At 51.5% G+C, this 57,671-nt stretch carries 47 protein-coding genes and 11 pseudogenes; 30 read left to right on the forward strand and 28 right to left on the reverse strand.

Translation table 11 applies throughout. The annotated features are described in order from the left end of the window. Positions 1–53: 53 nt before the first annotated feature. Entirely contained in the window at positions 54–488 is a 435-nt protein-coding gene (merR, locus tag FHN83_RS27075) for an Hg(II)-responsive transcriptional regulator (protein WP_005303925.1), read from the reverse strand. 71 nt (positions 489–559) lie between these two features. On the opposite strand from merR, the gene FHN83_RS27080 reads away from it, so the two are divergent. The 10 genes and pseudogenes from FHN83_RS27080 (at position 560) to FHN83_RS27125 (ending at position 9,736) form a co-directional block, all read left to right on the forward strand. After that, the gene (locus tag FHN83_RS27080; protein WP_001294663.1) at positions 560–910 is read left to right on the forward strand and encodes a mercuric transport protein MerT; all 351 of its coding nucleotides are present in this window, start codon (positions 560–562) and stop codon (positions 908–910) included. Between the two features lie 13 nt (positions 911–923). Next, positions 924–1,199 (forward strand): mercury resistance system periplasmic binding protein MerP, encoded by a 276-nt coding sequence (merP, locus tag FHN83_RS27085; protein WP_000732292.1) that lies wholly within the window; start codon positions 924–926, stop codon positions 1,197–1,199. Positions 1,200–1,234: 35 nt separating this feature from the next. Beyond that, a complete protein-coding gene (merC, locus tag FHN83_RS27090) occupies positions 1,235–1,657 on the forward strand; it encodes an organomercurial transporter MerC (protein ID WP_001340589.1) in 423 nt (140 codons plus the stop codon). Positions 1,658–1,708: 51 nt separating this feature from the next. Continuing rightward, positions 1,709–3,403, forward strand: a complete 1,695-nt coding sequence (merA, locus tag FHN83_RS27095) for a mercury(II) reductase (RefSeq protein ID WP_000105636.1) — start codon at positions 1,709–1,711, stop codon at positions 3,401–3,403. Between the two features lie 17 nt (positions 3,404–3,420). Then, positions 3,421–3,783 carry a mercury resistance co-regulator MerD gene (gene merD, locus FHN83_RS27100; RefSeq protein WP_001277456.1) on the forward strand — a complete coding sequence of 121 codons (363 nt, stop codon included), beginning with the start codon at positions 3,421–3,423 and terminating at the stop codon, positions 3,781–3,783. Next, complete coding sequence (gene merE / locus FHN83_RS27105; protein WP_000993386.1) at positions 3,780–4,016, forward strand: broad-spectrum mercury transporter MerE; 237 nt, start codon at positions 3,780–3,782, stop codon at positions 4,014–4,016. The genes merD and merE overlap by 4 nt, the downstream gene beginning before the upstream one ends. Beyond that, a complete protein-coding gene (locus FHN83_RS27110) occupies positions 4,013–4,999 on the forward strand; it encodes a DUF3330 domain-containing protein (protein ID WP_016240397.1) in 987 nt (328 codons plus the stop codon). The genes merE and FHN83_RS27110 overlap by 4 nt, the downstream gene beginning before the upstream one ends. Positions 5,000–5,124: 125 nt before the next feature. Next, positions 5,125–5,685 (forward strand): recombinase family protein, encoded by a 561-nt coding sequence (locus tag FHN83_RS27115; protein ID WP_000147567.1) that lies wholly within the window; start codon positions 5,125–5,127, stop codon positions 5,683–5,685. Between the two features lie 2 nt (positions 5,686–5,687). Continuing rightward, positions 5,688–8,653, forward strand: a pseudogene (locus FHN83_RS27120) (Tn3-like element TnAs3 family transposase). A gap of 78 nt (positions 8,654–8,731) precedes the next feature. Further along, a complete protein-coding gene (locus FHN83_RS27125; RefSeq protein ID WP_000427623.1) occupies positions 8,732–9,736 on the forward strand; it encodes an IS110-like element IS4321 family transposase in 1,005 nt (334 codons plus the stop codon). 255 nt (positions 9,737–9,991) lie between these two features. Here FHN83_RS27125 and FHN83_RS27130 read toward each other — a convergent pair. Then, positions 9,992–10,693 (reverse strand): annotated as a pseudogene (locus FHN83_RS27130) (SulP family inorganic anion transporter); the annotation flags it as partial. On the opposite strand from FHN83_RS27130, the pseudogene FHN83_RS27135 reads away from it, so the two are divergent. After that, positions 10,658–11,023, forward strand: a pseudogene (locus tag FHN83_RS27135) (Tn3 family transposase); the annotation flags it as partial. The pseudogenes FHN83_RS27130 and FHN83_RS27135 overlap by 36 nt on opposite strands. Positions 11,024–11,187: 164 nt before the next feature. Here the strand turns inward: FHN83_RS27135 and FHN83_RS27140 are convergent. The 6 genes from FHN83_RS27140 to FHN83_RS27165 form a co-directional block, all read right to left on the reverse strand. Next, positions 11,188–12,312, reverse strand: a complete 1,125-nt coding sequence (locus FHN83_RS27140; RefSeq protein WP_047721423.1) for a nickel/cobalt efflux protein RcnA — start codon at positions 12,310–12,312, stop codon at positions 11,188–11,190. Positions 12,313–12,323: 11 nt separating this feature from the next. After that, positions 12,324–12,593 (reverse strand): metal-sensing transcriptional repressor, encoded by a 270-nt coding sequence (locus FHN83_RS27145; RefSeq protein ID WP_004118036.1) that lies wholly within the window; start codon positions 12,591–12,593, stop codon positions 12,324–12,326. Between the two features lie 172 nt (positions 12,594–12,765). After that, entirely contained in the window at positions 12,766–13,455 is a 690-nt protein-coding gene (locus FHN83_RS27150; RefSeq protein WP_004118039.1) for a hypothetical protein, read from the reverse strand. Positions 13,456–13,468: 13 nt separating this feature from the next. Beyond that, a complete protein-coding gene (locus FHN83_RS27155; RefSeq protein ID WP_047721424.1) occupies positions 13,469–14,206 on the reverse strand; it encodes a HupE/UreJ family protein in 738 nt (245 codons plus the stop codon). A gap of 44 nt (positions 14,207–14,250) precedes the next feature. Beyond that, a complete protein-coding gene (locus FHN83_RS27160) occupies positions 14,251–14,634 on the reverse strand; it encodes a hypothetical protein (RefSeq protein WP_004118043.1) in 384 nt (127 codons plus the stop codon). Positions 14,635–14,781: 147 nt separating this feature from the next. Beyond that, positions 14,782–15,423, reverse strand: a complete 642-nt coding sequence (locus tag FHN83_RS27165) for a recombinase family protein (protein ID WP_045270074.1) — start codon at positions 15,421–15,423, stop codon at positions 14,782–14,784. A gap of 167 nt (positions 15,424–15,590) precedes the next feature. On the opposite strand from FHN83_RS27165, the gene FHN83_RS27170 reads away from it, so the two are divergent. From FHN83_RS27170 to FHN83_RS27190, 4 genes and pseudogenes are all read left to right on the forward strand, one after another. Next, positions 15,591–18,578, forward strand: coding sequence for a Tn3 family transposase (locus FHN83_RS27170; protein WP_139565654.1), 2,988 nt, complete (start codon positions 15,591–15,593; stop codon positions 18,576–18,578). A gap of 78 nt (positions 18,579–18,656) precedes the next feature. After that, complete coding sequence (locus FHN83_RS27175) at positions 18,657–19,661, forward strand: IS110-like element IS4321 family transposase (RefSeq protein ID WP_000427623.1); 1,005 nt, start codon at positions 18,657–18,659, stop codon at positions 19,659–19,661. Between the two features lie 646 nt (positions 19,662–20,307). Continuing rightward, positions 20,308–20,733, forward strand: a pseudogene (locus FHN83_RS27185) (conjugal transfer protein TrbA); the annotation flags it as partial. Positions 20,734–21,268: 535 nt separating this feature from the next. Then, the gene (locus FHN83_RS27190) at positions 21,269–21,763 is read left to right on the forward strand and encodes a PBECR2 nuclease fold domain-containing protein (RefSeq protein ID WP_058663152.1); all 495 of its coding nucleotides are present in this window, start codon (positions 21,269–21,271) and stop codon (positions 21,761–21,763) included. A gap of 236 nt (positions 21,764–21,999) precedes the next feature. On the opposite strand, the gene FHN83_RS27195 is transcribed toward FHN83_RS27190, so the two are convergent. Then, complete coding sequence (locus tag FHN83_RS27195; RefSeq protein WP_139565656.1) at positions 22,000–24,702, reverse strand: relaxase/mobilization nuclease domain-containing protein; 2,703 nt, start codon at positions 24,700–24,702, stop codon at positions 22,000–22,002. 20 nt (positions 24,703–24,722) lie between these two features. Then, positions 24,723–24,926 (reverse strand): annotated as a pseudogene (locus tag FHN83_RS28875) (nikA protein); the annotation flags it as partial. 446 nt (positions 24,927–25,372) lie between these two features. On the opposite strand from FHN83_RS28875, the gene FHN83_RS28765 reads away from it, so the two are divergent. Then, the gene (locus tag FHN83_RS28765) at positions 25,373–25,624 is read left to right on the forward strand and encodes a hypothetical protein (protein WP_255296783.1); all 252 of its coding nucleotides are present in this window, start codon (positions 25,373–25,375) and stop codon (positions 25,622–25,624) included. Here the strand turns inward: FHN83_RS28765 and FHN83_RS27210 are convergent. The 7 genes and pseudogenes from FHN83_RS27210 to FHN83_RS27240 form a co-directional block, all read right to left on the reverse strand. Further along, a pseudogene (locus FHN83_RS27210) lies at positions 25,616–25,986 on the reverse strand (DUF932 domain-containing protein); the annotation flags it as partial. The gene FHN83_RS28765 and the pseudogene FHN83_RS27210 overlap by 9 nt on opposite strands. 441 nt (positions 25,987–26,427) lie before the next feature. Then, entirely contained in the window at positions 26,428–26,736 is a 309-nt protein-coding gene (locus FHN83_RS27215; protein ID WP_072207057.1) for a DUF5983 family protein, read from the reverse strand. A 391-nt stretch (positions 26,737–27,127) separates the two neighbouring features. Beyond that, positions 27,128–28,813 carry a group II intron reverse transcriptase/maturase gene (ltrA, locus tag FHN83_RS27225; protein WP_109873927.1) on the reverse strand — a complete coding sequence of 562 codons (1,686 nt, stop codon included), beginning with the start codon at positions 28,811–28,813 and terminating at the stop codon, positions 27,128–27,130. A gap of 502 nt (positions 28,814–29,315) precedes the next feature. Further along, a complete protein-coding gene (locus FHN83_RS28770) occupies positions 29,316–29,573 on the reverse strand; it encodes a DUF5431 family protein (RefSeq protein ID WP_327062119.1) in 258 nt (85 codons plus the stop codon). Beyond that, positions 29,516–29,716, reverse strand: a pseudogene (locus FHN83_RS28775) (Hok/Gef family protein); the annotation flags it as partial. The pseudogene FHN83_RS28775 and the gene FHN83_RS28770, both read right to left, overlap by 58 nt. 95 nt (positions 29,717–29,811) lie before the next feature. Further along, a pseudogene (arsC, locus tag FHN83_RS27235) lies at positions 29,812–30,237 on the reverse strand (glutaredoxin-dependent arsenate reductase). A gap of 12 nt (positions 30,238–30,249) precedes the next feature. After that, a pseudogene (locus tag FHN83_RS27240) lies at positions 30,250–30,486 on the reverse strand (ArsB/NhaD family transporter); the annotation flags it as partial. Positions 30,487–30,941: 455 nt separating this feature from the next. On the opposite strand from FHN83_RS27240, the gene FHN83_RS28780 reads away from it, so the two are divergent. The 4 genes from FHN83_RS28780 (at position 30,942) to FHN83_RS27255 (ending at position 33,517) form a co-directional block, all read left to right on the forward strand. Further along, positions 30,942–31,070, forward strand: a complete 129-nt coding sequence (locus tag FHN83_RS28780; protein WP_255296782.1) for a hypothetical protein — start codon at positions 30,942–30,944, stop codon at positions 31,068–31,070. 142 nt (positions 31,071–31,212) lie between these two features. Next, a complete protein-coding gene (locus tag FHN83_RS27245) occupies positions 31,213–31,830 on the forward strand; it encodes a ParA family protein (protein WP_139565659.1) in 618 nt (205 codons plus the stop codon). A gap of 52 nt (positions 31,831–31,882) precedes the next feature. After that, complete coding sequence (locus tag FHN83_RS27250; RefSeq protein WP_117087790.1) at positions 31,883–32,122, forward strand: plasmid partition protein ParG; 240 nt, start codon at positions 31,883–31,885, stop codon at positions 32,120–32,122. Positions 32,123–32,644: 522 nt separating this feature from the next. Next, positions 32,645–33,517 (forward strand): RepB family plasmid replication initiator protein, encoded by an 873-nt coding sequence (locus FHN83_RS27255; protein WP_139565660.1) that lies wholly within the window; start codon positions 32,645–32,647, stop codon positions 33,515–33,517. A 286-nt stretch (positions 33,518–33,803) separates the two neighbouring features. On the opposite strand, the gene FHN83_RS27260 is transcribed toward FHN83_RS27255, so the two are convergent. The 3 genes from FHN83_RS27260 to FHN83_RS27270 form a co-directional block, all read right to left on the reverse strand. Then, positions 33,804–34,571: a tyrosine-type recombinase/integrase gene (locus FHN83_RS27260; protein WP_139565661.1), complete on the reverse strand. Its 768-nt coding sequence runs from the start codon at positions 34,569–34,571 to the stop codon at positions 33,804–33,806. 418 nt (positions 34,572–34,989) lie between these two features. Beyond that, positions 34,990–35,769 (reverse strand): site-specific integrase, encoded by a 780-nt coding sequence (locus FHN83_RS27265; RefSeq protein ID WP_139565662.1) that lies wholly within the window; start codon positions 35,767–35,769, stop codon positions 34,990–34,992. Beyond that, a complete protein-coding gene (locus tag FHN83_RS27270; RefSeq protein WP_111969899.1) occupies positions 35,766–36,587 on the reverse strand; it encodes a hypothetical protein in 822 nt (273 codons plus the stop codon). Before FHN83_RS27270 ends, FHN83_RS27265 begins: the two co-directional genes overlap by 4 nt. Positions 36,588–37,865: 1,278 nt before the next feature. Between FHN83_RS27270 and FHN83_RS27275 the strand changes: the two genes are divergently transcribed. Further along, positions 37,866–38,774 (forward strand): HNH endonuclease, encoded by a 909-nt coding sequence (locus tag FHN83_RS27275; protein ID WP_007374408.1) that lies wholly within the window; start codon positions 37,866–37,868, stop codon positions 38,772–38,774. A 407-nt stretch (positions 38,775–39,181) separates the two neighbouring features. On the opposite strand, the pseudogene FHN83_RS27280 reads toward FHN83_RS27275, so the two are convergent. Continuing rightward, positions 39,182–39,334 (reverse strand): annotated as a pseudogene (locus FHN83_RS27280) (DUF305 domain-containing protein); the annotation flags it as partial. 70 nt (positions 39,335–39,404) lie between these two features. Between FHN83_RS27280 and FHN83_RS27285 the strand changes: the two are divergent. After that, positions 39,405–40,492, forward strand: a protein-coding gene (locus tag FHN83_RS27285) for an IS3 family transposase (RefSeq protein ID WP_088569307.1) whose coding sequence is annotated in 2 segments (ribosomal slippage) — positions 39,405–39,657 and positions 39,657–40,492 — 1,089 coding nt in all. Because the reading frame shifts where the segments join, the coding sequence is not laid out codon by codon here. A gap of 40 nt (positions 40,493–40,532) precedes the next feature. On the opposite strand, the pseudogene FHN83_RS27290 reads toward FHN83_RS27285, so the two are convergent. From FHN83_RS27290 to silR, 4 genes and pseudogenes are all read right to left on the reverse strand, one after another. Then, positions 40,533–40,733: pseudogene (locus FHN83_RS27290) on the reverse strand (DUF305 domain-containing protein); the annotation flags it as partial. A gap of 145 nt (positions 40,734–40,878) precedes the next feature. Beyond that, on the reverse strand, positions 40,879–41,310 hold the full coding sequence (gene silE, locus FHN83_RS27295) for a silver-binding protein SilE (protein WP_007374411.1): 432 nt from the start codon (positions 41,308–41,310) through the stop codon (positions 40,879–40,881). 245 nt (positions 41,311–41,555) lie between these two features. After that, the gene (silS, locus tag FHN83_RS27300) at positions 41,556–43,031 is read right to left on the reverse strand and encodes a copper/silver sensor histidine kinase SilS (RefSeq protein WP_007374412.1); all 1,476 of its coding nucleotides are present in this window, start codon (positions 43,029–43,031) and stop codon (positions 41,556–41,558) included. Further along, positions 43,024–43,704, reverse strand: coding sequence for a copper/silver response regulator transcription factor SilR (gene silR, locus FHN83_RS27305; RefSeq protein WP_000697968.1), 681 nt, complete (start codon positions 43,702–43,704; stop codon positions 43,024–43,026). Before silR ends, silS begins: the two co-directional genes overlap by 8 nt. Positions 43,705–43,893: 189 nt before the next feature. Here silR and silC point away from each other — a divergent pair, with 189 nt between their 5' ends. From silC to FHN83_RS27340, 7 genes are all read left to right on the forward strand, one after another. Next, on the forward strand, positions 43,894–45,279 hold the full coding sequence (gene silC / locus FHN83_RS27310) for a Cu(+)/Ag(+) efflux RND transporter outer membrane channel SilC (RefSeq protein ID WP_000475503.1): 1,386 nt from the start codon (positions 43,894–43,896) through the stop codon (positions 45,277–45,279). Between the two features lie 28 nt (positions 45,280–45,307). Beyond that, the gene (gene cusF / locus FHN83_RS27315) at positions 45,308–45,661 is read left to right on the forward strand and encodes a cation efflux system protein CusF (RefSeq protein ID WP_001246153.1); all 354 of its coding nucleotides are present in this window, start codon (positions 45,308–45,310) and stop codon (positions 45,659–45,661) included. 113 nt (positions 45,662–45,774) lie between these two features. Then, entirely contained in the window at positions 45,775–47,067 is a 1,293-nt protein-coding gene (silB, locus tag FHN83_RS27320; protein ID WP_042946269.1) for a Cu(+)/Ag(+) efflux RND transporter periplasmic adaptor subunit SilB, read from the forward strand. A gap of 10 nt (positions 47,068–47,077) precedes the next feature. Next, positions 47,078–50,224: a Cu(+)/Ag(+) efflux RND transporter permease subunit SilA gene (gene silA, locus FHN83_RS27325; protein ID WP_103793516.1), complete on the forward strand. Its 3,147-nt coding sequence runs from the start codon at positions 47,078–47,080 to the stop codon at positions 50,222–50,224. 86 nt (positions 50,225–50,310) lie between these two features. Continuing rightward, positions 50,311–50,751, forward strand: coding sequence for a DUF411 domain-containing protein (locus tag FHN83_RS27330; RefSeq protein ID WP_002436620.1), 441 nt, complete (start codon positions 50,311–50,313; stop codon positions 50,749–50,751). A gap of 97 nt (positions 50,752–50,848) precedes the next feature. After that, positions 50,849–53,320, forward strand: coding sequence for an Ag(+)-translocating P-type ATPase SilP (gene silP, locus FHN83_RS27335; protein ID WP_139565663.1), 2,472 nt, complete (start codon positions 50,849–50,851; stop codon positions 53,318–53,320). A gap of 40 nt (positions 53,321–53,360) precedes the next feature. Continuing rightward, on the forward strand, positions 53,361–53,558 hold the full coding sequence (locus FHN83_RS27340; RefSeq protein ID WP_000843497.1) for a DUF2933 domain-containing protein: 198 nt from the start codon (positions 53,361–53,363) through the stop codon (positions 53,556–53,558). 33 nt (positions 53,559–53,591) lie between these two features. Here the strand turns inward: FHN83_RS27340 and FHN83_RS27345 are convergent, their stop codons facing one another. Continuing rightward, a complete protein-coding gene (locus FHN83_RS27345) occupies positions 53,592–54,323 on the reverse strand; it encodes a peptidoglycan DD-metalloendopeptidase family protein (RefSeq protein WP_077228014.1) in 732 nt (243 codons plus the stop codon). Positions 54,324–54,372: 49 nt separating this feature from the next. Between FHN83_RS27345 and FHN83_RS27350 the strand changes: the two genes are divergently transcribed. Next, positions 54,373–55,070, forward strand: a protein-coding gene (locus FHN83_RS27350) for an IS1 family transposase (protein WP_223289738.1) whose coding sequence is annotated in 2 segments (ribosomal slippage) — positions 54,373–54,622 and positions 54,622–55,070 — 699 coding nt in all. Because the reading frame shifts where the segments join, the coding sequence is not laid out codon by codon here. Positions 55,071–55,106: 36 nt separating this feature from the next. Here FHN83_RS27350 and FHN83_RS27355 read toward each other — a convergent pair. Together FHN83_RS27355 and FHN83_RS27360 are read right to left on the reverse strand one after the other, a co-directional pair. Continuing rightward, complete coding sequence (locus FHN83_RS27355) at positions 55,107–55,913, reverse strand: endonuclease/exonuclease/phosphatase family protein (RefSeq protein ID WP_073971254.1); 807 nt, start codon at positions 55,911–55,913, stop codon at positions 55,107–55,109. Between the two features lie 86 nt (positions 55,914–55,999). Continuing rightward, the gene (locus FHN83_RS27360) at positions 56,000–57,628 is read right to left on the reverse strand and encodes a PTS transporter subunit IIBC (RefSeq protein ID WP_139565664.1); all 1,629 of its coding nucleotides are present in this window, start codon (positions 57,626–57,628) and stop codon (positions 56,000–56,002) included. Positions 57,629–57,671 lie beyond the last annotated feature (43 nt).

Genomic DNA, 57,671 nt, shown 5'->3' on the forward strand with positions numbered 1-57,671 from the left:
CCTCAGCATAGTACCGGGAAGGAGGGAGTGACCATCTCATTAAATAAAGCACGCTAAGGCATAGCTGACCTTGCCAGGCCTGCTTCGCCCTGTAGTGACGCGATCAACGGGCAGGAAACATTCCCCTTTCGTGCATGGCAGGCGCACACGAGTTCAGACAGCACGGTTTCCATGCGCGCCAAGTCGGCCATCTTCTCGCGCACGTCCTTGAGCTTGTGTTCGGCCAGGCTGCTGGCCTCCTCGCAGTGGGTGCCATCGTCGAGCCGCAACAGCTCGGCAATCTCGTCCAGACTGAACCCCAGCCGCTGTGCCGATTTCACGAATTTCACCCGAACCACGTCCGCCTCCCCATAGCGGCGGATGCTGCCGTAAGGCTTGTCCGGTTCCGGCAACAGGCCCTTGCGCTGATAGAAGCGGATTGTCTCCACGTTGACCCCGGCCGCCTTGGCAAAAACGCCAATGGTCAGGTTTTCCAAATTATTTTCCATATCGCTTGACTCCGTACATGAGTACGGAAGTAAGGTTACGCTATCCAATCCAAATTCAAAAGGGCCAACGTATGTCTGAACCACAAAACGGGCGCGGTGCGCTCTTCGCCGGCGGGCTGGCCGCCATTCTTGCATCGACCTGCTGCCTGGGGCCGCTAGTACTGGTCGCCCTGGGCTTCTCCGGTGCTTGGATCGGCAACCTGACGGTGCTGGAACCCTATCGACCGTTGTTCATCGGCGCGGCGCTAGTGGCGCTGTTCTTCGCCTGGAAGCGGATTTACCGGCCCGTGCAGGCATGCAAGCCAGGTGAGGTCTGCGCGATTCCGCAGGTGCGCGCCACCTACAAGCTGATTTTCTGGATCGTGGCCGTGCTGGTCCTGGTCGCGCTTGGATTTCCCTATGTCGTTCCATTTTTCTATTAACCAGGAGTTCATCATGAAGAAACTGTTTGCCTCCCTTGCCCTCGCCGCCGCTGTTGCCCCGGTGTGGGCCGCTACCCAGACCGTCACGCTAGCGGTTCCCGGCATGACTTGCGCCGCCTGCCCGATCACAGTCAAGAAAGCGCTCTCCAAGGTCGAAGGCGTGAGCAAGGTCGATGTGGGCTTCGAGAAGCGCGAGGCCGTCGTCACTTTTGACGACACCAAGGCCAGCGTACAGAAGCTGACCAAGGCCACCGCAGACGCCGGCTATCCGTCCAGCGTCAAGCAGTGAGCCAGCAAGCCAACGACAACAGCGAGAGCCGCTTCATGGGACTGATGACACGCATTGCCGATAAAACCGGCGCGCTCGGCAGCGTCGTTTCCGCGATGGGCTGCGCCGCCTGCTTTCCAGCCCTCGCCAGCTTCGGCGCGGCCATCGGGCTGGGCTTCTTGAGCCAGTACGAGGGACTGTTCATCAGCCGCCTGCTGCCGCTGTTTGCCGCGCTGGCCTTCCTGGCGAACGCGCTGGGTTGGTTCAGTCATCGGCAATGGCTGCGCAGTCTGCTCGGCATGATCGGCCCGGCCATCGTGTTTGCGGCCACGGTCTGGCTGCTCGGCAACTGGTGGACGGCGAACCTGATGTACGTCGGCCTGGCCTTGATGATTGGGGTGTCGATCTGGGACTTCGTGTCGCCGGCGCATCGCCGTTGCGGACCGGACGGCTGCGAACTCCCCGCCAAGCGCTTGTGAAAGACGGCTGACCGTGCGACACGGCGGCCCACACGAATAAGGAACGATGGTATGAGCACTCTCAAAATCACCGGCATGACTTGCGACTCGTGCGCAGTGCATGTCAAGGACGCCCTGGAGAAAGTGCCCGGCGTGCAATCAGCGGATGTCTCCTACGCCAAGGGCAGCGCCAAGCTCGCCATTGAGGTCGGCACGTCACCCGACGCGCTGACGGCCGCTGTAGCTGGACTCGGTTATCGGGCCACGCTGGCCGATGCCCCCTCAGTTTCGACGCCGGGCGGATTGCTCGACAAGATGCGCGATCTGCTGGGCAGAAACGACAAGACGGGTAGCAGCGGCGCATTGCATATCGCCGTCATCGGCAGCGGCGGGGCCGCGATGGCAGCGGCGCTGAAGGCCGTCGAGCAAGGCGCACGTGTCACGCTGATCGAGCGCGGCACCATCGGCGGCACCTGCGTCAATGTCGGTTGTGTGCCGTCCAAGATCATGATCCGCGCCGCCCATATCGCCCATCTGCGCCGGGAAAGCCCGTTCGATGGCGGCATCGCCGCTACCACGCCGACCATCCAGCGCACGGCGCTGCTGGCCCAGCAGCAGGCCCGCGTCGATGAACTGCGCCACGCCAAGTACGAAGGCATCTTGGAGGGCAATCCGGCGATCACTGTGCTGCACGGCTCCGCCCGCTTTAAGGACAATCGCAACCTGATCGTGCAACTCAACGACGGCGGCGAGCGCGTGGTGGCATTCGACCGCTGCCTGATCGCCACCGGCGCGAGCCCGGCCGTGCCGCCGATTCCCGGCCTGAAAGACACTCCGTACTGGACTTCCACTGAAGCGCTGGTCAGCGAGACGATTCCTAAGCGCCTGGCCGTGATTGGCTCATCAGTGGTGGCGCTGGAGCTGGCGCAGGCGTTCGCCCGACTCGGAGCGAAGGTGACGATCCTGGCTCGCAGCACGCTGTTCTTCCGCGAAGACCCAGCTATAGGCGAAGCCGTCACGGCCGCATTCCGCATGGAGGGCATCGAGGTGAGGGAACACACCCAGGCCAGCCAGGTCGCGTATATCAATGGTGAAGGGGACGGCGAATTCGTGCTCACCACGGCGCACGGCGAACTGCGCGCCGACAAGCTGCTGGTCGCCACCGGCCGCGCGCCCAACACACGCAAGCTGGCACTGGATGCGACGGGCGTCACGCTCACCCCGCAAGGCGCTATCGTCATCGACCCCGGCATGCGTACAAGCGTGGAACACATCTACGCCGCAGGCGACTGCACCGACCAGCCGCAGTTCGTCTATGTGGCGGCAGCGGCCGGCACTCGCGCCGCGATCAACATGACCGGCGGTGACGCGGCCCTGAACCTGACCGCGATGCCGGCCGTGGTGTTCACCGACCCGCAAGTGGCGACCGTAGGCTACAGCGAGGCGGAAGCGCACCATGACGGCATCAAAACTGATAGTCGCACGCTAACGCTGGACAACGTGCCGCGCGCGCTCGCCAACTTCGACACGCGCGGCTTCATCAAACTGGTGGTTGAAGAAGGCAGCGGACGACTGATCGGCGTGCAGGCAGTGGCCCCGGAAGCGGGCGAACTGATCCAGACGGCCGCACTGGCGATTCGCAACCGGATGACGGTGCAGGAACTGGCCGACCAGTTGTTCCCCTACCTGACGATGGTCGAAGGGTTGAAGCTCGCGGCGCAGACCTTCAACAAGGATGTGAAGCAGCTTTCCTGCTGCGCCGGGTGAGGACAAGGAGGTGTGCGATGAGCGCCTACACGGTATCGCAACTGGCCCATAACGCTGGGGTGAGCGTACATATCGTGCGCGACTACCTGGTGCGCGGCTTGTTACGGCCGGTGGCCTGCACCACGGGCGGCTACGGCGTGTTCGACGATGCGGCCTTGCAACGGCTGTGCTTCGTGCGCGCGGCCTTCGAGGCGGGTATCGGCCTGGATGCCCTGGCGCGGCTGTGCCGTGCGCTCGACGCAGCGGACGGCGCACAAGCCGCAGCGCAGCTTGCCGTGCTGCGCCAGTTGGTCGAGCGGCGGCGAGCGGCGTTGGCCCATCTGGACGCGCAACTGGCCTCCATGCCAGCCGAGCGGGCGCACGAGGAGGCATTGCCGTGAACGCCCCTGACAAACTGCCGCCCGAGACGCGCCAACCCGTTTCCGGCTACCTGTGGGGTGCGCTGGCCGTGTTGACCTGCCCCTGCCATCTGCCGATTCTCGCCGCCGTGCTGGCCGGGACGACCGCCGGTGCCTTCCTTGGCGAGCATTGGGGTGTTGCCGCGCTCGCGCTGACCGGCTTGTTCGTTCTGGCCGTAACGCGGCTGCTGCGCGCCTTCCGGGGCGGATCATGACGAGTTCGCAGCCCGCCGGATGGACGGCGGCCGAGTTGGCGCAGGCGGCGGCGCGCGGACAGCTTGACCTGCATTACCAGCCGCTGGTCGATCTGCGCGATCACCGGATCGCTGGCGCGGAAGCGTTGATGCGCTGGCGGCATCCGAGGCTTGGCCTGTTGCCGCCCGGCCAGTTCCTGCCGCTGGCCGAGTCGTTCGGCCTGATGCCGGAAATAGGCGCGTGGGTGCTGGGCGAGGCCTGTCGCCAGATGCACAAGTGGCAAGGACCGGCATGGCAACCGTTCCGTCTTGCCGTCAATGTGTCCGCCAGCCAGGTTGGGCCAACGTTCGACGACGAGGTAAAGCGGGTGCTGGCCGATATGGCCCTGCCCGCCGAGCTTCTGGAGATCGAACTGACCGAATCGGTCGCATTCGGCAATCCAGCCCTGTTCGCCAGTTTCGACGCCTTGCGCGCCATCGGCGTGCGCTTCGCCGCCGACGACTTCGGCACCGGCTATTCCTGCCTGCAACATCTGAAATGCTGCCCCATCACCACATTGAAAATCGACCAATCCTTTGTCGCCAGGCTCCCGGATGATGCCCGTGACCAAACTATCGTGCGGGCGGTGATCCAGCTCGCGCACGGGCTGGGCATGGAGGTGGTAGCCGAGGGTGTGGAAACACCCGACTGCCTTGCGTGGTTGCGGCAGGCGGGTTGCGACACGGTGCAGGGTTTCCTGTTCGCCAGGCCGATGCCGGCGGCGGCCTTCGTCGGCTTCGTCAACCAATGGAGGAACACCACCATGAACGCCAATGAACCGAGCACCAGTTGCTGCGTGTGCTGCAAGGAAATCCCGCTCGATGCCGCCTTCACGCCGGAAGGGGCCGAGTACGTGGAGCATTTCTGCGGGCTGGAGTGCTATCAGCGCTTCCAGGCGCGGGCCAGCACTGCGACCGAAACCAGCGTCAAACCGGACGCTTGTGATTCGCCGCCGTCAGGTTGAGGCATACCCTAACCTGATGTCAGATGCCATGTGTAAATTGCGTCAGGATAGGATTGAATTTTGAATTTATTGACATATCTCGTTGAAGGTCATAGAGTCTTCCCTGACATTTTGCAGGGAATTCCATGACTGGACAGCGCATTGGGTATATCAGGGTCAGCACCTTCGACCAGAACCCGGAACGGCAACTGGAAGGCGTCAAGGTTGATCGCGCTTTTAGCGACAAGGCATCCGGCAAGGATGTCAAGCGTCCGCAACTGGAAGCGCTGATAAGCTTCGCCCGCACCGGCGACACCGTGGTGGTGCATAGCATGGATCGCCTGGCGCGCAATCTCGATGATTTGCGCCGGATCGTGCAAACGCTGACACAACGCGGCGTGCATATCGAATTCGTCAAGGAACACCTCAGTTTTACTGGCGAAGACTCTCCGATGGCGAACCTGATGCTCTCGGTGATGGGCGCGTTCGCCGAGTTCGAGCGCGCCCTGATCCGCGAGCGTCAGCGCGAGGGTATTGCGCTCGCCAAGCAACGCGGGGCTTACCGTGGCAGGAAGAAATCCCTGTCGTCTGAGCGTATTGCCGAACTGCGCCAACGTGTCGAGGCTGGCGAGCAAAAGACCAAGCTTGCTCGTGAATTCGGAATCAGTCGCGAAACCCTGTATCAATACTTGAGAACGGATCAGTAAATATGCCACGTCGTTCCATCCTGTCCGCCGCCGAGCGGGAAAGCCTGCTGGAGTTGCCGGACTCCAAGGACGACCTGATCCGACATTACACATTCAACGATACCGACCTCTCGATCATCCGACAGCGGCGCGGGCCAGCCAATCGGCTGGGCTTCGCGGTGCAGCTCTGTTACCTGCGCTTTCCCGGCGTCATCCTGGGCGTCGATGAACTACCGTTCCCGCCCTTGTTGAAGCTGGTCGCCGACCAGCTCAAGGTCGGCGTCGAAAGCTGGAACGAGTACGGCCAGCGGGAGCAGACCCGGCGCGAGCACCTGAGCGAGCTGCAAACCGTGTTCGGTTTCCGGCCCTTCACCATGAGCCATTACCGGCAGGCCGTCCAGATGCTGACCGAGCTGGCGATGCAAACCGACAAAGGCATCGTGCTGGCCAGCGCCTTGATCGGGCACCTGCGGCGGCAGTCGGTCATTCTGCCCGCCCTCAACGCCGTCGAGCGGGCGAGTGCCGAGGCGATCACCCGTGCTAACCGGCGCATCTACGACGCCTTGGCCGAACCACTGGCGGACGCGCATCGCCGCCGCCTCGACGATCTGCTCAAGCGCCGGGACAACGGCAAGACGACCTGGTTGGCTTGGTTGCGCCAGTCTCCGGCCAAGCCAAATTCGCGGCATATGCTGGAACACATCGAACGCCTCAAGGCATGGCAGGCACTCGATCTGCCTACCGGCATCGAGCGGCTGGTTCACCAGAACCGCCTGCTCAAGATTGCCCGCGAGGGCGGCCAGATGACACCCGCCGACCTGGCCAAATTCGAGCCGCAACGGCGCTACGCCACTCTCGTGGCGCTGGCCACCGAGGGCATGGCCACCGTCACCGACGAAATCATCGACCTGCACGACCGCATCCTGGGTAAGCTGTTTAACGCTGCCAAGAATAAGCATCAGCAGCAGTTCCAGGCGTCAGGCAAGGCCATCAACGCCAAGGTACGTCTGTACGGGCGCATCGGTCAGGCGCTGATCGACGCCAAGCAATCAGGCCGCGATGCGTTTGCCCCATCGAGGCCGTCATGTCCTGGGATTCCTTTGCCGAGAGCGTCACCGAGGCGCAGAAGCTCGCGCAACCCGATGACTTCGATTTCCTGCATCGCATCGGCGAGAGCTACGCCACCCTGCGCCGCTATGCACCGGAATTCCTTGCCGTGCTCAAGCTGCGGGCCGCGCCCGCCGCCAAAAACGTGCTTGATGCCATTGAGGTGCTGCGCGGCATGAACACCGACAACGCCCGCAAGCTGCCAGCCGATGCACCGACCGGCTTCATCAAGCCGCGCTGGCAGAAACTGGTGATGACCGACGCCGGCATCGACCGGCGCTACTACGAACTGTGCGCGCTGTCCGAGTTGAAGAACTCCCTGCGCTCGGGCGACATCTGGGTGCAGGGTTCACGCCAGTTCAAGGACTTCGAGGACTACCTGGTACCGCCCGAGAAGTTCACCAGCCTCAAGCAGTCCAGCGAATTGCCGCTGGCCGTGGCCACCGACTGCGAACAATATCTGCATGAGCGGCTGACGCTGCTGGAAGCACAACTTGCCACCGTCAACCGCATGGCGGCAGCCAACGACCTGCCGGATGCCATCATCACCGAGTCGGGCTTGAAGATCACGCCGCTGGATGCGGCGGTGCCCGACACCGCGCAGGCGCTGATAGACCAGACAGCCATGGTCCTGCCGCACGTCAAGATCACCGAACTGCTGCTCGAAGTCGATGAGTGGACGGGCTTCACCCGGCACTTCACGCACTTGAAATCGGGCGATCTGGCCAAGGACAAGAACCTGTTGTTGACCACGATCCTGGCCGACGCGATCAACCTGGGCCTGACCAAGATGGCCGAGTCCTGCCCCGGCACGACCTACGCGAAGCTCGCTTGGCTGCAAGCCTGGCATACCCGCGACGAAACGTACTCGACAGCGTTGGCTGAACTGGTCAACGCTCAGTTTCGGCATCCCTTTGCCGGGCACTGGGGCGATGGCACCACATCATCATCGGACGGACAGAATTTCCGAACCGCTAGCAAGGCAAAGAGCACGGGGCACATCAACCCAAAATATGGCAGCAGCCCAGGACGGACTTTCTACACCCACATCTCCGACCAATACGCGCCATTCCACACCAAGGTGGTCAATGTCGGCCTGCGCGACTCAACCTACGTGCTCGACGGCCTGCTGTACCACGAATCCGACCTGCGGATCGAGGAGCACTACACCGACACGGCGGGCTTCACCGATCACGTCTTCGCCCTGATGCACCTCTTGGGCTTCCGCTTCGCGCCGCGCATCCGCGACCTGGGCGACACCAAGCTCTACATCCCGAAGGGCGATGCCGCCTATGACGCGCTCAAGCCGATGATCGGCGGCACGCTCAACATCAAGCACGTCCGCGCCCATTGGGACGAAATCCTGCGGCTGGCCACCTCGATCAAGCAGGGCACGGTGACGGCCTCGCTGATGCTCAGGAAACTCGGCAGCTACCCGCGCCAGAACGGCTTGGCCGTCGCGCTGCGCGAGTTGGGCCGCATCGAGCGCACGCTGTTCATCCTCGACTGGCTGCAAAGCGTCGAGCTACGCCGCCGCGTGCATGCCGGGCTGAACAAGGGCGAGGCGCGCAATGCGCTGGCCCGTGCCGTGTTCTTCAACCGCCTTGGTGAAATCCGTGACCGCAGTTTCGAGCAGCAGCGCTACCGGGCCAGCGGCCTCAACCTGGTGACGGCGGCCATCGTGCTGTGGAACACGGTCTACCTGGAGCGTGCGGCGCATGCGTTGCGCGGCAATGGTCATGCCGTCGATGACTCGCTATTGCAGTACCTGTCGCCACTCGGCTGGGAGCACATCAACCTGACCGGTGATTACCTATGGCGCAGCAGCGCCAAGATCGGCGCGGGGAAGTTCAGGCCGCTACGGCCTCTGCAACCGGCTTAGCGTGCTTTATTTAATGAGATGGTCACTCCCTCCTTCCCGGTACTATGCTGAGGACAGGCTTTCATTCGGAGAACTATCATGGAAAACATTGCGCTCATTGGTATCGATCTGGGTAAAAACTCTTTCCATATTCATTGCCAGGATCGTCGCGGGAAGGCTGTTTACCGTAAAAAATTTACCCGGCCAAAGTTGATCGAATTTTTGGCGACATGCCCCGCTACAACCATCGCAATGGAAGCCTGTGGCGGTTCTCACTTTATGGCACGCAAGTTGGAAGAGTTGGGGCATTCCCCAAAGCTGATATCACCACAATTTGTCCGCCCGTTCGTTAAAAGCAATAAAAACGACTTTGTCGACGCCGAAGCTATTTGTGAAGCTGCATCGCGTCCGTCTATGCGTTTTGTGCAGCCCAGAACGGAATCTCAGCAGGCAATGCGGGCTCTGCATCGTGTCCGTGAATCCCTGGTTCAGGATAAGGTAAAAACAACCAATCAAATGCATGCTTTTCTGCTGGAATTTGGCATTAGCGTTCCCCGAGGAGCTGCCGTTATTAGCCGACTGAGTACCATTCTTGAGGATAATAGTTTGCCTCTTTACCTCAGCCAGTTATTGCTGAAATTACAACAGCATTATCACTATCTTGTTGAGCAGATTAAAGATTTGGAATCCCAGTTGAAACGAAAGTTGGACGAAGATGAGGTTGGACAGCGCTTGCTGAGCATTCCCTGCGTCGGAACACTGACAGCGAGTACTATTTCAACTGAGATTGGCGACGGGAAGCAGTACGCCAGCAGCCGTGACTTTGCGGCGGCAACAGGGCTTGTACCTCGGCAGTACAGCACGGGAGGTAGGACGACATTGCTGGGAATTAGTAAGCGAGGTAATAAAAAGATCCGAACTTTGTTGGTTCAATGTGCCAGGGTATTCATACAAAAACTGGAACACCAGTCTGGCAAATTGGCCGATTGGGTCAGGGATTTACTGTGCCGGAAAAGCAACTTTGTCGTCACTTGTGCTCTGGCAAATAAGCTGGCCAGAATAGCCTGGGCCCTAACGGCACGACAGCAAACTTATGTAGCATAACGGCAGAAATACACCGGTTTAAAGAATTACTGATCTGGTTTTGCGAATACTGATATTGATGATACTAACGGCCCACCGGCCTGTTGAGGAACCTGTAAAACGGAAAGGCTCATTGAAGCCGTATATTTTCTGGAGGTTCATCAGGCGCGGAACTCATCAAGGCGCGGGAATAAAATCCCATTCAGACGCCGGATAGATTCAAGCAAGCCAACTTGTCGTCAAAATCGGTGTTGCAAAAACGGGAGTGACCATAGATTCCGTTTTCTGAGGTGCCCCCTTAATGACCACCTTATCCAGGGCGCTGACGGACGTGATGTCCCAGAAATGGGCATGTGAAACGTCTATCACCACATTCTCAATCGCTTCACGGAAATCAAAGTGGCTCGTAAAGCGGTCTGCTGAAGCAAAGAATACCTGGCCGGTGACGGTATACGTCCGGCTCGTCCCCTCCAGAACTGAGGTTACACGCATGAACCGGGATACTTTAGTGGCAAAGTTGAGCGAAGCAATCAGTACACCGGTCAGCACACCGAAGGCCAGATTATGTGTTGCCACCACAACCGCGACGGTGGCAAGCATGACCACGCTGGTTGAAAGGGGGTGTGTCCGCAGGTTGGCAATGGAGCGCCAGGAGAATGTCCCGATGGAAACCATAATCATCACCGCGACCAGCGCTGCCATCGGGATTTGGGAGACCCAGTCGCGCAGGAACACAATCAGGCAAAGCAGCACCACGCCCGCCGTGAGGGTTGAAAGTCGTCCGCGTCCACCGGATTTTACGTTGATAACAGATTGCCCAATCATCGCGCAGCCTGCCATTCCTCCGATAAAGGATGTGCAGATGTTCGCGATGCCCTGAGCTTTGCACTCCCTGTTTTTGTCGCTTGGCGTGTCGGTCATGTCATCCACGATAGTGGCGGTCATCATCGACTCAAGCAGGCCAACCACCGCAATGCCCTTGCGCGAGCAGTCTTTATGCACCGGCTGGGGGAAATCAGAGATCGGGGACTGGAAAAACAGAGTTACCGGGCAAGTGGGTTGACATTGCTGACTGCGGCGATCTCGCTGTGGAATACGGTCTATATAGAAAGAGCGGTAGATTCATTGAGACGGAAAGGGATCGCGATTAATGAGCAACTGATTACCCATCTGTCACCGCTGGGATGGGAACATATCAACCTGAGCGGGGATTACGTCTGGAGAACAAACCTCAAACTGGGACAGGGTAAATACCGCGCATTACGCTCAGTGGGGCCCGTTTGGGAAACGGGAAATATTGTACGTTAAGGCGAACATTTGTACTGCCGAAGGGCAGGCAGGAACCAAAGTGGTATAGACGGGATAGCTGTAACTATTGAAATAGTGGGTGCGAGATTGTCTGACTGGTTTTACATCTGCTTCGGAGAACTTAGTGCAACGCCCCGGCGACTGCCGGGACGAATACGCAAGGGTTATTGCATAATCCCTGACCAGCCGTGATAGCCCATATAAATTCCCACCAGGGCAATCAGCACGCTGGAGAAATAGGGAGCCCGACGCGCCAGGGTATCAAATCCACGCCAGCGCTTTGTGGCCTGTCGCACACTGTAGGCCGCTGCGGCACCCACCGTGACCAGCGTGATTGCCAGGCCAATACTGAAGCATAAAACCAGCGCGGCCCCGAGTGAAAACTCTTTCACCTGAATACAAAGCAGAAGGACCGTAATGGCAGCCGGACACGGGATCAGCCCGCCTGTCAGCCCAAACAGGATTATCTGACCGGTGGTCACATTCCGGTTGGCGAAGCGTTTTTTAATATCGTTAGCATGGGCTTTTTCATGCGCATCCTGGAATTCCTTTGAGGAGGCATCCAGTCCTTTGAGCGCTGAATGTTCGTGTTCGTGTTCATGAAATGTCACGTCGTAGTCATGAACATGACCGCGATGACCTAACGTCAGACGAACCTCAAAGCTGTGCGGCTCCGGGATAGCCTGTGTGGACTCCATGAAGCCGTCTTTCTCGACAAAATCGAAGACCTGCGAAAAGGTGCCTTTACCCCGGTTTGTCACCAGTGAGACATCCCGGGTTTGCCAGTTCTGACCGCTCAGGGTACGAAAACGCCAGTGCGGCAGCTGGCCTTCTTCAAAAATAGAGAGTTCGACTTTACCGTGGCCGGTATCAATAATCCGCGTTTCGTCATGCTCATGATGCCCGTGCGCATGTTCTTCTTCCTGCTCCAGTTTCCACAGACGTTCACCGCTCCATGTCCGCCAGAACATCCATGCCGCAGTGCCGAGAATAATGACGGCGGAAATCAGCTGAAACCAGGGTTCGGCTGATTCAGCGGTGAATTTCCGGCTGATATACATCCCGCCCAGCGCAATCATCCAGACGATGGCCGTATGGGAAAGCGTGGCAGCCAGGCCCAGCATGACAGCCTGTCTGACGGTTCCCCGGATAGCGACAATAAAAGCGGCCATCATGGTTTTGGAATGTCCCGGCTCAAGACCGTGAAGCGCACCGAGCAAAATGGCGCTGGGAACAAACAGCCATGCGTTGGCCACGCCCTGCTGTAACAACGCAGAAAAATCGGTCATTTTCTCTTACCTCAAAGGTACCTGGTTATCTCTTTAAATTCGCTGAGCGACGTGTCAGATGCATGCTGGCTGTCTTCCAGGGCATGTTCCAGACAATGGTCCAGGTGATCATGAATAAGCGTTCGCTTGGCATTCGTTATCGCCTTTTCCACAGCGGACAACTGCTGGGCGATATCCAGGCACGGTTTTTCGTCTTCGAGCATCTGGATAGTGCTCTTCAGATGCCCTGCGGCACGTTTCAGCCTTTTAATGATGTCGGGGTGTGAAGTGTGAACTGACATGATTTCCTCCTCTTCTCCGGGCGATGGGAATATTCGCCTCGCCACATCCCCCCCAGGGGGATAAGGAATGTTAAAGAAGCGGATGAGCAAAGGCAAGCATTCTTCCGGGCAGGAGCAGAAATAAAAGGGGCTGAACGGAGGCGAAAAACCCGGGCAAGCCCGGGTTGGCAGATTAAATAACGCGTTTAATCGTCATGTACTGGCCGTTGGTATCCAGACGGATCGTGACGCTCTTCGTGCCACGGTTGCGCCAGAACCAGCCATGCTTTCCGTCGAAAGCCGCCTGGATAATCCCCTCTTTGGCGGTGATCTGGCGATCTTTCCCGTAACCGTGATAGAACCCCTTCGGCGCATTGGTCGGATCACCATGGGCATCAACGTTAACCGGTCCGGAGCTTGTCCACTGATAACTCACCTGCGCATCCTTACGCATGTCGAGTTTAATCTCTGCGGCTTCGTTTGGCTTAAGCGTAATCACCATCTGGTTGCGTTGAACACCCGCCGCCTTCGTTTCCTGTGACGGTATGACGGACGGGGTATCCCGCTCCGGAGCACTGTTTTGCGCTATCACCGGGGGATTATCAGGAACCGTGCTTACCGTCGCTGGGCGGGCAACCGGGGCCTGAATATTGACGACGGCCTGTTGGTCCGACTCCGCTTCTTCAGCCAGCTGCGTTTTGATCTCTCCCATTTGTTTTAACCCGAGAACCCGGCCTATGCCGGTTGGGTCTATAGCATATTCAGACGGCATCACCACGGTAATGAGTAATGTCAGGGCAACGATGGCGGCCATCAGGGTGGACTGCATCAGCTTCAGTGAAGAAGGAAGCTCAGCGCGGGTAGGTAAATCAGTGTTGTACATAATTCATTCTCTCTCAGGCAAGGATATAGCCACAAAGCTGGTAGCTCATCAGCAGGAAACCGGCGCTCATCATCACAACGTTAGCGGTGTAGGCATGACGGAAAAAGCTCGCGGTCTGACGCCAGTAACTCATCACGATCAGAATAGCGCTGAGAGCCAGTAACTGGCCTATCTCCACCCCCACATTGAACGCGATCAGATTAACGAACAGGCCATCAGGGGAGATCTCGAATTCCTTTATTTTCGTCGCCAGACCAAAGCCGTGGAAGAAACCAAAGATGAGCGTTGCCAGTCTGATATCCGGCTGGAAACCAAACCAGCGCTGGAACGCCCCAAGATTATCGAGCGCCTTATAGACCACCGACAGACCGATGATGGCATCAATGAGATACGCGCTGACGCTGATATCAAAGAAAACGCCAATCAGCAGCGTGCTGGAGTGACCAATGGCAAACAGGCTGACGTACAAACCGATGTCGCGCATTTTGTAGAGAAAGAAAATCACCCCGAACAGAAACAGCAGGTGATCGTAACCGGTCACCATGTGCTTTGCACCAAGGTAGATAAACGGGAGGATGTTTATCCCGGTAATTTCCTGAATGTACCCTTTGTCGCCTTCGGCTACGCCGTGTGCAGATGCACCCTGGCTATAGAAAAGCAATAAAAGTACAAAAAACAGACAGGCAGAGCGCATTCTGGCGGAAAAAAGGCCGTCATACACCCCGCCACGTAATGCAAGGTTCGTGAACATAAAAAATCCTTAAGCTATGAATAATAACGCTTTAACAGCAGGAATCAGACAAGCCCGGACCTTGGGGGACGCTCAGGAGTAGACAGGGAAACGAAATAATGACGGGGACTTCCATGACCATACACAGCTCTGTTTTTTCCCTGCCAGACATAGAATTCCGTCAGTGCAAAAAGCTTATTGATGTCATGAGAATGATCGGCATTCAGGTGATGCACATTGCCGTGGGAATGAAATAAGAGCGTGTTGTGCTCATCAGGGGAAGCATCATTATCGTGCTGATGTGCTTCGGTGGTCTGCATCGATGACATCTGAGAGGACTGCGGTTTTGCCAGCAGCAAAGCGCTCATCATGGCAAAGGCCACAACAAACAGCACAGCTCTGGAGATAAACGCAGATTTCACAAACACCGCTAACGACACCTTTGCCATAAAAGTAACTTTCGGCGCTAATCTAAACTGCCTGCTGGTTGCATAGCAATGGAAATTTTCAGGTCTTCTGGTCGTCCCGGTAAGATGAAAGAAGAATTATTCGCTGTCATTTCATCTCTGGCGCAGAAGACATCTGAGCAGCCAGATTTAATCAGTACCGGATATTTTGTTAAGTGCCTGTATCCGACAAACCTGAGAAGAACTATAGCCGGTAGCTTCTGCGGTCTCCCGTATACTGAGTTTCTTAACCTGTCGGTAGTACAATACCTTTTGATGTCGTTCGTGATCGGCCTGCTTGCCCCGGTATTTACCCAGAGAATGAGCGCGTTTAATTCCCTGTTGCTGTCGCTGGCGGCGACTCAACCAGTCCTTATGTGACATTGCGGCCATCAGGTCGATCAACATATTGTTGATAGCCGTAATGACAGCGCGGGTTATCGGGTCAGCCTGTGTAGGGTCTTTATCTGACAGAGCCTGCCATGACGTGGGGACATCCAGACTGACAATCCGCAACTCGTGTTGCTCAATTTGCTTTTTCAGCGTCATCCAGTCGCTGTTGCTCAGGCGAGTCAGACGGTCTATCTGCTCGACCAGTAAAATATCATTATGGTGACTGTCCATTAGCAGTCGTCCCAGTTCCGGGCGGTCCAGTTTTGTACCACTGATGTTCTCCCGGTAGTAGCTGGCTATTTTATACCCTCTTTCCTGAACGAACTGCTCCAGCATGTCTTTTGCCCGATCCGCAAACTGATCTTCCGTCGACGCTCTCAAATAAGCTCTGATGAACATTTTTTCACCGCATTATAGCATTTAAGTTATTGCATTTATTCTATCGCATATAGGTTATGTCATTAATGGCGTACCGTCACGTTTTGATTATGGCGTCAGGGTGTACCCTTATGCGATAACCATTTTCGTTAAAAATACCGCATCGAATAATTTATGAGGGAAACTATATGGCAAGGAGGCAGATTCTTTCTCTGTCGGAAAGAGAATCATTACTGGCATTACCGGACGATGAGTTAACGCTGACCCGAATGGCATATTTCAGTGAGCAGGATCTGGCATTTATTAATGCCCACCGTAAACCTGCAAGCCGATTTGGTTTTGCCGTTCTTCTCTGTTATCTGAAAAATGTCGGCTTTGCCCCGGATAAAAAATCATCCCCACCCGCAGAATTACTCAAAATCATCGGTGCCCGACTTAAACTTTCAGCAGAGCTCTGGCAGGAATATATTTCCGGCCGTGGTACCACCCGGCGCGAGCACCTGGGGGAACTGTATCGGTATCTGGAGCTGAAGGCCTTTAATGGGGCACTTCAGAAAGAATGCATCCAGCATCTACTCCCTCTGTCTACCAGGACCGATCGGGGCATACTTATCGCCGAGGAATTACTGAAGCATCTGCATCAACAGCGAATTATTATTCCTGGTATTGATGTTGTGGAACGTACCTGTGCTGAAGCAATGACACTGGGTGATAAAGCAGTTTACACCACATTGAATGCGCATCTTGGCATCACGCATAAATCAGTGCTTGATGCGCTACTGGTGACAACTGACAAACAAATCTCCCGTTTGACGTGGTTGCTTCAGCCTCCGGGAAAGATCAATGGAAAGAATGTGCTGCAACATATAGATCGCCTTAACGCCATTGAAGCTCTGGCGCTACCGGAAGGCGTGGAGAGAACTGTTCACCAGAATCGGTTGCTGAAACTCGCGCGTGAAGGCCGCAAAATGAGCAGCCGTGATCTGGCTGATTTTGCCCCTGCACGTCGGTATGCAACGATGGTCTGTGTACTGACTGAGGCAAGAGCCACAATCATTGATGAAATTATAGAACTGCATGAACGTATACTGGGCAGTATGTTCAGTCGGGCAAAACGTCAGCAGGCCGAACGCCTTCAGAAAACAGGCAAGCTGATACAGCAGAAATTACGTCAGTATGTTTCCGTTGGACAGGCTATTCTGGATGCACGCAACGCAGGCGAAGATCCTCTGTCTGCTGTTGAACGGATATTACCGTGGGAAGATTTTGCCTCCAGCCTGGAGGAAACCCGACTTCTTGCTCGCAAAGATAATTTCGAACCGCTTCATCTTGTTACCGAAAAATTCAGCACGCTGCGCAAATATTCTTCCCGGTTGTTATCGGCCCTGCAACTGAGGGCCACTCCGGCCGCCTTACCGCTTAATGATGCCCTTGATACTATCCGTGAGATGTACCGTAAACAGCTACGAAAGGTTCCTTCATCGGCTCCGCTGGATTTCATCCCTGAGAGCTGGAAAAAGATGGTGATCACCCCCGCAGGCATTGACCGGCAATACTATGAAATTTGCGCCATGAATGAGCTGAAGGGAGCTCTGCGGGCCGGTGATATCTGGGTTCAGGGCTCCCGACGCTACAAGAATTTTGATGACTATCTTATGCCACGCAGCGATTTCGAAAAACTATTAAATAATAATAAGTTAAATGTACCTGTCGAAACTGAATGCAGAGCTTACCTTAAGGCCAGGCTAACGCTGCTGGCTTCCCGGCTGGAGGAAGTTAACGCAATGGCGGTCACCGGAGAACTTCCTGATGTGGACATTACAGATAAAGGTGTAAAGATCACGCCACTGGATAACAGCGTTCCTTCCACAATCTCACCCCTGGCTGACCTGATTTACAACATGTTGCCGCACCCAAAAATTACAGAAATACTGGATGAAGTTGAACGATGGACTGTCTTCACGCGACATTTTACCCATCTGAAGAATCCACTCACCCGACCACAGGATAACCGTTTGCTGCTCACCACCATCCTGGCGGACGGCATTAATTTGGGGCTGACCAAAATGGCTGAGTCTTGTCCGGGAACCACTCGAGCTTCGCTGGAAAACATGCAGGCATGGTATATCCGCGATGAAACCTACGCTGCCGCCCTGTCTGAGCTGGTTAATGCCCAGAAATCGCGTCCGCTGGCTGCATTATGGGGAGACGGTTCAACCTCATCTTCTGACGGCCAGAATTTTCGGGTTAGCAGCCATGGCCGCTATGCGGGTCAGGTCAACCTGAAGTACGGTCAGGAACCGGGAGTTCAGTTTTATACGCACATTTCTGATCAGTACAGCCCGTTTTATACCAAAGTGATCAGCCGTGTTCGTGACTCCACCCACGTACTTGATGGCCTTCTTTATCACGAAAGTGATCTTGAAATAACGGAGCATTACACCGATACGGCAGGTTTCACGGAGCATGTTTTTGCGCTGATGCATTTGTTGGAATTCGCTTTTGCACCAAGGATCCGGGATCTTCACGATAAGCGGTTGTTTATACGGGGGAAAGCTAATGAATACCCCGCACTACAATCAATTATTTCCACAACACCACTGAATATCAAAGAGATAGAAACACACTGGAATGAAATTCTGAGGCTGGCGACCTCAATAAAGCAGGGAACAGTGACAGCCTCTCTGATGCTGAAAAAACTGGCCAGTTATCCGAAACAGAATGGGCTTGCTAAGGCGCTGAGGGAAATAGGTCGCATTGAGCGAACACTGTTTATGCTGGACTGGTTTCGCGATCCTGCACTGCGTCGCAGAGTTCAGGCAGGTCTGAACAAAGGAGAAGCCCGGAATGCGCTTGCCAGAGCCGTTTTCATGCATCGTCTGGGGGAAATAAGGGATCGTGGTCTGGAAAACCAGAGTTACCGCGCCAGTGGGCTTACGCTGATCACCGCAGCGATCACATTGTGGAATACCGTATATATAGAAAACGCCATTAATCTGCTGAAAAAGAAAGGGATACATATCAATGATCAGTTGCTGTCACACTTGTCTCCGCTGGGCTGGGAGCACATTAATCTGACGGGAGACTATATCTGGCGAAACAATAAAAAACTGACTGAAGGGAAGTATCGTCCTTTGCGGCCAGTTGATGTCAGTCAGTACAAAAAATCATCTTAACGTACAATATTTAATGAGATGGTCACTCCCTCCTTCCCGGTACTATGCTGAGGACAGGCTTTCATTCGGAGAACTATCATGGAAAACATTGCGCTCATTGGTATCGATCTGGGTAAAAACTCTTTCCATATTCATTGCCAGGATCGTCGCGGGAAGGCTGTTTACCGTAAAAAATTTACCCGGCCAAAGTTGATCGAATTTTTGGCGACATGCCCCGCTACAACCATCGCAATGGAAGCCTGTGGCGGTTCTCACTTTATGGCACGCAAGTTGGAAGAGTTGGGGCATTCCCCAAAGCTGATATCACCACAATTTGTCCGCCCGTTCGTTAAAAGCAATAAAAACGACTTTGTCGACGCCGAAGCTATTTGTGAAGCTGCATCGCGTCCGTCTATGCGTTTTGTGCAGCCCAGAACGGAATCTCAGCAGGCAATGCGGGCTCTGCATCGTGTCCGTGAATCCCTGGTTCAGGATAAGGTAAAAACAACCAATCAAATGCATGCTTTTCTGCTGGAATTTGGCATTAGCGTTCCCCGAGGAGCTGCCGTTATTAGCCGACTGAGTACCATTCTTGAGGATAATAGTTTGCCTCTTTACCTCAGCCAGTTATTGCTGAAATTACAACAGCATTATCACTATCTTGTTGAGCAGATTAAAGATTTGGAATCCCAGTTGAAACGAAAGTTGGACGAAGATGAGGTTGGACAGCGCTTGCTGAGCATTCCCTGCGTCGGAACACTGACAGCGAGTACTATTTCAACTGAGATTGGCGACGGGAAGCAGTACGCCAGCAGCCGTGACTTTGCGGCGGCAACAGGGCTTGTACCTCGGCAGTACAGCACGGGAGGTAGGACGACATTGCTGGGAATTAGTAAGCGAGGTAATAAAAAGATCCGAACTTTGTTGGTTCAATGTGCCAGGGTATTCATACAAAAACTGGAACACCAGTCTGGCAAATTGGCCGATTGGGTCAGGGATTTACTGTGCCGGAAAAGCAACTTTGTCGTCACTTGTGCTCTGGCAAATAAGCTGGCCAGAATAGCCTGGGCCCTAACGGCACGACAGCAAACTTATGTAGCATAACGGCAGAAATACACCGGTTTAAAGAATTACTGATCTGGTTTTGCGAATACTGATATTGATGATACTAACGGCCCACCGGCCTGTTGAGGAACCTGTAAAACGGAAAGGCTCATTGAAGCCGTATATTTTCTGGAGGTTCATCAGGCGCGGAACTCATCAAGGCGCGGGAATAAAATCCCATTCAGACGCCGGATAGATTCAAGCAAGCCAACTTGTCGTCAAAATCGGTGTTGCAAAAACGGGAGTGACCATAGATTCGTTTTCCAAGCGGACCCCGTCTACAGCGACTCAGGTGCTTCTGTGCGCGGTCGGAGTGGTCCCGACAAGGCAGAGCCGCAGTCGGGGCGTATCTCCGCGTTATGCGGGCCGTCAGGGCCGCTTACGAGCGTGTACTGCGAAACCTGACGCGAGGACACCTGAAGCGGCTCAGATTTCTAGTTACAACATCCATCATTAAAAGCGATGTCTTCCGGCCCTTCGGGCCGGGCGGCGGCGCTTTTCAGTGGTGGGTCGTCGGGTTAAAGCTTCAGATATGCTCCTTCCGGTTCAGATTTCAGAGGATGTTGTAACTATGCGCGCGGCGGGACCAACTTCCTGCGTTTACCGAACCGGCGCGGACATAGTTCGCTGCAAGGACGGGCGCTGACCACCTGAAAAAGCCCTGTTCGCCATCTTCGGCCTTTAGTTCTTCCTCGACGACCGTTCTGCCGCTAAAGCCCTGATGGATGTCCTGAACCGCTCATACCGTCTCAAAAGCCGCAGGGATAAAGGGAAATTCTCGCGTCCGGTTTATCCGCTGTCCCGTCCCGCGTTCAGTCGCGTTATTCGCAATGAAAGTGCCGCAAAGTGGTTGCGTGAACACCCGTATGTCAGTAGCAGCCTTGTCTGGCTGTATGCCCATAATTTACGCCTGTCGCCACCAAACTTTCTGTGGCTCAAGGGGGTCGACCGGAAGCTCTTTTCCCCCCTGCACAGTGCAAACACGACCAAAGGGTTTATTGAAGGGGTTGGGATCGTGGCCGTTGCCCGGACGGAGGCCGAGGTCATTCGCCTAATCCTGCCCCGTCCGGAAAACCATCCCGCCGCAAAAAGAAGTCAAGAGGAGAGCCGTGGAAAGCGATCGCCACCTTCCTGGCGGCTGGCCAACAGCCAGAAAGCGCACAACCTGATGAAAGAATATGACATGGACCGCCGCGGGCGTGAAAAAAGTCTGTGGGAGTAAGCACTGGAAGTTATCAAAACCACAACCATGGCAGAACTTACCTTACGCTATATCACGCTCAACAAACCTGAGACTGATGAAACAGCCGCACCGGAAGCGATGATACCTACAGATGCAATTCTGCGTAATATTAGCCTTCCGTAGATAGCGGCCAGGACATCGCTCAAACAACCATTATTCGAACCCAGCTGGGCTCCGCCTCAGTTAAGTGGCCGAATCTTTCTCGTTGATAAAAAAAGGCCGCTTGCGCGGCCTTTTTTCTTTAATTATCTTATGCCTGCTTCTGCCTTGCCTTCGGTGTTATTCGGTCTGCCTGTTCTGGCGACCCGGGAAGTGTAATGATATCCTGCTCATCTGCGTATAAATGCCGGATTTAACAATAAGAATGGCTAAAGCTCTCAATGGATTACCAACCTTTAAAGATTTGGACCTGAAAGACCTCAGGAACCTTGAAGCTGAAGAACGTCGTGATCAACCAGAAGAGATCGTCGCAGGGAGTACAGCTGAAGAAGCCCTGGCGTTCCTGGAAGCACATATGGGTTTCAGCTCGCCAGAAATGTCTGCAGTTATTAAGGCAACGCATATAGGAAACATGTGTATTGTACGCGATAAGCTTGCCCACATTGTGGAGAAGCGCGTAGACGCACGTGAACGTTACGTAAAGCTGGCACTCGACACACTTGAGCATCCCTACGAGATATGGGAAACAATGTATGACGATGAAATGGTGCGTTATATCTTTATCGGCACATACAAGCAGAGGCAGCAAATGCTGGTAGTTGTTGCACCCTGGGATGGAAAGGTTCTCTGGAACTTTATGCACACAGAAGCAAAGGGGCTGAACAAACACCGCAGAGGGAAGTTGCTGTATTGCAGATAACAAAAAGCCGCAATGATGAACACTGCGGCTAATAATGTTGTCTTTTTATATTAAACACCTTCAGACTAAAGGTGCTGAGGTCTCACCCAGGCACAGAAGTTAGGGCTTCTATGGGGTTCATCCACCAACTATTGCACCCTAATGCAGTTGGCTTCCCGCTCAAAAATAATATTACGCTAATATAAGTTAGTGTCAACCATGATGAATGGCTTGCATAAAGAGGTTTAGTGCTCATGCTAACGCGGAGAAGGTGGCTTCCAGTCGTTACGTGGCTCATGTGAGATGTATGCCGGTGTATTCTGCTCCGCCTCTGCGTTACGGAAAAACGCTTCGCACTGCTCACGCATTCTGTCCACATCCGGTCGGCTGATACGGACCTGGTCCTCTTCTCCCTCACGGTTCACGTTATACCAGCCCACCATTTCGGCAAGCGCCTGGTTAAACTGTATGTCATTCCCTTCGGGAGCAAAGCCCATCTTCGGGTCCCTGGCGAAAAGCACAGGGGATACCCGGTTTAGCTCACGCTGAAGGGACGCAAAATCACTGCCGTTTCTGAACACCACCCGATCGCCGTAATCGGTACAGACGTGCTGCCCGGTATCAGTATCGCTGAACCGGACGCTGCCGTTTTTCTGTAAGGCAGGCTTAAGGCCTGGCATATTGTAGTACAGCGGTGCGCTTCCCGGTTCGCAAAGCACCACGCAACGCTGGTTGGACGTCGACTGCGTATTATCATGACGACGATCCCGGTAATCCCATCCCCTCAGCTGCGATATCGCAGCCCTGTCACCTTTCAGCGCTTCCACTTCAACCCACTGCCGGTAAGACGGCGGATACCATTTCCCCTGCCCGATAAGCTCCAGTCGTTCCGCTTTCACACTCTCTTTCAGCGCAATGAGTGCCTGCATGCGCTGCAGCTCCGCAATGTGATAATGCAGCTTCCGCACGAGAGGATCGCGTTGCTGTGCGCGGATACGTGCCTTACGCATCCTGCACTCGTCATGTATCGCCTGCCAGTGTTCCCGGTTGTGTAAGTCCGGACGCTGCCAGTTCGCGCGCCAGGCTGAATAGCGGGCCTTCAGATCGTCGCGCGCTGCAGCGCGTGCTTCGCGACGCTGACGACGCAGTTCAGGATCACGTTTCATGCCCGGGATATCGCGGTCGCTGACGGCAAGCTCAGGGTTATAACGGCTCACCGGCGCAACGCGTTCAAAAATATCTGACGGCACACGAACAAACGCACCGGCATGCGGCTCTGCACGTACAAGCGTCAGATCCGGATGGACATGGCTTGCTTTAACCGGCGTCTGGTCGTGGTTATATGCGTCCATAACCACCAGGCCCTGCTTCTCACGCATCAACAGTAATCCCTGACGCGCCAGCAGTTCATGACCGCGCTCCCAGGTGAATTTCCCGCTGCTGATAAGCGCCTCTAAATCCTGACGGCAGTGTGATACCGCATAGCTCCACAGGCTTTCTTTGTCGGAGAAAATCTCACGTTTAAGCGCGCCCTGCGGACCCGAACCGGTGCGCAGTTTTGCCCATTCCCGATCGCTGACCGGGCGGGCTTTCAGTCCTCCGCCGGCAAAACGTTCCGCCGGAGGGACCTGGCGGAAAATGTCATGAGGAACAGGCTGCCACCCACCTTCATAGCTGTTCATGACCGCTTTCGTCAGGGCTGGCCAGACACGTTCAGCGCGTACGGGCGTACGCGTCTGATCGTAACCGTCACAGATAACAAGGCAGTCATGCTGCTCTTTCAGGTACAGACCGGAATGTGCCAGAAGCGTATGAACAGCCTGCATGGTGCGTTGCGCCGGGTCCTGATAAAGTGCGATAAGTGGCGCGCGCAGACGGGAGACAGCGTACTCATTCAGCGTCTCCGTTTCGGTCATGCGTCCAGGGCGGGACAGCATGGTAACGGTATCCGGATCGTAACGACCAACATCCGGTACCTGCGTGAAAATGTCCTGCGCGGGGGGCGTGAACTCACCCAGTTTGCAGATAAGTTTGTCCGTGCTCCACGAATAGCCAAACGACGAAAGCGTCACGCCCGGGCGTTTGCGATCCCAGCCGTCTTTCACTTTCAGCTCGCCGTTATCACTGGCGATAAACAGCCCTGCTTTCGCAAAACGCTGATGCAGTGAGGGCCAGTCTGTCACCGGAGCTTCGCGCAGGCCCGCAACAGCGGTATCGGCAATGTACTCTTTCAGACTCGGCTTGCGGTCGTGCAGCCAGGCACTCTGACGGTCACGTTCGACCGACGTGCGGCGCACAATACGGTTATCCGGCGCAAGGACATAGCAGCCATTATCCGGCGAAAAACCGTGTTTCAGCTCCAGCTCGCGGCAGGCTTTGCTCAGTTTTTCCTGGCTGTAGGAGAGCCAGTTAAGATAGCCGGTTTCAGGGTGAACACGGTTTACGGCAACGTGAACGTGCAGGTTATCCGTATCGGTGTGAACGGCAGAAACGAACTGGTGCCCGCTCAGTCCGAGGCGGGAGAGCGAGTGGCGAACAGAGTCATAAATCTGTTCCGGACGCGGGCTTTCATGAGACTGCCAGCTGAGAATAAAGTGGAACACCGGGTCGCTTTTACTGCGGGCAAACTTCGCTTTGCGTGCCGTAAACTCCATCTCTTCAGCCGAACTTTCGATTGAGGAGCAGTTGTGAAAGCAGGTCACGCCATAAAAATTGACCCATTCTCCGCCGTCCGGCATCACATCCACCAGGGAGATAAACGACTCATCGCGCAGCTTTGTGGCGTAGTCAACGAGACGGGAAAAGCGGCTGCTGTGTGGCATGTCCGCTTTCGTACCGGATGCCCTGATGACTTCCATCAGATCATCATCCTGCGGTTCGTCACGTACGGAAACGTACGACACCAGGTCCCCGAAGGAGGACTTACCGTCTTTACGTTTCTTCGGAATGACCGGGATCATGATGCGCTGTTCTCTCCGCGTTAATCGTTATTCATCAGCTGCTTTCTGAGCGTGTTGGCCAGCTCAGTTATTGCCACAAGGACCGTGGAATACTCCTTATCCCCGATCCGTTTCCCTTCAACAAAGTGATGCTTCTGCAGTCGCCCCAGTCTCAGCAGCTCGGTCAGAAAGTTGTTATCAATGACCGGGATAACCTTCCTGTTCATCGCCGAGTTGCGGATAAAAGCCGAAACGTTCTACCCTGCCTGCTCTGCTTCCCGCTCAATCTGTTCTATTTCGTCGCGCGTAAATCTCAGGATTTTGATAACGATTTTCTGCCGTTTTTCACTGCCCCTTCGGGATGCTCTGTCGCTCATGCGTGCTCCTTACTCGGGTGTCGGGGCGGAGCACTGACCAGGTGGTGTTTGTAATATCGTGCGTGCGCGGTATTACAAACACACATCCTGTCCCGTCTTTAAGTCAATAATACCCTCGATCATTGGAATCACCTAGCGGCAATTTGACAGCATAGGCAGTGCGGGGGGCTGCCACTTTTTAGCAGGCAATATCATGATTTAACTCATAATTCAGGCACCGATAAGTAAAAGGAAAAAAACGTTATGGCAGATAAGAAATGGTTCATCAGCGAAGATGTGGAAGTGGCAAAATTTGCGCTGGAAGAGTTTCCGATTTGACTGAAAAACGTCTGACTAAATCCGACGTTCTGGAGAAACTGAAAGACCAGATGATTTTGCTTTCTGGTGAGAAGGGGTATTCAGTCGAAGATATCCGTTCGGCGTTAAAAACGGTGGGGATCCAGACAATTGTGAAAGCAATTCGCGAAATCCTGAACGCGCAAAAAAATTGCAGCAAAGGAACGGCAAGTTCTCGACGCAAAATCACAAAGGATGTTACCCCAGCCACATCTACTGAAGCAAAGTAATCGATCGGGAATCATCTGGTAGTTGCTGCTACCATCATGGCTATTGAGCAGAATGATTTCCGGGACCTCAGCACCTGCAATCTGCCCGGCACGGCGCGGCACAGACGCATCATGTGTTTGGTGTGGCCACGTTTCCCTTCATCATGCGTGCGGGTCTGGCAGGCAAAGAACGGCAGGAAACCTTCTTCACGCAATTTATCCAGAACCGTGATGGTTGGTATGTGGGTGTAACGGTCGCTGCACGAATCATGTTTGTCCTCTGAAAAAATGCCAGGAACAGCGTGCATCAGCTCGTCATTGGTCAGCGGGTGCTCTTTACGGATGACGTTCATGGATGAAAGACGGGATGCTAAACGGTTCATATAAATTTCCTCATCGGTTTTAAAAATCTCTCTCTGCCGTCGCCTTTTTTGATGATGTATCACCATCACGGGAGGCCGTTTCCATGATAGAGCAACCGCCCTGACCGTTCAGGGGGAGATGCAAGGAGGCAATGCGAAGCCGCAGCGCAAGCGACAGAGGGAGTGCGAACGGGTGAGAAGTGCGTCCTTGCATATTCTCCGGGTCAGGACAGAGTCTTTCACAGGAAGAGGCAGCACGCGGTGAACGCTGAAGGCAAAAGGATGATGCGAAGTTGTCCAGACGGGCGTAGCCCGTTTCCTTTCTGGAGCCGCCGGGCGGGTCCAGTCGGGGGCGGTGCTGCCGGAACGGCAGCTGCAAGCTCGGGCGCCGGTATTGCAGAATATCACCCGGACATACACCGGTTTCATTACCAGTCGAACGTCGGTATACCTTCTTGCCGATCACCCCCACTGGGTGACATGGATCATGCTGATGTTCGCCTGCTTAATGGCATACTGGATAAGCCAGCGCGCTTCACGGGATAAACCGTGTTTTTTCAGCATGAGCACCGGGTAACGTACGGCATCCACATCGATGATATAACCGAATTCAGATTCATATATCCACTCACTTTCACATTCAGACTGGCAAAGCATCGCAAGTAAATCGTTATCCTTTTTGGTGATATGTTCCAGGCTGCATTTTAGCATTGGGGTAATAAAACGGCAGGTCATCTTCACGCCCGGCATCCATCCCAGTGACACGGTCACGTCATCCCATGACCAGTCTCCGGTTACCGGTACGCTTGCGCTGAGCTGATAGAATGGCAGGCTGACTACCGTAGCCAGATTTCTTCCGCAGGCAAAAACCGCCGCATCTACGCCGTTTTGCCTTGGTCACAAGAGCTTCGCAGTTCCTTGCCCACTCGCCCTGCTCAACAGCGCCTTTTATGCGATTTTTGTTCATCGGCTCGTGATTTATGCTCCACGCCTCCTCCCCACATTCGGTCACCCTCATGCAGTTGCGCTTCACTTCTTTCGCTGTGACCAGCCTAAGGCGGAGTTTTCCCCGCCTCCGGGTTGCTACTTGTCGGGTAGCAGACCTATATTGCTATAAATCCGCCCCCTAAGAACGGTACGTGCGAGTTTCCCCGCATACCGCTCAAGCCTTTAGTAAGTTCTTTGTTTCAGAACCGGCGACAAAACTGTGAATCTGTCGATGGCAATTCGGATGGAGTAATATCAGGTTCGCCAATTCGTTAGATCCTCCCTTGTGTCTAGGATGGATATGATGCAAATGCCATCCTGTTTCCTGCGTGATCAACTCATGGCACGATGGACATCGCATTTTTTGTTTTCTCCAAATGATGTTAAGGCTACGTCTGCCCTTTGCCTGGAGGCTCCAGATCTTTTGAAGTCTCCCTTCAAAGTATTCCTCATCTTCTGGTAAATACGGATTTGCGTTTCCCCTGATTTTTACATGGCGCTTTATTGCAGTATCCGCGGCTCTGACCAATGAGAATGTTTTTCCTTCATGCCCTACGGCGGAGAAGGACCATTCACGCGCACCAATACGCTTGAAGTATTTCTCTTTGATCCAGTACTTGCTTCGTTTGGGATGTCTCCGCTTGCACCAGTACCAGAGCAACTGCCAGATACGATAATCTACGTAACCGTAGGCTACTTTTGCGATGATATGCTGATGATAATTAGCCCATCCCTTAATAACCGGGTTAAGTTTTATAATTAACATCTCTGCTGTCGCCGCTAAGTTGTCTTTAACGATTTCCTTTATCTTTCTTAGGACATTTTTCAGGTTTTTAGCTGATGGTTTTATAAGAAATTTTCCATCATATTTCCTGATGTTCTGTCCGAGAAAGTCAAATCCATTGTCTATATGGGTGATAAGCGTTTTCTTCGGGGATAAGGAAAGCCCGCGTTCCGCCATAAAGGCCTCAATAATCGGTTTTACTTTCTCATTTAGCAGTTCAGATGAAATGCCAGTGACCACGAAGTCATCCGCATATCGCACGACGTTGATTTTGTACTTCTTCCTGTGGTGGTTAGAATATCCCCCAAATGCTTCCCGGAGTCTTCTTTCCAGCCCATCGAGCGCCATATTAGCCAGCACCGGGGATATTGGCGACCCCTGCGGTGTGCCTGAATTCGTTGAGTTAAATAGATTATTTTCTATAAATCCCGCTTTCAGCCATTTCTTGAGCACCTGTTTATCCAACGGAATGTTGGCAAGCAACCAGTCGTGGCTGATGTTATCGAAGCAGCCTTTGATATCGCCTTCGAGCACCCATTTCGCCGAATGCTTTTTCGCCAGGTTAATAAACAAGGCTTCTATCGCATCCGCCGTTGAGCGCATAGGGCGAAAACCGTAGCTATTGTAGTCCGCTACTGACTCGGATGCAGGTTCCAACGCTAACAGGTATAGTGCCTGCATTGCACGATCCTGCATAGTTGGTATCCCCAGAGGGCGACGAGTGCCGTCAGATTTAGGGATGAGTATTCGACGAAGAGGCCTCGGGTTATACCCGCTCCGCTTCATTTTACCCAGAGCATTCCACTTCTTCTCGGGAGTGTTCCAAATATCTCCATCAACGCCGGGAGTACTTTTCCCTGCATTCTCAGTAACCCTTCGTACGGCAATAGTTTTTGCTGAGAAGGATCGAGTCAACATGCGCTGCAAGTATTTCACCTTGCGCCATTGTTGACTCCTTGCAGCCTTCGCGATACGGACCTGTAGCTTCCTCACCTGTTGATGATTGGTTTTCCAGTCTATGGAATGCCAGTGTATCGGGTGGGAGGACGCAGATGCACTGATGTCAGCTGCATTCAACTTGCTTTCCTCCTTAGGGATGCTTTACCTGTTTTCTCGCGATTAAAGACCTGATGGAAGTCTGCCCACTTTCGTGTTGAGGCAAATTTCGAACCCCTATCCACTCCATTACAGAGCGGCCTTCGCTTTCTCCATCTTCCTTTACCCGCACCCCCAACAACTCACTTTGCAGTTCGTTTGCCTCTAGGGCAGGAATACGGGCTTACCAAGTTCCATAAACATCACACGGGCGGGGTAGATCTTGCCTATTCACCGGTGGCCTTATTGTCAGCGATATCTCATCCAGTAAGAGAGTATCCGGCCACGCACCTTTTGGTCTGAGCCTGACAGCAACTTTGGCTCCTTCTACGTCACGATGTTTATCAGCAATTCACATATGTTGATCTTACCGCCCAGCCTAGCGTCTCATCCACCTGTTGCTGGTAGAATCCAGGTTTACCCTCGCGGGGACACCCGATGTCGATGACATGACTACATTGTAGGGATGCTTCATACCTCACCGTTACCAGTGACGCACTATCCTTAGGCTACCGTTAGCTGAATAACGAGTCCCTCTTCCAGATTGGTTGGGACAATGATGAATATGGCTTACGCCATGAGATTCTATGTATATAATTTCACGACTTCTTGTCGCACACTGAATTCGTAAGCAAGTACGGCAGCGACCTCCCGTTTTCCGTCCTTCAGGCGGATTTCGCAAAGCGATTTCCTCGTCAGGTAAGTGAATGCCAGCAGTGTGAGACACACTATCAGTACGCACCAGATAACGGTACTTCGCGGCAGTTTAATAGCCTTCTTCTCCTTGCGCAGAGCGCAGTAAGCGGCTAATCTAGATGTGTCTAGCATGTAGATCAGCCTCGGTTTGTACTGTCCCCCAAAAGTTGGACAGAATAATCGAGGCATCTCAGAAAGAGTCCATGGAATACATGGGCTCTTTTTTGTTTCCTGTTAAAGCTAAATAACGTGTTCCGCAATCGAATTATCCATTACGTTGCTTATTACTTCACCCGTTTCGCTGCTTCATCAATAACCTTTTCGCCATCTTCTTTCGTGAATGCACCCTACTGAGGTTCCGGAATAATTTCCAGTACCACCTCTGAAGGTCTGCACAGCCGGGTTCCTGCAGGTGTGACAACAATTGGCCGGTTGATAAGAATTGGATGCTGCAGCATCAATTCTATTAGTTGCTCATCGGTAAACCTGTCTTCTGCAAGCCCCAGTTGCTCATAAGGCTCAACATTCTTACGCAGCAATGCATGTACCGTAATTCCCATATCTGAAATAAGTTTAATAAGCTCATCGTGGGTCGGGGGTGTATCAAGATAATAAATTATCGTCGGTTCGTTGCCGCTGTTACGGATCATCTCCAGCGTGTTGCGTGAAGTACCACAGGCCGGGTTGTGATAGATGGTAATATTGCTCATATCAGTATCTCATTACAAAGTGACAGAGAGCCGCCACGCCAGCGCGGCCAGGGTGACAAACAGCACCGGCAGAGTCATGACAATGCCGGTACAGAAGTAATATCACCCAGGTGATCGTCATATTTTTCCGGGCAAGCACATGCAGCCACAGCAGGGTTGCCAGACTGCCAATCGGAATGATTTTCGGGCATAAATCATGGCCTCTTTGACGACGCCGGTCGCCGTACTCCCGTCAATCGACAGCGCGCCAAAGGGATGATCGCCGTTGCAGAACTGGCGCTCGAGCTTTTAGAACACATCCGTCAGTTTATTGGCTGATACGGATACAAAAGGCATCTTCGGGTGCCTTTTTTTATTAAACTTCCAGCCAAGCTTTCACCCCCTGCAGGTGTAACCACTTCAATATGTCGATCACATCACTGGCAGAGTACACGCCATAGTTCTGGTGCGTTTGCTCCCCTTTACATTCAGTCACCATAATGGTGTCCAGTGTCACAGGTGACGTAAGGAATTAAACCGTAGGCGTAAAAAAGGCAGCAGCCGCAGCTACGGGAACGTCTGACCGCAACGGAAAAAGCTTACCGCTCCGGATAAACAGCGGTAACTCTGCGTCAGCAGCAACAGGTAGAAATGCAGAAACGTCTCGATACTATCGAAACAAGGTAACTGAAACGGTCACGCTGCGTAGAGCAAGGCTGCAATCCATGAAAAAGCAAAATGCCAATAAAGCGAAGAAGCTTAAATTAATCTTGGCTAAGGCGCTAAATGATGTCACCAAAATGATATATATCCGAGAGCTGAAACAGGCTTGGCGCATCCCCTTTAGCACTTAATTACTCAAATACTCATTTGAGTAAAAACACATTTTTTCATTTACACATTTTTTTTGGTGCGATAAAGTCAGCACTCAAAAACTCATAACAGTAAATACTCATTTACTCATGTGAGTAAAAGTTGTAAAAAATGAGGCGCTAAATGAAAGTTATATCTTTTCTGAATCCTAAGGGCGGAAGCGGTAAAACTACCGTGACAATCAACGTTAGTACCAGCATTGCAAAAAAACATCGTGTAGCAGTTGTCGACACAGATCCACAGCAAAGCCTGGCGAACTGGAACAAAGCAGAAAAAGCAAACTTCGATGTTTTTACTGCTGCATCTGAGAAAGATGTCTATACCATCAGAAAAGAACTGGCGGACTATGACTATGTCATCATCGATGGCGCTGGCGCTCTTTCTGTTATAACTGCAGCTGCTGTGATGGTTAGTGACCTGGTCATCATCCCGGTTACGCCGTCACCTCTTGATTTTTCTGCCTCTGGTGCAGTTATCAGTGTTCTTGAAGCACAGTCGTATAACAGACCGGTAGAATGCCGCTTCCTTATCACACGCAAAATCGAGCAAGCAACAATGCTCACTGTGTTACGGGAAAGTATCACTGCAACAGGTATCGCTTCCTTAAAAACTACAATCACGCAGCGGCAGAGCTACGTTAAATCTGTGCTTGAGGGAGAGACTGTATTTGATACCAATGACGGTGCAGCGAAAGGCGAGATAGAAGTTCTGGCAGGTGAAATCCTCAAGTTAGTTGATTAAATACACATTTACACATAAACTCAAATGAGTAAATGTGTATTGGAGTAATTCAATGAGTTTAGTAAAGCAGAATCGCAATCAGCCAGCACCTGCAAAGGTGATGACTTTCGGTGAAAACAGAGACTTAAATAAAGTCATTTCGACAGCACCTGCGGCTGTACAAAAGCGTTTGAACTTCAACATGCCAGAAGATAAACATCAAAGACTGAAAGCCGCATGTGCTCGAAAAGGAGTATCGATTTCTGACGTGATGAATGATCTTGTCGATGCATGGCTAAAAGAGAATGAGTAAATGATATTTTACTCCTAAACTCATTTACTCAAATTTTCATTAGGCTATTTGTCTACGCTTATCAAAATTGGGTTATGGTCAATGTCAGTTAACAAACCATGAACTACGAGTCCGGTTCGAAGGATACAATCGTAGTGCTCGCCACAGCCTGTGACCGGGCTTGCCCGCGAACAGGCGAGGAAGCGCAATTGCTTAAGGATCGAAGGTAGCACTTACGCTCGAAACACGACCTTGCATATGCTTCTGTAGCATCATGATTAATATCAATTTTATTCACATATCCAACGGATAGATCAATTATTCAGATCAATATACAGATCATGTAAGTACAAAAGAGATCACTCTCCCTATAAGCATATGATCCATAATTAAAAAAACAGGATTCTGACGGTTACTTTCATAAAAAAAGCGGTTACTTTCATGACCGTAGCGTTTACTTTCATAACTGAGGCGGTTATTTTCATAACCTAGATGCGGTTACTATCATAATTATGGCTGCTTTTACTCACTGGATGTGGATAAATGGAAAATTCTGAAGCGCAGCAAAGTCCTTTTGCTATCAACAAGAAAGGTTCTGGAGAAAGTTATGAACTGACTCCGAACAGTAATAAGACAGTTCAGCCTGTAGCTCTGTTACGTCTTAGCGTGTTTACTCCTGTGTCGCCAAAGGAAAAGGGAAAACGCGATTTTCTGATTGATGCTTCTGAAGAACTATCCAGCTTGGAGGTGGCTCGACAGGAAGGCTATACCAACATCAAAATTCAGGGCGCAAAGCTCGGCATGTCAACTGACTTTAAAACCTGGATTGGCATCATTTCTGCTTTCTCCAAGTACGGATATACTGCGGATAAAATTTGTCTGCCGTTCTCTGAGTTTGCGAGGATGTGCGGCCTCCGGCCAACAGATATCAATGGACGTGCCCGTAACCGGTTAAGTGAGGCACTGTTTAACCTATCCAGCGTTACTCTCTCGTTTCGTAGCCAGGATGGAAAGCGCAGCCTCGTTACTCACCTTGTGCAGCGTGCCCAGCTGGACATGGATACTAATATGGTCGAATTAGTCGGTGACCCAAGCCTCTGGGAATTATATCGCTACGATCATAAGGTTCTGCTTGGTCTGAAAGCACTCTCGGCGCTGTCACGTAAAGAGTCTGCTCAGTCTCTGTATGTCTATTTCGAAAGCATGCCAGCAGGCACGCTGTACGTCTCTATGAAGCGTCTACGTGAAAGGCTTGCTATGGAATCTCAGGTTAAAGACCAGAATGCAACCATACGGCGCGCGATGAAGGATCTGAAGAGCATTGGTTATCTTGATTACAACGAGACCAAAAAAGGTCGGGAAATCATGTTCATTGTTCATAACCGCTCGCCGCGACTCGCGTTGACCGTCGCATGAAGGCGGTCACATTCATAACAATGACGCTACAAGGCGGTCATATTCATAATATTCCAATCAAAAACGGTCGTTTTCATAAGTGCAGCCTATTCTGAGGGCTTTACGCCGTTTAAATGAGCCGAGTTTTATGAACGCAGCGATATCTTATCTGTGAGCAAGTTATGAAAGTAACCGCCTGTTTTGAATGCTCCCGCCCATTTATGATAGTGACCGCTTTCCGTTGGATGTTAGTTATCTACACGAAACAGACATTAAGTTAGCTAAGCCATTTTTATCGTGAACAGGGCTAACGATTGCCGCGCAGAAGCTGCAGCGCATCCTGCGTATCGAGTGAGAACCGGACCTGCTGACTGGCGGCCACATCGAGCGCAAATATCTTTGTGTACACTTCCGTTGATTCAAACTTCTTGTGCCCCATCAGGACCTGCAGAATCTTCGGGTGAACATGGCCATATAAAAGGTGCATTGCGAAGCTGTGTCTGAACGTATGCGGGCTGACCGGAATACTGAATCTCACGCCGTCCCGTTCCGCTGCGTCGACGGCACGCTCAAGCCAGTTGCGTACTGTCCGGTCGGTAACTCCCCAGACCGGCATGGCCCGATGTTCACCTATTAGCTTGTCGTCCTCGAATCTTTCCCGCGTGCTCGCAAATAGCCGACGCATTTCATCCACGTATCCGGGGTCTGACAGCGGGATCACCCGGTTCGCACTTTTTTCCTTTTTCGGGCGACCGCCAGCTGTGCGGCGTTGTTTGGCCGTACGGACCACCACGTGCGGGATCTCATCATTGAGGTGAAAGTCCCTTCTTCTGAGTGCCAGTGTTTCGTTGAGGCGTGCGCCGGTGTTCCACAGCGTGTTAATAAAGGCGTGTTGATTCCAGTCGGGTAAGTAATGCAGCAGACCAGCCACTTCCGGTGCCAGAAGGTATTTAGGCATCTCGTTATAGTGCCTGGCCATTTCCCGCAGCGAGAGAGCCCGGCCGTAGTCAAACGGTGCAGAAGTAGCAGTCACCTGCAGGGCAGGGGAGTGATGAACAAAAGCGGGCAGATTCATAACGCACCTGGCGATAAGGATGCGCTACGCAAAATCTGGCCCGATAACCCCCGTTAACCGTGTCATTTTTCACGTAGCGCAATCTGGTGAAGTTCTGGTTCCATTTTCGCCGCTGCCGGCGTCGGAAACTACGGAAAAAACCCGCAGAGCCGGGATCTTACATTTTCCTGTTTCTGGAAATATACCATAAAAAGGAAAGAGATAATTTAGCAGGCTGATCAGAGAAGGATCCAAAATGGATCCTTTTTCCTTGGATGATGTGGTGATCGGGTGGTGGTAAGGCCCATATGATGTGTTCTGTGACAAACTGCCCCCGGTGAGGCAGCGCTTCCTGAAAATACAGAAACCGGAAAGGGCAGTAAATCAGGGTAAGGCGAGACAAGCCCGCCGGGAGTATCAGTTAGGTAGTGATGCTGTCTTACCCATTTCCTTTCAGCATCGCGACCGCCTCCGCCCCCGGCATCTGGAACTGTACCCTGTGACGTGCCGCAACATCGAGCGCAAACACCTTCGTATACACTTCTGTCGAGCTGACCGATTTGTGCCCCATCAGGCTCTGCAGCACCTTCAGCGGAATTCCCGCGTACAGCATGTGCATCGCATAGCTGTGGCGGAAGGTATGTGGTGTCACCGGTACGGAGAACATTACGCCGTCGGCCGCAGCCGCTTCCACGGCTTCACTCAGCCAGGTACGGACCGTGCGATCGGTGATTTCCCAGATACGCGCCTTCTCTGTCTTGCCGGTTCGCTTATTGCGGCGCTCCAGCGGGATCTTCAGGGTGGCCACCATCGTCTCCAGCTGGCTGACATAGTTCGCATCGGAAAGCGGAACGATACGATGACTCTGGCTACCGGCCGGAGCGCGGCCGGCCGTTCTGGTGGCTTTTTCGGTCCGCTGTTTGAGCGTGGCCAGTTGCACGAACGGGTAGGGCGGTGCCAGCGAAAAATCCCCCCGTGTCAGCGCCAGCGCCTCATTAATACGCGCCCCGGTATTCCACAGGGTTGCCAGCAGCATCTTGCGGTGCAGATCGGGCACGTAGTGGAGCAGGGCGCTCACTTCCGGGGCCAGCAGGTATTTCGGCAGTTCGTCCTGGACCAGAGCCATCTGACGTAGGGCCAGAGCGGCTGGATAGTCGATAGACACAGGTAACTGAGCACCTGCTGCCGAATGCCCTCCCAGGGTAACGAGTCCGGTCATGAGGATGACTCTCCCTTCGGAGATATGCGCAGTGCTGACGCGATGATTTCCCGGTTTTCTTCATTACGCCAGTTACCAAACAAGTCAATTTCCTGCCGCATCGACAGATCTGCAGCATCAATTAGTTCTGACACTTTCTGCAGGGCGTTCTGCAGCTGCTGTGCTGAGATCACTCGAGGCTCATCGTGTTCATCCACACCGTTACGGTGTACCAGGTCGTTTCGCCAGTCTGCGATGATACCCAGCGGCTGAACCGGCCAGACGGGCGGAATGTGCAGCACGGCGCCGAAATAGCGCTCAATGGTTTTCACGTTATGAAAGGTCATCCGGGAAACAAAATTCTGAGCCGCAGGCCGGAAAAGTGAAAGATCCATTTCACGTGCCGCATGTTTTACCGGATTTTTGATTTTATCGGACTTCATATAAAACTCATCCCTGAAGCGTGTAAGCGGCCAGTCATGCTCCAGCAGGGCCCTGGCACAGTACATCAGGTACGCCTCCATGACCGTCACTGCATGGACGAAAGACATCCTGTACACCAGTTCAGGCTGCTCCTTATCGAGCAAGGTATATAGTTTCTTCAGTTCCTGCTTTGCGTGCAGATAACGCTGATGAACATTGTTCAGGGAAGCCACAAACAGACCGTGTTCATGATCCCACTGAGCCTGATCGGCAATCGCCTCCTGCTCCCAGTAGTAAAGGTTCGCGGCCTGCTCCCATTCTTCAGAGTTCGGGACAACATCCGGGTAATTATCCGCAAGCCATTCATCAAATCGTTCAGATTCAATATCCATCATCTGCTCTTTCATGCTTCCCATAAGGCCAGTCCCCTTCTGTGTTGTTCTTTAAGTTAGAAATCCCGCCAGCCATTATTTTTTCCTTAATACCAGTTACAGTCCGAGGAAAATGAGACCACTATAAATACTGTTGTGATCAAGATAAGTATCAGAAGGTGGGCAAAGATAAATTTCATCGGACTGTTCATGGAATGCGGTTCTTCCTGTTTGAGACAGGTCAACAAGAAACCAGCATTCATAGCCAGGCAACCATTCTGCGATAACCAATCCTGTTCCGGTAACGATGACCGGCTGGCCTTCGTAACTCGACCCTCGCAAATTTGTCTGATACTTCGAGGGCCAGGTTCTGTAATCCAGCCACAAATGCTTATGCTCGAATGTTCCAGTAAGCGCCATCCATATAGTTTCAACCCCCTGATACATAGTGCCTCGCTAATAGTCACTCAGAGTAATGATGACGCGCAGCACAATCGGCTGAGCACCACCCACATCTGTCACGCTAATGATTTTCACTGCCGTCATCATTTCTGTTCTGATAATAAGCAGCCATATAACCACGGGATTAAATTACCGGAAGCCCGGTTCGCGGTGATCCGATTTTTTCCATATTTACAGGTTTCCGGAAGTGTACCACGCACGAGGAATAAGCAAAGCGGCAATATCGGCCGCTGGGCAGCAGGTCACGATCAGGGGGCGGAATACAACATATAGCGTCATCAGCAGCTGATAAGGACACTACATGTTGTGTGGCGGGGCCGGTGAGCAGCCGGTGACGATCAGCAGATCCGGAACTGCCTTTTTTCGGATCCCGGATGACAAAACGCATGATATTTCCTGTAAATGCAATTATTCATAACATTTATATTCATATATGTTAAAAGTGCGAAATTAGCATCAGTTGTTGGTTATTATTAAGATTTCAGCAACAAACCGTATCCCACCCGCTTCGTTAAAAAAACCGAAGGTCATCAGAAGCGCTCACTGATCGTTCCGGGCTGAGACGGTGGCAGCGTCACGGGTAATGTCTCTATTTTATTGGTCGTGAGGAAGGCCGGATAATGGCCAAACTAAGAAGCCATAGCATTGGGGGCAGCCTGCTGATCTGGTATGATCGAGCAGAGGCTCATCTCAATGAGCAATCCCCGCAACAAATTTTTTCGGGGTGCAACAGACCCTTTAGTGTCCAGGCCTGAAAAAAAAGAAAGCACGGTCTCTGAGAGACTACGGTCCTTACGCAACCATACCGGTTAGCGAGCTTTATATTTTCATTATGACTATCTGTATAACAGGGGAATGAATGTGATTAAAAAAATATGCGAAGTGATTGATGGAGAGTATGTCTGTGACATTGATATCAGTGTGGAAGAATGGAAAACTTTATTAACAAATGATAAAGTTTTTGACACAAAAAGTATTGCAGCGTTAAAAAAATGGTTTATTGAGCCAAATCATTCCTGCACATGCTTCGATATTGGTAAGAAGTACGACCTGCACAGCATGAGTGCTAATGGAGTCATAAACGGACTGGGTGGCAGAGTTCAAAAAGAACTTGGTAGATTCGAGGTTAAAGGTGTCGGAAATATCGCATCCGGTACAAAATTCATTACCGTAATGAAGAGTAAAGAAATCGGCGGAAAACCCAAAAGAAACTTATGGACAATTCGTGAGGAACTTGTTCAGGCAATTAACGAACTGGATTTTTTTGGTACAACAGAAATGGCCAGCAGTGAGTATTACTCTGACGATGAGTTGATCAATGCCATAGAGAAAAGTAATATCTTTGACAACGTTCAGACGTTTGAATATACAGGGGAAGCCAAACCAAAGAAAAATGCAATAGAAGTAAAAAATGGCCTCTCGTATCCCAGGAGTAAAGGCGTATCCCAAAATGCGCTGAATAAAGCAGGTTACAGATGTGAAGTCGATAGTGACCACCCAACATTCAGAAGGCGAAATTCATCCTTAAATTACACAGAACCTCATCACATTGTACCTATGTCCAGGCAAGATGCTTTTGACACATCTCTTGATGTTGAAGAAAATATCATATCTCTGTGTTGCAATTGCCATAAACAAATTCACCTTGGTCAGGGTTATGAAGATATGCTGAAAGAAATATACACTGCGCGAAAAAGGTTATTAAAAAAAGTTGGTATTGATATATCACTGGAAAACTTGATTCTTTATTACAAAATGGAAAGTAAGTGAGATTCAAACGAGAGTGATACCTTCGTTTTATTGGTCGGGATGAACAGCAGATGATGTTTCCGGCAAGTATCGGGTCCAGAAACTTTCTGTTAAAAAAGAGGTAAAAGTAGTCTTGAGCCCTGACTGCGAATTGCCATTGCGCATGACCAGAGAACAGGACGAACCCCTGCCAAACCCAGGCATGAGAAACACCTTTAAAACATAGGCTTAATTAAAATCAGCAATTCCCATCGAAATAATAAGCAAGCAGAATTGGCTCAGGTGAATTTCACTCGGTGCAGTGCATGCGTTGGGGGGGGTAAAAGGAAAAACCCGAAATGAATCGGGTTTTGATTAATTAACGATTAACAGGTTCCCGTGCCCGGGAACACTCTGACTGTACGCGCAATATATTATTTCCGCAATCATTATTTTTGATTACCAAGCCATTTATTCATCTGCTCAATTTCACCTTTTTGAGCTTTAATGATGTCCTGCGCGAGCTTTCTCATTTCCGGATCTTTTCCGTATTTTAGCTCGGTCTCAGCCATTGCTATTGCCCCTTCATGGTGTGCTACCATGGTAATCCTCCCGAAAAAGCAGTGTGTTCATAAGTAGAATTTTCTCGTAATCTCAACTGAGGAGATCTCTATGAAAAAATCACGTTTCACCGACAGCCAAATCATGACCATTCTGAAACAGGCTGAAGCCGGAACACCGGTCCCTGAGCTGTGCCGGGAACATGGCTTCAGCAGCGCCAGCTTCTATAAATGGCGGTCAAAGTTTGGCGGGATGGATGCCTCTCTGATGGCGCGTCTCAAAGAACTGGAAGATGAAAATCGGCGTCTTAAGAAAATGTATGCCGAAGAGCGACTTAAAGCTGAAGTTATTCAGGAAGCTATGTCAAAAAAGTGGTGAGGCCATCTCAACGCCGACAGATGGCCAGACACGCCGTCAGCACGCAGCAAATCAGTATCCGCCTGGCCTGCCAGATTTTTTCTGTCAGTGAAACGTGCTATCGATATCTGCCACGTCTTTCTGTAGAAAATCAGCGTATTGCTGGCTGGCTACTGCGCATTACAGGCAGCCAGCGGAACTGGGGTTTTGGTTTGTGCTTTTTGTACCTGCGTAATGTGAAAGGTTTTCGCTGGAACCATAAACGCGTTTATCGAATTTACTGCGAATTATCACTGAATATGCGGATCAAACCTAAAAAGAGGCTGAAGCGTGATAAGCCAGAGCCGCTTGCGGTGCCGGAATACAGCAACGAATGCTGGTCAATGGACTTCATGCATGATCAGCTTTCAGATGGCCGTTCAGTTCGGCTTTTGAACATTATTGATGACTTCAACCGGGAAGCCCTGGCAATAGAAGTGGACTTCTCGCTGCCGTCCAGTCGGGTAAAACGCACACTTGAGCAGATCATTGAATGGCGAGGTAAACCCGCCGCAATCAGATGTGACAACGGCCCGGAATACACGAGCCACGAATTAATAAACTGGGCGGAGGATAACGGAATAAAACTCAACTTTATTCAGCCGGGAAATCCGCAACAAAACGCTTATATTGAGCGCTATAACCGGACAGTGCGTTATGACTGGCTGGGGCAGTATTTATTTTGTTCGCTGGATGAATTACAACGCTACGCGACAGAATGGCAGTGGTTTTATAATCACGAAAGGCCGAATATGGCACTGGGTGGTTATACGCCAAGACAACATGAGCTGCGCACAGCCTAAGTTCTACTATTGACCTCTGCTAAAAATGGGGGGATTACCCCATGCCTTTCGCAAAAGCCTTGTCGGGATCGGACTCTTTTACAGCGGCCATCATTTTGTCATGCATACCTTTCATGCCGGACATATATTCCTGTGACGATGCCGATGAGGATATATCTGACATTTTCATTTCTGAATGTTCTGCGGAAATCGCTGGCAGGGATAACATCAGTATAACAAAAAGCGAATTTGTGATTTTCATATAATAAACCCTTTCAGATGGTTACCGGATAAGTTTAGCTGAGTCAGACAAAAAAGCCCCCTGAAGGGGGCAAAAAATAACAACATATCCGTATAAGGGACAATCTATCAAGGAAAGGGTAACCGCACGGAAACTTCAGTTGTCATCAGCCCGCATTGATCATGCGGCGGTGTGCATCAGCCATAGCCTGATGGGGGCCGGACTGACCGTTATTCGTAAATTCATGGGCAACAGCTGCTCTTTCATGTTCATTCATCGCCGCAAACGAAGTCGCCGGACGGGAAGCGTTAACGGTGCCAGTTCCCATCATCTTCTGATGACTTTCCGCCATTTTTTTATGTGCATCTGCTGAACCATTGTTCATGGTTTCATGAACAATAATAGCCTGTTCATGCTGATCCATACCGGCCATCCGTGGAGCTGCCCCCTGGATGGCGGCTGGAGTTGAAGAAGACTGCATCTGATGGGCCGGAGCCTGAGCATTATTGACACGCTCATGGATATTTACAGTTTCAGTGGCCCAGGCCGTAGAAATTAAGCTCAAACCTAACACTGATGCTAAGACGATATTTTTCATGGTAACTCTCCATTTCTGAATTAGTGATGTCCGTGAATTTCGATCTGTGTCCTCAGTAGTACAACTGACAACTCTACAGACCTTATTCCGCCGGGATGAGGCTTTAATACAACTCCTGGCTTGTGCTGATGCCGTGTATGGATGAAGTAATAACGCCTTCCTGATAAGTTGCACTAATTATATCGAATGGCTTCTGTTTGCTGCATGACAGGCTAATGACATCTTTGTCATTTAAATCTTTATTCTCAGTACTGGGTTTCCGGAATCATTTTCTCCAGTCTGGGCACGGATAGGATAAAACGAGTTGAACGTACGTCCGATTCCACCTGCACTCTTCCGTGATGTGCTTCCACGATGGACTTCACAATCGCAAGGCCGATGCCGCTGCCTTCTCCTTTTCGTTGTCTGGACGGATCTACCCGATAAAAACGGTCAAACAGCCTTGATAAATGCTCTTCAGGGATTGGTTTCCCCGGATTTTCAATCACAAGGTCAAAAAAGCTCTCCTGCTCTCTTATTGAGACGGTGATTGCCTGTCCCTCCGGGGTATAACGCAGGGCATTGGATAACAGATTATTGATCGCCCTTCTGAACATTTGTGGATCTCCCTCAACCAGGCAGGGCATCCCGTTAAATTTGAGCGTGATATTGCGTTCTTCGGCCCAGGCTTCGAAAAACTCGAAGACTTTCATGACTTCCGCTCTGAGGTCAAACATGACCCTGTCAGGTATCAGCTGATTATTATCTGCCTGTGCCAGGAACAGCATATCGCTGACCATTTTGGTCATCCGGTTATACTCTTCAAGACTGGAATAGAGGACATCCTCAAGTTCCCTCTGGGTTCGATCCTGACTCAGTGCGATTTCAGTCTGCGTCACCAGATTGGTGATGGGCGTTCTGATCTCATGCGCGATATCGGCAGAGAAATTGGCCTGGCGGGTAAAGACATCCTCAATCTTTCCAATCATATGATTGAACGAGATAACCAGTTGCTCCAGCTCAATGGGAACGCGTGTCGGTTCCAGTCGCGCATCAAGATTCTCGGAGGTGATGTTTTTAATGGCATTGCTGACATTACGAAGGGGCAGGTGCCCCTGACGGACAGCGATTCGAATGATCAGAACAATCAACAGGCTTATCACGACGGCAATCGCAATCAGGTTCTTTTTCAGCGCATCGAGGTAATGGAGATGGAAATTAATGGATAGGCCAGTCAGCATGACATAGTTCTGCTGTTTGCCCTGAAATATCGCCTGACCAGAGGAGGCGATAATCCTGTATGTTTCCATCTTCATTTCGGACCCGGTATCCATCGGTCCCGCAGGATCCTCCACCGTCCAGAGAAAGACATCCCGTGCGCGGCTGTGCTCGCTAAAATCTGCTGAATTCACTGCCGGGCGTAGTGCCGCCCCCTGAGCTGAGCTAAAGAGCACTTCACCCCTGGGATTGAGGAGCAAAAGGGCAACGTTGCGGTAGCTGGCAATTGATTCCTTTATTTTGCTTATTTTTTTATCATCCGGATCCACCGGGGACTGCAGTATACGGTTCAGTGTGGTGCTGATTTGTTGAAGATCGCTGACATCCTGCTCGGCAAAATGATTTTCAACAGAATGCAGCATAAACCAGGTGAAGGCGATAAAAGCCAGTATCGTGGACAGGCTGATAAAAAAGGTCAGCCGCAGAGCGAGTGAGAAAGGGCGTCTGGAAGGTTTGCTATGCATCCGGGACCTCCAGCATGTAGCCCACGCCCCGGACTGTCTGGATCAGCTTTGTCTCGTAATCGTTGTCTATTTTAGCGCGGAGTCGCTTTACTGCGACATCGATCGCATTAGTGTCGCTGTCAAAATTCATGTCCCAGACCTGAGAGGCAATCAGGGAGCGGGGAAGAACCTCTCCCTGATGGCGAATGAAAAATTCCAGCAGGCTGAACTCTTTACTGGTGAGCACAATGCGGTTTCCGGCGCGACTGACTTTTCTGGATACGAGATCAATCGAGAGGTCAGCCACCTTAAACTGGCTTTCCGTGATCATCGTGTTTCCCCGCCTCAGAAGGGTTCTCACCCGGGCGAGCAGTTCGGCAAACGCAAAGGGTTTAACCAGATAATCGTCCGCACCCAGTTCCAGTCCTTTGACCCTATGTTCGATCGTGCCGAGGGCTGTCAGCAGTAAGACCGGCATACCCTTTCCGGCAGTGCGCAGCATGCGGATGATATCCCAGCCGTTCACATCAGGTAGCATGATATCCAGAATGACTAAATCATACTCGGCTGTCATGGCGAGATGATATCCGGTAAGACCATTATCAGCGTGATCCACTACGAACCCTGCCTCTGTAAGCCCTTTGCTGAGATATTCACCTGTTTTAATTTCGTCTTCGACGATCAATATTTTCATCTTGCTCCCCGGCTGGCTGCTAATGTCATTCTATTGCGCCCACGATCGTTATCAACGGATTACAGCAAAAATGACAACATTGTCATTATCCTGTCACTCGGCAAACAGAGAGCGTTAGGTAAAGTACCCCTATCAATACTCTGGACTTCATTTGAACCATTTACCAGGTCTGCCTGGACGAGAAGCGTTATGTTCAAATTAAAATTACTCAGCATTAGCACGATATTCATCCTGGCAGGCTGCGTGTCGCTTGCGCCTGAATATCAGCGGCCCGCAGCACCGGTACCCCAGCAGTTTTCACTGTCCCATAACAGCCTGACGCCAGCGGTAAATGGCTATCAGGATACGGGCTGGCGTAACTTTTTTGTCGATCCCCAGGTTACCCGGTTGATCGGTGAAGCTCTGACTAATAACCGTGATTTGAGAATGGCTGCCCTGAAGGTTGAAGAGGCCCGAGCCCAGTTCAACGTCACGGATGCAGATCGTTATCCCCAGCTGAATGCCTCATCCGGGATAACATACAGCGGTGGTCTGAAAGGTGACAAGCCGACCACACAGGAGTACGACGCGAGACTGGAGCTCAGCTATGAGCTCGATTTTTTCGGCAAACTTAAGAACATGAGTGATGCTGACCGCCAGAACTACTTTGCCAGCGAAGAAGCCCGTCGGGCCGTACACATCCTGCTGGTCTCCAACGTTTCACAGAGCTATTTCAGCCAGCAACTGGCGTACGAACAACTCCGTATTGCGCGGGAAACGCTGAAAAATTATGAACAGTCCTATGCTTTCGTTGAGCAACAGCTCGTGACCGGGAGTACGAACGTTCTGGCACTTGAACAGGCGAGAGGACAAATCGAAAGTACCCGCGCCGAAATAGCCAAACGAGAAGGCGATCTGGCTCAGGCAAACAATGCCCTGCAACTGGTGCTGGGAACGTACCGCGCACTTCCGTCAGAAAAAGGGATGAAAGGCGGGGAGATCGCACCAGTAAAATTGCCACCAAATCTATCTTCACAAATTTTGCTGCAGCGACCGGATATTATGGAAGCGGAATATCAGCTGAAAGCGGCTGATGCCAATATTGGCGCAGCGCGAGCGGCCTTTTTCCCCTCCATTACCCTGACCAGTGGTCTTTCCGCAAGCAGTACGGAGCTGTCCAGCCTGTTTACGTCAGGAAGTGGAATGTGGAATTTTATCCCTAAAATTGAAATTCCTATTTTTAATGCTGGCAGGAATAAAGCCAATCTGAAGCTGGCTGAAATTCGCCAGCAACAATCGGTGGTTAATTACGAACAAAAAATTCAGTCAGCCTTTAAGGATGTTTCCGACACGCTTGCGCTGCGCGACAGCCTTAGCCAGCAACTTGAGTCACAGCAGCGTTATCTTGATTCACTTCAGATAACTCTCCAGCGTGCCAGAGGATTATATGCAAGTGGTGCTGTCAGTTACATCGAAGTGCTGGATGCAGAACGTTCCCTCTTCGCTACGCAGCAAACCATTCTCGATCTTACCTATTCCCGACAGGTTAACGAAATTAATCTGTTTACCGCGCTGGGTGGCGGTTGGGTAGAGTAAATTTATTTAATTAATCAGGAAATTAAAAATGCGTAATTCACTTAAAGCCGTTTTATTTGGTGCCTTCTCTGTCATGTTTTCTGCCGGTCTTCATGCTGAAACACATCAGCATGGCGATATGAATGCTGCCAGTGATGCTTCGGTACAGCAGGTTATCAAGGGCACCGGTGTCGTTAAAGACATTGATATGAATAGTAAAAAGATTACCATTTCGCACGAAGCAATCCCTGCTGTGGGCTGGCCTGCAATGACCATGCGCTTCACTTTTGTTAATGCAGACGACGCTATCAATGCCCTGAAAACCGGCAACCATGTCGATTTCTCGTTTATTCAGCAGGGCAATATCTCCTTACTCAAAAGCATTAACGTTACGCAATCCTGATTATCAGTCCGGAGCGAATACATCCAGTGCGCCTGAACATTCATTAAGGGATTACTGTGAATGAATGATCGGGCGCATATGCCAGGTGTTTTGATTTTTCAGCGAGAAATTGTATGGCTTCTTTAAAGATAAAATATGCTGCAATAATTATCAGCAGCCTCATAGCAGGAGGGCTGATATCGGTTACTGCCTGGCAGTATGTAAACTCATCACAAAAAACAGTACAAACCGAACAAAAGGCACCGGAGCGAAAGGTACTTTTCTGGTATGACCCGATGAAACCGGATACCAAATTTGATAAACCCGGAAAATCTCCCTTTATGGATATGGACCTGGTGCCAAAATATGCTGATGAAAGCGGCGATAAAAGCAGTGGCGGGATCCGTATCGATCCAACGCAGGTTCAGAATCTGGGATTAAAAACGCAAAAAGTCACGCGAGGAATGCTGAATTATTCTCAGACAATCCCGGCTAATGTCAGTTACAACGAGTATCAGTTTGTCATTGTGCAGGCGCGCTCTGACGGTTTCGTCGAAAAAGTGTATCCCCTGACGATTGGCGATCATGTGAAGAAAGGCACTCCGCTTATCGATATCACCATTCCTGAATGGGTTGAGGCACAAAGTGAGTTCCTGCTGTTATCCGGTACAGGCGGTACGTCAACCCAGATAAAAGGGGTTCTGGAGCGACTTCGTCTGGCTGGTATGCCGGAAGAGGATATTCAAAGGCTGCGTTCAACCCGCACAATCCAGACCCGTTTTACCATTAAAGCACCTATTGATGGTGTCATTACTGCGTTTGACCTGCGCACCGGAATGAATATTTCGAAAGATAAAGTAGTGGCTCAGATTCAGGGGATGGACCCGGTCTGGATCAGCGCTGCAGTGCCAGAATCTATCGCATATCTGCTGAAAGATACGTCGCAGTTTGAAATTTCGGTACCGGCTTATCCGGATAAAACATTCCATGTCGAAAAATGGAACATTCTTCCCAGCGTGGATCAGACAACCCGTACGCTTCAGGTCCGTCTCCAGGTTTCTAATAAGGATGAGTTTCTCAAGCCGGGCATGAATGCCTATCTGAAACTGAATACCAGGAGCCAGGAGATGCTGCTGATACCAAGCCAGGCCGTTATCGATACCGGCAAAGAACAGCGCGTGATTACTGTTGATGATGAAGGCAAGTTTGTGCCGAAACAGATCCACGTTCTGCATGAATCACAGCAACAGTCCGGCATTGGCTCCGGCCTGAATGAAGGCGATACCGTGGTGGTCAGTGGCCTGTTCCTCATTGACTCCGAAGCCAATATTACGGGCGCGCTGGAACGTATGCGCCACCCTGAAAAAACAGAAAACAGTATGCCAGCAATGTCTGAGCAGCCTGTAAATATGCATTCAGGGCACTGAGGAGACGACGATGATTGAATGGATTATCCGGCGCTCTGTCGCCAACCGTTTCCTGGTCATGATGGGCGCACTGTTTCTCAGCATCTGGGGCACATGGACGATAATTAACACGCCGGTCGATGCGCTGCCTGACCTGTCAGATGTGCAGGTCATTATTAAAACCAGCTATCCCGGACAGGCCCCGCAGATTGTAGAAAACCAGGTCACCTATCCGCTTACCACCACCATGCTGTCCGTACCTGGCGCAAAAACCGTGCGTGGCTTTTCACAGTTCGGTGATTCGTATGTGTATGTCATTTTTGAAGACGGCACCGATCTGTACTGGGCCCGTTCGCGCGTGCTGGAATACCTGAATCAGGTTCAGGGCAAACTGCCTGCGGGTGTGAGCTCTGAAATCGGCCCGGACGCCACGGGAGTGGGCTGGATATTTGAATATGCCCTTGTCGATCGCAACGGAAAACACGACCTTTCAGAACTGCGCTCTCTGCAGGACTGGTTCCTGAAATTTGAGCTGAAAACCATCCCGAACGTGGCTGAGGTCGCTTCGGTTGGCGGCGTGGTGAAACAGTACCAGATTCAGGTCAATCCGGTAAAACTGTCCCAGTACGGTATCAGCCTGCCCGAAGTGAAACAGGCACTTGAATCGTCTAACCAGGAGGCCGGTGGCTCATCCGTTGAAATGGCCGAAGCGGAGTATATGGTCCGTGCCAGCGGTTATCTTCAGAGCATTGATGATTTTAATAACATCGTCCTGAAAACAGGTGAGAACGGCGTGCCGGTTTATCTGCGGGATGTTGCCCGCGTGCAGACCGGGCCCGAAATGAGGCGTGGTATTGCCGAGCTGAACGGCCAGGGAGAAGTCGCTGGCGGCGTGGTGATCCTGCGGTCGGGTAAAAATGCGCGCGACGTTATCACGGCAGTGAGGGATAAACTGGAGACGCTGAAGGCCAGCCTGCCGGAAGGCGTTGAAATCGTGACCACCTACGATCGCAGCCAGTTAATCGACCGGGCGATTGATAACCTCAGTTCCAAACTTCTGGAAGAGTTTATCGTGGTGGCCATCGTCTGTGCTCTGTTCCTGTGGCACGTACGTTCTGCCCTGGTGGCGATTATCTCTCTGCCGCTTGGCCTGTGTATCGCCTTTATCGTCATGCACTTCCAGGGACTGAACGCCAATATCATGTCGCTGGGAGGGATAGCGATTGCCGTCGGTGCGATGGTGGATGCCGCCATTGTGATGATTGAAAATGCGCACAAACGGCTTGAGGAGTGGGATCATCAGCATCCGGGTGAGCAGATTGACAACGCCACCCGCTGGAAGGTGATTACCGACGCCTCCGTGGAAGTGGGACCCGCGTTGTTCATTAGCCTGCTGATCATCACCCTGTCCTTTATTCCTATCTTTACCCTGGAAGGGCAGGAAGGTCGTCTGTTTGGCCCGCTGGCATTCACGAAAACGTACTCCATGGCGGGAGCGGCCGCACTGGCCATCATCGTCATTCCTATTCTGATGGGATTCTGGATCCGGGGGAAAATTCCTGCCGAGACAAGTAACCCCCTGAACCGGGTGCTGATCAAAGCGTATCATCCTTTGCTGCTGCGGGTCCTCCACTGGCCAAAAACAACCCTGCTGGTTGCGGCCTTGTCCATTTTCACGGTTATCTGGCCACTGAGTCAGGTGGGCGGTGAATTTCTGCCGAAGATTAACGAGGGCGATCTGCTGTATATGCCGTCGACCTTGCCTGGCGTCTCTCCGGCAGAAGCTGCAGCGCTCCTGCAGACAACAGACAAGTTAATCAAAAGCGTTCCTGAAGTGGCTTCTGTATTTGGCAAGACCGGTAAAGCAGAGACCGCAACGGATTCCGCGCCGCTCGAAATGGTGGAAACCACGATCCAGCTCAAACCTGAGGATCAGTGGCGTCCCGGCATGACAATTGACAAGATTATTGATGAACTCGACAGGACAGTCCGTTTACCGGGTCTGGCAAACCTCTGGGTGCCGCCTATCCGTAACCGTATTGATATGCTCTCAACCGGGATCAAAAGCCCGATAGGTATCAAAGTGTCCGGGACTGTTCTGTCCGATATCGACGCGACGGCGCAGAGTATCGAGGCGGTAACCAAAACGGTACCGGGTGTGGTGTCTGTCCTGGCTGAGCGACTGGAAGGTGGACGTTACATTGATGTGGACATTAACCGGGAAAAAGCTTCCCGGTACGGGATGACAGTAGGTGATGTCCAGCTGTTCGTCTCATCAGCCATCGGCGGTGCGACGGTAGGGGAAACGGTGGAAGGCGTGGCCCGGTACCCTATTAACATTCGTTACCCACAGGATTACCGCAACAGTCCGCAGGCGCTGAAACAGATGCCGATCCTGACCCCGATGAAGCAGCAGATCACACTGGGCGATGTTGCCGATATTAAAGTCGTTTCTGGACCAACCATGCTGAAAACCGAAAATGCCCGGCCAGCCAGCTGGATTTATGTTGATGCCCGCGGCAGGGACATGGTGTCGGTGGTTAACGACATTAAGACGGCCATCAGCGAGAAAGTGAAACTGAGACCGGGAACCAGTGTGGCATTCTCCGGACAGTTTGAACTGCTTGAGCATGCCAACAAGAAACTGAAGCTGATGGTGCCGATGACGGTGATGATCATTTTCATCCTGTTGTATCTGGCATTCCGCCGGGTTGACGAAGCCCTGCTGATCCTGATGAGCCTGCCGTTCGCCCTGGTTGGCGGAATATGGTTCCTGTACTGGCAGGGCTTCCATATGTCAGTGGCGACCGGAACCGGGTTTATCGCCCTGGCCGGGGTGGCAGCAGAGTTTGGCGTGGTCATGCTGATGTATCTGCGTCATGCCATTGAAGCGCACCCGGAATTGTCCCGTAAAGAGACGTTCACACCGGAAGGTCTTGATGAAGCCCTCTATCATGGTGCCGTACTGCGTGTCCGGCCGAAAGCCATGACCGTGGCGGTGATCATTGCGGGTCTGCTGCCAATACTCTGGGGAACCGGCGCAGGTTCAGAAGTCATGAGCCGTATTGCTGCGCCAATGATTGGTGGGATGATCACGGCTCCGCTGCTGTCCCTGTTCATTATTCCTGCCGCCTACAAATTAATCTGGCTGCGCAGACATAAAAAAAGCGTGTCATAACCCTGAAAGGGCGCCCCCAGTGGGCGTCCTTCTGCACTGATTCACCCTGACGTCAGGGTTTATATCGATAATATACAGAGGTGAGTATGAAAAAAGTGGTTCTAATGGCCCTGGCTCTCGGCCTGTCACTGCCTGCAATGGCGAGTGAAAAAGTCATTGATATGTACAAATCTGAAAACTGTGGCTGTTGTTCCCTGTGGGGCAAAGCGATGGAAAAAGACGGGTTCGAAGTGCGAACTCACGTCATGAATGATCAGGCGCTGTCAGCCCTGAAAGAAAAGCATGCTGTTCCTGCTGGACTACGAAGTTGTCATACCGCGGTTGTAGGTAATTTGATCATTGAAGGCCATGTGCCTGCGGCAACGATACATAAGGCCATGCAGTCTGGTTCGGGTATATACGGTCTCGCCACCCCCGGTATGCCAGCAGGAAGTCCGGGAATGGAGATGGGGGCCCGAAAAGAGGCTTACGATGTTATCGCATTCTCACCGGAGGGCAGTAAAAAAGTCTTCCAGCGAATCGAATAGTCAGCGGAACGGCTGATAACGGGACGCCGGCAGCAGGCACTCTTATGCCGGCGGCATTCGTGGTAATCGCATCCATGACATATCCTGAAGACAGAAAATGCTTCAGATATGCATAAGGAGAGTTACTGTGAAAAATGACAATGCAGTGGAACATAACAACCAGACTGCTTCTGAGCAGACATCATCCCCGGACGAGAGTCACGCATTGCATAAGGTGAGAGATCCCGTGTGCGGGATGGTCATCCTGCCTGACAAGGCGCACAGCAGCATTCGATACCAGGACCATCAGCTTTATTTCTGCTCCGCCAGCTGTGAGAGCAAATTTAAAGCCCATCCCGATCATTATTTTACCGAAGATGCCAGTGAACATCACCATCACCACGACCACCATGAAGTCAGCCCTGATAAGATAAAACAGTCTCACCGCCAGGCGGAGAAAGAGATTTCTGAAGGTGTGTGGACATGTCCGATGCATCCGGAGATACGCCGTAGTGGTCCCGGAAGCTGTCCTGTCTGTGGAATGGCACTGGAGCCGCTCGTAGCTACGGCATCCACGGGGACGAGTGATGAACTTCGCGACATGACAAGACGCTTCTGGCTGGGGTTGTTGCTGGCGTTTCCGGTTCTGGTACTCGAAATGGGATCTCATCTGTTTCCCGACTTGAGGAATACAGTACCGCCACAGTACAACACATGGCTGCAGCTGCTTCTGGCCTCCCCTGTCGTGTTGTGGTGTGGCTGGCCATTCTTCGCCCGGGCCGTAATGTCGTTACGTAACCGCTCCCTGAATATGTTTACCCTTGTTGCAATGGGGACCGGCGTAGCCTGGGTTTACAGCGTCATTGCAACCGTCTTCCCCTCCTGGTTTCCTGCATCGTTCAGAAACATGGATGGCCTGGTGGCCGTTTATTTTGAAGCCGCAGCAGTTATTACGGTGCTTGTTCTGCTGGGACAGGTTCTTGAGCTGCGGGCACGGGAACAAACCTCAGGCGCCATTACTGCGCTTCTGAACCTTGCCCCCAAAACCGCCAGACGGCTGGATCATGACGGTCATGAAACGGATATTAATGCGGAAGATGTCCTGCCTGGCGATAAGCTCCGCATCAGACCTGGAGAGAGTATTCCGGTCGACGGTATCGTGGTCGAAGGCAAAACAACCGTTGATGAATCGATGGTGACCGGGGAATCTATGCCTGTTACCAAAACGGAGGGTGACCCTGTCATCGGGGGGACCATTAATCAGACAGGTAGTCTTATCATCCGTGCAGAGAAAGTCGGTGATGAAACGATGCTCTCACGAATTGTTCAGATGGTCGCTGATGCACAGCGTTCGCGGGCCCCCATCCAGAGAATGGCTGACAGCGTTTCAGGCTGGTTTGTTCCTCTGGTGATACTTATCGCGGTTGTTGCTTTCATGATCTGGTCTGTCTGGGGGCCCGAGCCCAGGATGGCGCACGGTCTCATTGCGGCTGTGTCGGTCCTGATTATTGCCTGTCCCTGCGCGCTGGGGCTGGCCACGCCGATGTCGATAATGGTGGGGGTGGGCAAAGGCGCCCAGGCCGGGGTGTTAATCAAGAATGCCGAAGCCCTTGAGCGTCTTGAAAAAGTGGACACGCTGGTTGTCGACAAAACAGGCACGCTCACGGAAGGTTCGCCGACGGTGACAGGGATTATCAGTCTCAATCCGGGTGGGGAAACATCTCTTTTGCGTGTAACGGCCGCAGTGGAAAAAGGCTCGCAGCATCCGCTGGGTATGGCAGTAGTTAAAGCAGCACAGGAAAAGGGGATCGCAATACCCGCAGTCACTCATTTCAATGCGCCGTCGGGTAAAGGTGTCTCAGGCGATGTCGAAGGTCAACGGGTTGTTATTGGTAATGAACTGGCTATGCAGGAAAACAGTATCGTTATTGATAATCAAAAGGCCGTTGCGGATACGTTGCGGATGGAAGGCGCTACCGTTATCTATGTGGCCACAGACGGGCACCTTGCAGGCCTGATAGCTATCTCGGATCCCGTGAAAGCAACCACGCCGGATGCGCTTAAAGCTTTGCGTCAGGCGGGGATCCGCATCGTTATGCTCACCGGGGATAACCAGCTTACCGCTGAAGCAGTCGCACGGAAACTGGGAATAGATGAGGTTGAAGCCGGGATTCTGCCGGATGGCAAAAAAGCAGTGATAACCCGACTGAAAGCGTCTGGCCATGTGGTTGCGATGGCCGGAGACGGTGTGAATGATGCCCCGGCGCTGGCAGCGGCTGACGTGGGTATAGCCATGGGAACGGGTACAGATGTGGCAATTGAAAGTGCCGGAGTCACCCTTCTCAAAGGCGACTTGATGATACTGAACAGGGCCCGTCATCTGTCAGAAATCACCATGAAAAATATCCGACAGAATCTGTTTTTTGCATTTATCTACAACGCACTTGGCGTGCCTGTGGCTGCAGGTCTGCTTTATCCTGTGTATGGAATACTGCTGTCGCCAGTTATTGCGGCGGCGGCCATGGCTCTTTCCTCCGTCAGCGTCATTGTGAATGCGTTGCGTCTGAAAAGTGTCAGGCTCGGGAAATAACACTGAGTGAAGGGGCTGTTACGAACAGAAGGAGTCCAGTATGAAAAGTACCACCTATGCGCTTATTGCTGTCGCCGCGATCGCGGCATTTGCCCTCCTGCGCGAACACTGGTCACATGTGGCAGGTTACTGGCCATATCTGTTATTGCTGGTCTGCCCGCTAATGCATCTTTTCCACGGCCACGGAGGGCATGGAGATCATCAACATCAAGGAAGTGAAAACGATAAAAAAAATTAATCCGGCAGACGGGGCCGCGTCGCGGCCCCGTTATCAGTCCAGGTATCGTTCGTAGTCTCTGGCATGCGCAAAGGCATGCTGTTCAAGTTTGTTATCAGCGGGTGCCGCTGCCCGGAACGCCAGTGAGTTAACAGGATTGTTATTGATGACCAGCTCGTAATGCAGATGAGGACCGGATGAACGTCCGCTGTTACCGGATAACGCAATAGCGTCTCCCCGGGTAACCCTGGCCCCTTTAGTAACGAGTATTTTATTGAGGTGGAGATAGCGAGTTTTAACACCGGCTTTTCCCGTTACTTCAACAAAATATCCCATGGTACTGTTGTATTCGGCCCGGGTGATTTTTCCGTCGATGACGCTGACTATTTTCGTGTTCATGGGCATGGAATAATCAATGCCATTATGGGGACTCACTTTTCCCGATACCGGGTTAAGTCTTGCAGGATTGAAAGGCGAACTGAGTCTTGCTGTGGCCGGTAACGGATAATCGAGACTGCCTTTCCCGGAAGTATCGGAAAGGTTATAGAACTTTTTATCTGATATACGATACGCCGTGTAATTAAATGAACCGGACGTAAATTTATAGGCCACGACACGTGATTTTCCCGCTTTCTTTTGCAGTACGAGTTTTAATGATTCATTTTTTTTCAAATGCCGCAGATTAAACCGGGAAGGCAAGGAGCGCTGAAGAGTAGCGATCTCGTTCGATTCCAGCCCCGAGCGGGTGGCTGAAAGGTAGGCATTTTCTTTTACGACATCGGTAATGCTGCCAACTTACTGATTTAGTGTATGATGGTGATTTTAAGGTGCTTGCGTGGCTTCCATTTCCATCAGATGTCCTTCCTGCTCCGCTACTGAAGGCGTGGTGCGTAACGGCAAAAGCACTGCCGGACATCAGCGCTATCTCTGCTCTCATTGCCGTAAAACATGGCAACTACAGTTCACTTACACCGCCTCTCAGCCCGGTACGCACCAGAAAATCATTGATATGGCCATGAATGGCGTCGGATGTCGCGCCAGTGCACGCATTATGGGCGTTGGCCTCAACACGGTTTTACGTCACTTAAAAAACTCAGGCCGCAGTCGGTAACCTGGCGCATACAACCGGGCAGTGATGTGATTGTCTGCGCTGAAATGGACGAACAGTGGGGCTACGTCGGTGCTAAATCACGTCAGCGCTGGCTGTTTTACGCGTATGACAGGATACGGAGGACGGTTGTGGCGCACGTCTTCGGTGAACGCACTCTGGCCACACTGGAGCGTCTTCTGAGCCTGCTGTCGGCCTTTGAGGTCGTGGTATGGATGACGGATGGCTGGCCGCTGTATGAATCACGCCTGAAGGGAAAGCTGCACGTTATCAGCAAGCGTTACACTCAGCGCATTGAGCGACATAACCTGAATCTGAGACAACATCTGGCAAGGCTGGGACGGAAGTCACTGTCGTTCTCAAAATCGGTGGAGCTGCATGACAAGGTCATCGGGCATTATCTGAACATAAAACACTATCAGTAAGTTGGAGTCATTACCGGTTTAGTCTATGAATAAACATTAAATAATGTCTACTTCCACCAGAACCCCAAAGTGATCCGATACAACCGGATAAAAATCGTTATTAAAAATCACCTGATGCTGCTTTACCACCATCGGTTGATTACTAAGAACCAAATCAATGCGTAGCGCTTGGCTATTTTGTTCCCAACCGTCAATATTTTTAATTACAGTAGTTCCGGAGTCTTTTATTTCTGCTATTTCATAACAATCTATCAAACCGCACTGTAATACATAATCATAACCTTCATTGCGTATATGGCTTGGGTTGTTGAAATCGCCTAATAGAAAGCTCAACTCTGTTGATAATGTTGCCTTTATTCTGTTGAACTGGTCCTCAAATGAGCTCTCTGAGTCACTCCACCAGCCGCAATGACAATTATAAAGATTGAAATCACCTCGTTGAGAAGTGACCTTAATACGCACTGCTCGCCTATGTTTCCAAAAGTTCACATCATAGTTATCACTTAGGTCAATGACCTCATGCTCGACAATCGGCAGTCGCGTCAAGAATGCCAGTCCCTCTTGATATACGTCATAACTTTGATGAACGAAATCCCATGTAAGTTGGTAGTGATAGCCGTATTCCATGAGTTTTTTCTGTAATAAATATCCATAGTTATCAGCGAGCACGGTGTGATTAGTTAATATATTGGCATCAACAGCCGAGCTATTTTGATGTTGATTCACTTCCTGTAATGCAACGACATCGCACCCTTGCTCGATAATGGCTTGCGCTACCACATCCAACTTTTCTAGTTGTTTCTCTTCTTGCCAACTATGGGTATTTAGCGTCATTAACTTCATTTATTATTCACTTATTCATTGTAGCGAGTTAAACGCAGCTCAAGGCTGCGTTTCTCGAGGTTATTTTATCTAGGGTAGAGAATGAATTACGCAGGTTGTGCTGAAAACTTCTCAACTAATCTAGATTTAATGACATCCACTCCTGGACCATAAATAACTTGTACTCCCTGTTCTTTAATTACAGCACCAAGTGCTCCTGTCGGCTTCCATAATGCATATTCAGCAACCAACTGCGGGTCATTAACTGTAATGCGCAAGCGAGTCATACAAGCATCAATCTCAACAATATTGGCACGGCCACCTAAATTCTGAATAATAATGTCCATCTTCTCATCTTCTGACATGGATTCTGAACTTTCATCGAGGTAGTTACCCATACGGCCCGGTGTTGGCAATTTAAATTTGACAATGAGCACACGGAATAATCCATAGTTAACACCAAAGAAAACAATAGAAACCAATGCGAAGCGAACCAAATCACCACCGATTCCCGCTGAAACCATCATAGGTATACGAGTGAGTAACTCAATCAAACCAAAGGCATGTATACGTAGGTCCATCACATCGACCAACGCAAATGCAATCCCTGTTAATACCGCATGCGCAACATACAAAACAGGAGCAATAAACATAAACATGAATTCAATAGGCTCTGTCACACCGGTTAATAACACAGCAAGACACGCAGATAAAAACATTGGCTTGTATTGTGCGCGCTTATCACTATCAACACAGTGATACATCGCAAGTCCAATACCAATCAATGAAGACGCTGCGATAATAACTTGGCCCGCTTTAAAACGTGCTGGATGCACCGTATCTAATAGATGTTGGTAAGTTGTCGGATCGCTTAATTTAAGATTATTTAAATCGCTAACCCAAGCAAGCCATAGTGGATCTTGACCATAAACACTTGCCCCCGCATTCACCCCTGTTAAAAGCTCATAAGTACCACCCAACTCGGTGTAATTCATTGGAATAGTTAAAGTGTGGTGTAAACCAAATGGCAGTAATAAGCGCTCTAACGTACCATACAAGAAAGGAGCAGTGATCGGCGCAGTGTCTTTAGAGGTTGCAATCCATTGACCAAAATCATTAAGCGCACCTTGAATTAAAGGCCATACGATTGATAAAGCAAACGCAATAATCATCGAATAGAAAATAACAACAAAAGGTACAAAACGCTTACCGTTGAAAAATGCTAATGCCTGAGGTAAGCGAGCGAAGTCATGATAACGGTTAAATAAGTTGGCACCTAAATAGCCAGACATAATACCGATAAACACACCCATATTTAGAGCAGGAGCACCCAAAATATTAGTGAAGAATTGAGAGACAGGTAGCTCAGAACCAAATAGGCTCATCACAACCGCCTCGGGATCACTGAGCATAGCGTTATCCACGCCTAATATAACCACAGTGATACGGTTAATTAAGATGAAGGCGATCAGCGCGGCAAATGCTCCTCCTGCACGTTCTTTAGCCCATGATCCACCAATAGCGACAGCAAATAATAGGTGAAGATTAACTATGATCCCCCAGCCTATGTTTTCCATAATAGCGCCTAGTGTTTCAATGGCACCAATACCACCAGCATACATTGCGACAACTTTACCGAGTGATATCATGATACCAGCGGCTGGCATCACCGCGATAACAACGATAAGGGATTTCCCAAATCGTTGCCAAAAATCAAAAGATAGTAACTGACTCATAAATGATTCCTTGGTTTAAATGCAGGGTAGCCTTATCAAGGCC

Origin of the sequence: Leclercia adecarboxylata (assembly GCF_006171285.1) — a bacterium.
GTDB classification, from domain to species: Bacteria; Pseudomonadota; Gammaproteobacteria; order Enterobacterales; family Enterobacteriaceae; genus Enterobacter; species Enterobacter barmai.

Bases quoted from the DNA above. Each gene is read 5' to 3' on its own strand.
- FHN83_RS27140 (WP_047721423.1), bottom strand. From the start codon at position 12,312: ATGACCGATTTTTCTGCGTTGTTACAGCAGGGCGTGGCCAACGCATGG.
- silE (WP_007374411.1), bottom strand. From the start codon at position 41,310: ATGAAAAATATCGTCTTAGCATCAGTGTTAGGTTTGAGCTTAATTTCT.
- silP (WP_139565663.1), top strand. From the start codon at position 50,849: ATGCTTCAGATATGCATAAGGAGAGTTACTGTGAAAAATGACAATGCA.
- FHN83_RS27270 (WP_111969899.1), bottom strand. From the start codon at position 36,587: ATGGGAAGCATGAAAGAGCAGATGATGGATATTGAATCTGAACGATTT.
- FHN83_RS27125 (WP_000427623.1), top strand. From the start codon at position 8,732: ATGGAAAACATTGCGCTCATTGGTATCGATCTGGGTAAAAACTCTTTC.
- FHN83_RS27355 (WP_073971254.1), bottom strand. From the start codon at position 55,913: ATGAAGTTAATGACGCTAAATACCCATAGTTGGCAAGAAGAGAAACAA.
- FHN83_RS27260 (WP_139565661.1), bottom strand. From the start codon at position 34,571: ATGAATCTGCCCGCTTTTGTTCATCACTCCCCTGCCCTGCAGGTGACT.
- FHN83_RS27110 (WP_016240397.1), top strand. From the start codon at position 4,013: ATGACGAGTTCGCAGCCCGCCGGATGGACGGCGGCCGAGTTGGCGCAG.
- FHN83_RS27145 (WP_004118036.1), bottom strand. From the start codon at position 12,593: ATGTCAGTTCACACTTCACACCCCGACATCATTAAAAGGCTGAAACGT.
- silB (WP_042946269.1), top strand. From the start codon at position 45,775: ATGGCTTCTTTAAAGATAAAATATGCTGCAATAATTATCAGCAGCCTC.
- FHN83_RS27170 (WP_139565654.1), top strand. From the start codon at position 15,591: ATGGCAAGGAGGCAGATTCTTTCTCTGTCGGAAAGAGAATCATTACTG.
- FHN83_RS28780 (WP_255296782.1), top strand. From the start codon at position 30,942: ATGAAAAAGCAAAATGCCAATAAAGCGAAGAAGCTTAAATTAATCTTG.
- FHN83_RS27330 (WP_002436620.1), top strand. From the start codon at position 50,311: ATGAAAAAAGTGGTTCTAATGGCCCTGGCTCTCGGCCTGTCACTGCCT.
- FHN83_RS27190 (WP_058663152.1), top strand. From the start codon at position 21,269: ATGGCTAAAGCTCTCAATGGATTACCAACCTTTAAAGATTTGGACCTG.
- merA (WP_000105636.1), top strand. From the start codon at position 1,709: ATGAGCACTCTCAAAATCACCGGCATGACTTGCGACTCGTGCGCAGTG.
- merP (WP_000732292.1), top strand. From the start codon at position 924: ATGAAGAAACTGTTTGCCTCCCTTGCCCTCGCCGCCGCTGTTGCCCCG.
- FHN83_RS27265 (WP_139565662.1), bottom strand. From the start codon at position 35,769: ATGACCGGACTCGTTACCCTGGGAGGGCATTCGGCAGCAGGTGCTCAG.
- FHN83_RS27165 (WP_045270074.1), bottom strand. From the start codon at position 15,423: ATGTTCATCAGAGCTTATTTGAGAGCGTCGACGGAAGATCAGTTTGCG.
- FHN83_RS27255 (WP_139565660.1), top strand. From the start codon at position 32,645: ATGGAAAATTCTGAAGCGCAGCAAAGTCCTTTTGCTATCAACAAGAAA.
- FHN83_RS27195 (WP_139565656.1), bottom strand. From the start codon at position 24,702: ATGATCCCGGTCATTCCGAAGAAACGTAAAGACGGTAAGTCCTCCTTC.
- silS (WP_007374412.1), bottom strand. From the start codon at position 43,031: ATGCATAGCAAACCTTCCAGACGCCCTTTCTCACTCGCTCTGCGGCTG.
- FHN83_RS27245 (WP_139565659.1), top strand. From the start codon at position 31,213: ATGAAAGTTATATCTTTTCTGAATCCTAAGGGCGGAAGCGGTAAAACT.
- FHN83_RS27340 (WP_000843497.1), top strand. From the start codon at position 53,361: ATGAAAAGTACCACCTATGCGCTTATTGCTGTCGCCGCGATCGCGGCA.
- FHN83_RS27360 (WP_139565664.1), bottom strand. From the start codon at position 57,628: ATGAGTCAGTTACTATCTTTTGATTTTTGGCAACGATTTGGGAAATCC.
- merR (WP_005303925.1), bottom strand. From the start codon at position 488: ATGGAAAATAATTTGGAAAACCTGACCATTGGCGTTTTTGCCAAGGCG.
- FHN83_RS27150 (WP_004118039.1), bottom strand. From the start codon at position 13,455: ATGTACAACACTGATTTACCTACCCGCGCTGAGCTTCCTTCTTCACTG.
- merD (WP_001277456.1), top strand. From the start codon at position 3,421: ATGAGCGCCTACACGGTATCGCAACTGGCCCATAACGCTGGGGTGAGC.
- FHN83_RS27080 (WP_001294663.1), top strand. From the start codon at position 560: ATGTCTGAACCACAAAACGGGCGCGGTGCGCTCTTCGCCGGCGGGCTG.
- silR (WP_000697968.1), bottom strand. From the start codon at position 43,704: ATGAAAATATTGATCGTCGAAGACGAAATTAAAACAGGTGAATATCTC.
- cusF (WP_001246153.1), top strand. From the start codon at position 45,308: ATGCGTAATTCACTTAAAGCCGTTTTATTTGGTGCCTTCTCTGTCATG.
- silA (WP_103793516.1), top strand. From the start codon at position 47,078: ATGATTGAATGGATTATCCGGCGCTCTGTCGCCAACCGTTTCCTGGTC.
- FHN83_RS27175 (WP_000427623.1), top strand. From the start codon at position 18,657: ATGGAAAACATTGCGCTCATTGGTATCGATCTGGGTAAAAACTCTTTC.
- FHN83_RS27160 (WP_004118043.1), bottom strand. From the start codon at position 14,634: ATGGCAAAGGTGTCGTTAGCGGTGTTTGTGAAATCTGCGTTTATCTCC.
- merC (WP_001340589.1), top strand. From the start codon at position 1,235: ATGGGACTGATGACACGCATTGCCGATAAAACCGGCGCGCTCGGCAGC.
- FHN83_RS27155 (WP_047721424.1), bottom strand. From the start codon at position 14,206: ATGTTCACGAACCTTGCATTACGTGGCGGGGTGTATGACGGCCTTTTT.
- FHN83_RS27250 (WP_117087790.1), top strand. From the start codon at position 31,883: ATGAGTTTAGTAAAGCAGAATCGCAATCAGCCAGCACCTGCAAAGGTG.
- silC (WP_000475503.1), top strand. From the start codon at position 43,894: ATGTTCAAATTAAAATTACTCAGCATTAGCACGATATTCATCCTGGCA.
- FHN83_RS27115 (WP_000147567.1), top strand. From the start codon at position 5,125: ATGACTGGACAGCGCATTGGGTATATCAGGGTCAGCACCTTCGACCAG.